50 protein-coding genes, 2 tRNA genes and 3 pseudogenes (2 of these 55 cut by a window edge) are annotated in these 57,671 nt (G+C 39.5%); 12 read left to right on the top strand and 43 right to left on the bottom strand.

Annotated elements, in window-relative coordinates; all coding sequences use genetic code 11:
* On the top strand, positions 1-186 hold the end of the coding sequence (locus FEE42_RS09845) for a GntP family permease (RefSeq protein WP_164028382.1). The gene continues 1,140 nt to the left of window position 1, outside the view; 186 of the gene's 1,326 nt are visible here — the last part of the coding sequence; the start codon falls outside the window, past its left edge; its stop codon occupies positions 184-186.
* A gap of 87 nt (positions 187-273) precedes the next feature.
* On the opposite strand, the gene uvrA is transcribed toward FEE42_RS09845, so the two are convergent.
* Positions 274-3,105, bottom strand: coding sequence for an excinuclease ABC subunit UvrA (uvrA, locus tag FEE42_RS09840; RefSeq protein ID WP_077581615.1), 2,832 nt, complete (start codon positions 3,103-3,105; stop codon positions 274-276).
* A 152-nt stretch (positions 3,106-3,257) separates the two neighbouring features.
* On the opposite strand from uvrA, the gene FEE42_RS09835 reads away from it, so the two are divergent.
* The gene (locus FEE42_RS09835; protein ID WP_135969522.1) at positions 3,258-3,758 is read left to right on the top strand and encodes a single-stranded DNA-binding protein; all 501 of its coding nucleotides are present in this window, start codon (positions 3,258-3,260) and stop codon (positions 3,756-3,758) included.
* Positions 3,759-4,615: 857 nt separating this feature from the next.
* Here the strand turns inward: FEE42_RS09835 and FEE42_RS09830 are convergent.
* The 16 genes and pseudogenes from FEE42_RS09830 to FEE42_RS09755 form a co-directional block, all read right to left on the bottom strand.
* A complete protein-coding gene (locus tag FEE42_RS09830) occupies positions 4,616-5,116 on the bottom strand; it encodes a YbhB/YbcL family Raf kinase inhibitor-like protein (protein ID WP_059368871.1) in 501 nt (166 codons plus the stop codon).
* A 354-nt stretch (positions 5,117-5,470) separates the two neighbouring features.
* The gene (locus tag FEE42_RS09825) at positions 5,471-7,054 is read right to left on the bottom strand and encodes a pilus assembly protein TadG-related protein (protein WP_059368088.1); all 1,584 of its coding nucleotides are present in this window, start codon (positions 7,052-7,054) and stop codon (positions 5,471-5,473) included.
* 15 nt (positions 7,055-7,069) lie between these two features.
* Positions 7,070-7,621 carry a tight adherence pilus pseudopilin TadF gene (gene tadF / locus FEE42_RS09820; RefSeq protein WP_077583138.1) on the bottom strand — a complete coding sequence of 184 codons (552 nt, stop codon included), beginning with the start codon at positions 7,619-7,621 and terminating at the stop codon, positions 7,070-7,072.
* Entirely contained in the window at positions 7,599-8,153 is a 555-nt protein-coding gene (locus FEE42_RS09815) for a TadE/TadG family type IV pilus assembly protein (RefSeq protein ID WP_059368872.1), read from the bottom strand. Before FEE42_RS09815 ends, tadF begins: the two co-directional genes overlap by 23 nt.
* A 20-nt stretch (positions 8,154-8,173) precedes the next feature.
* Positions 8,174-8,935 (bottom strand): tetratricopeptide repeat protein, encoded by a 762-nt coding sequence (locus tag FEE42_RS09810; protein WP_164028380.1) that lies wholly within the window; start codon positions 8,933-8,935, stop codon positions 8,174-8,176.
* Positions 8,925-9,765: pseudogene (locus FEE42_RS09805) on the bottom strand (type II secretion system F family protein). Before FEE42_RS09805 ends, FEE42_RS09810 begins: the two are co-directional and overlap by 11 nt.
* Positions 9,765-10,649: a type II secretion system F family protein gene (locus FEE42_RS09800; protein WP_059368094.1), complete on the bottom strand. Its 885-nt coding sequence runs from the start codon at positions 10,647-10,649 to the stop codon at positions 9,765-9,767. The pseudogene FEE42_RS09805 and the gene FEE42_RS09800 overlap by 1 nt, the downstream one beginning before the upstream one ends.
* The gene (locus FEE42_RS09795; RefSeq protein WP_059368096.1) at positions 10,650-11,930 is read right to left on the bottom strand and encodes a CpaF family protein; all 1,281 of its coding nucleotides are present in this window, start codon (positions 11,928-11,930) and stop codon (positions 10,650-10,652) included.
* 13 nt (positions 11,931-11,943) lie between these two features.
* Positions 11,944-13,068, bottom strand: a complete 1,125-nt coding sequence (locus tag FEE42_RS09790) for a CpaE/TadZ family protein (protein WP_135969553.1) — start codon at positions 13,066-13,068, stop codon at positions 11,944-11,946.
* Between the two features lie 15 nt (positions 13,069-13,083).
* Positions 13,084-13,572, bottom strand: coding sequence for a hypothetical protein (locus tag FEE42_RS09785; RefSeq protein ID WP_059368100.1), 489 nt, complete (start codon positions 13,570-13,572; stop codon positions 13,084-13,086).
* Positions 13,569-14,972, bottom strand: coding sequence for a type II and III secretion system protein family protein (locus tag FEE42_RS09780; RefSeq protein ID WP_135969552.1), 1,404 nt, complete (start codon positions 14,970-14,972; stop codon positions 13,569-13,571). The genes FEE42_RS09785 and FEE42_RS09780 overlap by 4 nt, the downstream gene beginning before the upstream one ends.
* 2 nt (positions 14,973-14,974) lie before the next feature.
* The gene (locus tag FEE42_RS09775) at positions 14,975-15,760 is read right to left on the bottom strand and encodes a flp operon protein C (protein ID WP_077665810.1); all 786 of its coding nucleotides are present in this window, start codon (positions 15,758-15,760) and stop codon (positions 14,975-14,977) included.
* Between the two features lie 77 nt (positions 15,761-15,837).
* A complete protein-coding gene (locus tag FEE42_RS09770) occupies positions 15,838-16,269 on the bottom strand; it encodes an A24 family peptidase (protein ID WP_059368111.1) in 432 nt (143 codons plus the stop codon).
* A gap of 4 nt (positions 16,270-16,273) precedes the next feature.
* Positions 16,274-16,489: a Flp family type IVb pilin gene (locus FEE42_RS09765; RefSeq protein ID WP_059368115.1), complete on the bottom strand. Its 216-nt coding sequence runs from the start codon at positions 16,487-16,489 to the stop codon at positions 16,274-16,276.
* A gap of 87 nt (positions 16,490-16,576) precedes the next feature.
* Positions 16,577-16,807 (bottom strand): Flp family type IVb pilin, encoded by a 231-nt coding sequence (locus tag FEE42_RS09760; protein ID WP_059368117.1) that lies wholly within the window; start codon positions 16,805-16,807, stop codon positions 16,577-16,579.
* Between the two features lie 333 nt (positions 16,808-17,140).
* Positions 17,141-17,317 carry a hypothetical protein gene (locus tag FEE42_RS09755; RefSeq protein WP_164028379.1) on the bottom strand — a complete coding sequence of 59 codons (177 nt, stop codon included), beginning with the start codon at positions 17,315-17,317 and terminating at the stop codon, positions 17,141-17,143.
* 147 nt (positions 17,318-17,464) lie between these two features.
* Between FEE42_RS09755 and FEE42_RS09750 the strand changes: the two genes are divergently transcribed.
* The gene (locus tag FEE42_RS09750; RefSeq protein ID WP_164028377.1) at positions 17,465-18,379 is read left to right on the top strand and encodes a glycosyltransferase family 2 protein; all 915 of its coding nucleotides are present in this window, start codon (positions 17,465-17,467) and stop codon (positions 18,377-18,379) included.
* A 298-nt stretch (positions 18,380-18,677) separates the two neighbouring features.
* Here FEE42_RS09750 and FEE42_RS09745 read toward each other — a convergent pair whose 3' ends face one another.
* The 9 genes and pseudogenes from FEE42_RS09745 to pssA form a co-directional block, all read right to left on the bottom strand.
* Positions 18,678-19,856 (bottom strand): DUF6396 domain-containing protein, encoded by a 1,179-nt coding sequence (locus tag FEE42_RS09745; protein ID WP_164028376.1) that lies wholly within the window; start codon positions 19,854-19,856, stop codon positions 18,678-18,680.
* Positions 19,856-21,928, bottom strand: coding sequence for a phosphatidylserine/phosphatidylglycerophosphate/cardiolipin synthase family protein (locus FEE42_RS09740; protein ID WP_164028374.1), 2,073 nt, complete (start codon positions 21,926-21,928; stop codon positions 19,856-19,858). The genes FEE42_RS09745 and FEE42_RS09740 overlap by 1 nt, the downstream gene beginning before the upstream one ends.
* A 13-nt stretch (positions 21,929-21,941) precedes the next feature.
* Positions 21,942-24,356, bottom strand: a complete 2,415-nt coding sequence (locus FEE42_RS09735; protein WP_164028372.1) for a type VI secretion system Vgr family protein — start codon at positions 24,354-24,356, stop codon at positions 21,942-21,944.
* A gap of 223 nt (positions 24,357-24,579) precedes the next feature.
* A pseudogene (locus FEE42_RS09730) lies at positions 24,580-25,587 on the bottom strand (YeiH family protein).
* Positions 25,588-25,803: 216 nt separating this feature from the next.
* Complete coding sequence (locus FEE42_RS09725) at positions 25,804-26,019, bottom strand: sulfurtransferase TusA family protein (RefSeq protein ID WP_059368128.1); 216 nt, start codon at positions 26,017-26,019, stop codon at positions 25,804-25,806.
* Between the two features lie 3 nt (positions 26,020-26,022).
* Entirely contained in the window at positions 26,023-26,535 is a 513-nt protein-coding gene (locus FEE42_RS09720) for a hemerythrin domain-containing protein (RefSeq protein ID WP_059368130.1), read from the bottom strand.
* 57 nt (positions 26,536-26,592) lie between these two features.
* Positions 26,593-27,756, bottom strand: a complete 1,164-nt coding sequence (gene tgt, locus FEE42_RS09715; RefSeq protein ID WP_059368132.1) for a tRNA guanosine(34) transglycosylase Tgt — start codon at positions 27,754-27,756, stop codon at positions 26,593-26,595.
* A gap of 121 nt (positions 27,757-27,877) precedes the next feature.
* Entirely contained in the window at positions 27,878-28,969 is a 1,092-nt protein-coding gene (gene queA, locus FEE42_RS09710; protein WP_135969547.1) for a tRNA preQ1(34) S-adenosylmethionine ribosyltransferase-isomerase QueA, read from the bottom strand.
* A gap of 91 nt (positions 28,970-29,060) precedes the next feature.
* Entirely contained in the window at positions 29,061-30,428 is a 1,368-nt protein-coding gene (pssA, locus tag FEE42_RS09705) for a CDP-diacylglycerol--serine O-phosphatidyltransferase (RefSeq protein WP_135969546.1), read from the bottom strand.
* 149 nt (positions 30,429-30,577) lie between these two features.
* Between pssA and FEE42_RS09700 the strand changes: the two genes are divergently transcribed.
* Positions 30,578-31,630, top strand: coding sequence for a TrmH family RNA methyltransferase (locus tag FEE42_RS09700; RefSeq protein WP_164028370.1), 1,053 nt, complete (start codon positions 30,578-30,580; stop codon positions 31,628-31,630).
* A 190-nt stretch (positions 31,631-31,820) separates the two neighbouring features.
* On the opposite strand, the pseudogene FEE42_RS12895 reads toward FEE42_RS09700, so the two are convergent.
* Both FEE42_RS12895 and tsaA read right to left on the bottom strand, forming a co-directional pair.
* Positions 31,821-32,237: pseudogene (locus tag FEE42_RS12895) on the bottom strand (IS1595 family transposase); the annotation flags it as partial.
* A 34-nt stretch (positions 32,238-32,271) separates the two neighbouring features.
* Positions 32,272-33,003 (bottom strand): tRNA (N6-threonylcarbamoyladenosine(37)-N6)-methyltransferase TrmO, encoded by a 732-nt coding sequence (gene tsaA / locus FEE42_RS09695; protein WP_059368136.1) that lies wholly within the window; start codon positions 33,001-33,003, stop codon positions 32,272-32,274.
* 61 nt (positions 33,004-33,064) lie between these two features.
* On the opposite strand from tsaA, the gene FEE42_RS09690 reads away from it, so the two are divergent.
* The 3 genes from FEE42_RS09690 to FEE42_RS09680 all read left to right on the top strand — a co-directional run bounded on the left by FEE42_RS09690 (position 33,065) and on the right by FEE42_RS09680 (position 36,063).
* Positions 33,065-33,976, top strand: a complete 912-nt coding sequence (locus FEE42_RS09690) for a 1,4-dihydroxy-2-naphthoate polyprenyltransferase (RefSeq protein WP_059368139.1) — start codon at positions 33,065-33,067, stop codon at positions 33,974-33,976.
* A 47-nt stretch (positions 33,977-34,023) separates the two neighbouring features.
* Positions 34,024-34,524 (top strand): ribonuclease E activity regulator RraA, encoded by a 501-nt coding sequence (gene rraA, locus FEE42_RS09685; protein WP_059368140.1) that lies wholly within the window; start codon positions 34,024-34,026, stop codon positions 34,522-34,524.
* 153 nt (positions 34,525-34,677) lie between these two features.
* On the top strand, positions 34,678-36,063 hold the full coding sequence (locus tag FEE42_RS09680) for a DASS family sodium-coupled anion symporter (protein ID WP_059368143.1): 1,386 nt from the start codon (positions 34,678-34,680) through the stop codon (positions 36,061-36,063).
* Between the two features lie 61 nt (positions 36,064-36,124).
* Here FEE42_RS09680 and FEE42_RS09675 read toward each other — a convergent pair whose 3' ends face one another.
* Together FEE42_RS09675 and FEE42_RS09670 are read right to left on the bottom strand one after the other, a co-directional pair.
* The gene (locus FEE42_RS09675) at positions 36,125-37,975 is read right to left on the bottom strand and encodes an ABC transporter ATP-binding protein (protein ID WP_135969544.1); all 1,851 of its coding nucleotides are present in this window, start codon (positions 37,973-37,975) and stop codon (positions 36,125-36,127) included.
* 77 nt (positions 37,976-38,052) lie between these two features.
* Complete coding sequence (locus FEE42_RS09670) at positions 38,053-38,940, bottom strand: cupin domain-containing protein (protein WP_135969543.1); 888 nt, start codon at positions 38,938-38,940, stop codon at positions 38,053-38,055.
* Between the two features lie 114 nt (positions 38,941-39,054).
* Here FEE42_RS09670 and FEE42_RS09665 point away from each other — a divergent pair, with 114 nt between their 5' ends.
* Positions 39,055-39,399 carry a carboxymuconolactone decarboxylase family protein gene (locus FEE42_RS09665; protein WP_059368148.1) on the top strand — a complete coding sequence of 115 codons (345 nt, stop codon included), beginning with the start codon at positions 39,055-39,057 and terminating at the stop codon, positions 39,397-39,399.
* A gap of 50 nt (positions 39,400-39,449) precedes the next feature.
* Here the strand turns inward: FEE42_RS09665 and FEE42_RS09660 are convergent, their stop codons facing one another.
* Entirely contained in the window at positions 39,450-40,493 is a 1,044-nt protein-coding gene (locus tag FEE42_RS09660; RefSeq protein ID WP_135969542.1) for a glycosyltransferase family 9 protein, read from the bottom strand.
* A gap of 77 nt (positions 40,494-40,570) precedes the next feature.
* On the opposite strand from FEE42_RS09660, the gene FEE42_RS09655 reads away from it, so the two are divergent.
* Both FEE42_RS09655 and FEE42_RS09650 read left to right on the top strand, forming a co-directional pair.
* A complete protein-coding gene (locus tag FEE42_RS09655; protein ID WP_135969541.1) occupies positions 40,571-41,317 on the top strand; it encodes a 3-deoxy-D-manno-octulosonic acid kinase in 747 nt (248 codons plus the stop codon).
* A gap of 2 nt (positions 41,318-41,319) precedes the next feature.
* Complete coding sequence (locus FEE42_RS09650; protein WP_135969540.1) at positions 41,320-41,910, top strand: XTP/dITP diphosphatase; 591 nt, start codon at positions 41,320-41,322, stop codon at positions 41,908-41,910.
* Between the two features lie 85 nt (positions 41,911-41,995).
* On the opposite strand, the gene FEE42_RS09645 is transcribed toward FEE42_RS09650, so the two are convergent.
* The 7 genes from FEE42_RS09645 to mtr all read right to left on the bottom strand — a co-directional run bounded on the left by FEE42_RS09645 (position 41,996) and on the right by mtr (position 48,196).
* Positions 41,996-43,825, bottom strand: coding sequence for a monovalent cation:proton antiporter-2 (CPA2) family protein (locus FEE42_RS09645; RefSeq protein WP_164028368.1), 1,830 nt, complete (start codon positions 43,823-43,825; stop codon positions 41,996-41,998).
* Between the two features lie 459 nt (positions 43,826-44,284).
* Positions 44,285-44,734 (bottom strand): hypothetical protein, encoded by a 450-nt coding sequence (locus FEE42_RS09640; RefSeq protein WP_135969613.1) that lies wholly within the window; start codon positions 44,732-44,734, stop codon positions 44,285-44,287.
* A 54-nt stretch (positions 44,735-44,788) separates the two neighbouring features.
* On the bottom strand, positions 44,789-45,571 hold the full coding sequence (locus tag FEE42_RS09635) for a ParA family protein (RefSeq protein ID WP_164028367.1): 783 nt from the start codon (positions 45,569-45,571) through the stop codon (positions 44,789-44,791).
* A gap of 108 nt (positions 45,572-45,679) precedes the next feature.
* Positions 45,680-45,755, bottom strand: a tRNA-Asn gene (locus FEE42_RS09630).
* Positions 45,756-45,767: 12 nt separating this feature from the next.
* A tRNA-Phe gene (locus FEE42_RS09625) sits at positions 45,768-45,843 on the bottom strand.
* 246 nt (positions 45,844-46,089) lie between these two features.
* Positions 46,090-46,860, bottom strand: coding sequence for a class I SAM-dependent methyltransferase (locus tag FEE42_RS09620; protein WP_164028365.1), 771 nt, complete (start codon positions 46,858-46,860; stop codon positions 46,090-46,092).
* A 79-nt stretch (positions 46,861-46,939) separates the two neighbouring features.
* Positions 46,940-48,196 (bottom strand): tryptophan permease, encoded by a 1,257-nt coding sequence (gene mtr, locus FEE42_RS09615; RefSeq protein WP_135969616.1) that lies wholly within the window; start codon positions 48,194-48,196, stop codon positions 46,940-46,942.
* A gap of 138 nt (positions 48,197-48,334) precedes the next feature.
* Here mtr and FEE42_RS09610 point away from each other — a divergent pair, with 138 nt between their 5' ends.
* Positions 48,335-49,108, top strand: coding sequence for a M48 family metallopeptidase (locus FEE42_RS09610; protein ID WP_164028363.1), 774 nt, complete (start codon positions 48,335-48,337; stop codon positions 49,106-49,108).
* A 130-nt stretch (positions 49,109-49,238) separates the two neighbouring features.
* Here the strand turns inward: FEE42_RS09610 and acrB are convergent, their stop codons facing one another.
* From acrB to priA, 5 genes are all read right to left on the bottom strand, one after another.
* Positions 49,239-52,394 carry a multidrug efflux RND transporter permease subunit AcrB gene (acrB, locus tag FEE42_RS09605; protein WP_164028361.1) on the bottom strand — a complete coding sequence of 1,052 codons (3,156 nt, stop codon included), beginning with the start codon at positions 52,392-52,394 and terminating at the stop codon, positions 49,239-49,241.
* 17 nt (positions 52,395-52,411) lie between these two features.
* Positions 52,412-53,608, bottom strand: a complete 1,197-nt coding sequence (acrA, locus tag FEE42_RS09600) for a multidrug efflux RND transporter periplasmic adaptor subunit AcrA (protein ID WP_164028359.1) — start codon at positions 53,606-53,608, stop codon at positions 52,412-52,414.
* A gap of 37 nt (positions 53,609-53,645) precedes the next feature.
* Positions 53,646-54,209, bottom strand: coding sequence for an efflux transporter AcrAB transcriptional repressor AcrR (acrR, locus tag FEE42_RS09595; RefSeq protein WP_059368189.1), 564 nt, complete (start codon positions 54,207-54,209; stop codon positions 53,646-53,648).
* A gap of 152 nt (positions 54,210-54,361) precedes the next feature.
* Positions 54,362-55,135, bottom strand: coding sequence for a cell division protein FtsN (ftsN, locus tag FEE42_RS09590; RefSeq protein WP_059368191.1), 774 nt, complete (start codon positions 55,133-55,135; stop codon positions 54,362-54,364).
* Between the two features lie 76 nt (positions 55,136-55,211).
* Entirely contained in the window at positions 55,212-57,404 is a 2,193-nt protein-coding gene (priA, locus tag FEE42_RS09585; RefSeq protein ID WP_164028357.1) for a primosomal protein N', read from the bottom strand.
* Positions 57,405-57,508: 104 nt separating this feature from the next.
* Here priA and trmB point away from each other — a divergent pair, with 104 nt between their 5' ends.
* Positions 57,509-57,671: the start of a tRNA (guanosine(46)-N7)-methyltransferase TrmB gene (trmB, locus tag FEE42_RS09580; RefSeq protein ID WP_135969625.1), read on the top strand. It continues 584 nt past the right edge of the window; the window shows 163 of its 747 coding nt (coding positions 1-163); the start codon lies at positions 57,509-57,511; the stop codon falls past the right edge of the window.

The raw sequence follows: 57,671 nt of genomic DNA, 5'->3' as shown, positions 1-57,671 counted from the left end.
ATTGCCTCATTATCTTCCGGCGGTTTGGATACGATGCCCCATAATGGTGCGGTTTTAACATTACTCAGCAATACGGGAATGACGCATAAAGATTCTTATCTTGAGATTGCCGTTACCTCATTTATTATGCCGATTGTAGCCACAATCATTGTCATCTTACTCTTTAGTGTATTTGGCATTTATTAAAAAACGCTTATCTTATTGGGCTGAACCCATTCAGCCTAAAACGTTCTATAAATTGACCGCACTTTATATCAAGTGCGGTCAATTTTTCTAAGGTTTTGCTAAAATCGGTTTCAAGAATCTCGCCGTATGAGAGCCTTCCACTTTTGCCACCTCTTCAGGTGTACCGGTCGCAATGATCTGACCGCCGCCGCTTCCCCCTTCCGGCCCAAGATCCACAATCCAATCGGCGGTTTTGATTACATCTAAATTATGTTCAATCACCACGATAGTATTGCCTTGATCACGTAATCGGTGTAGCACGCTCAATAATTGTTTTATATCTGCAAAATGCAAACCTGTGGTCGGTTCATCCAAAATATAAAGGGTTTTCCCCGTATCCCGTTTGGAAAGCTCAGTAGCCAACTTGACACGCTGTGCTTCCCCGCCGGAAAGTGTCGTAGAGGATTGCCCTAAACGGATGTACGATAAGCCCACATCCATTAACGTTTGCAGTTTACGGGCAATGATTGGAATGGCATCAAAAAACTCGCGCGCCTCTTCTACTGTCATATCCAACACTTGATGAATGGTCTTTCCTTTATAGCGTATTTCTAAAGTTTCACGGTTATAACGTTTCCCCTTACATTGATCACACGGAACATACACATCCGGCAAGAAATGCATTTCCACTTTGATTACGCCATCGCCCTGACAAGCCTCACAACGCCCGCCACGCACGTTAAAACTAAAACGCCCCGGGTTATAACCGCGGGCACGAGCTTCCGGCACGCCAGCAAAAAGTTCTCGAATCGGCGTGAACAAACCGGTATAAGTGGCAGGATTTGAACGTGGCGTACGTCCGATTGGGCTTTGATCAATGTCGATGACTTTATCAAAATGCTCCAACCCTTCGATGGATTTATAAGGGGCATAATCGGTTTTATCCGCACGGTTTAGGGCATTTTGCGCTAATGGGAACAGGGTATCATTAATCAAGGTCGATTTACCTGAACCCGACACCCCGGTAATACAGGTGAATAAGCCCACCGGAATGTCTAAATTGACATTTTTTAGGTTATTTCCCGATGCCCCTTTCAGTTTCAACCATTTTTTCTTATCAAGTGCGGTACGTTTTTTCGGAATTTCAATTTGTTCAACACCCGATAAAAATTTCCCCGTAATCGAGTTCGGGTTTTGCATAATAGCTTGCGCATTGCCTTGTGCGATCACTTGTCCGCCATGCACGCCCGCCCCCGGCCCGATATCAATAATATGATCCGCCGCACGAATGGCGTCTTCGTCATGTTCTACCACAATCACCGTGTTACCAAGATTACGTAAGTGAATCAATGTGTTCAATAAACGTTCATTATCACGCTGATGTAGCCCGATAGAGGGTTCGTCCAACACGTACATCACCCCTACTAAACCCGCACCGATTTGACTGGCAAGACGAATCCTCTGTGCTTCACCGCCTGAAAGGGTTTCGGCAGAACGGGAAAGAGAAAGATAATTTAACCCGACATTGACTAAGAACTGCAAACGCTCACGAATTTCTTTCAGAATTTTTTCGGCAATTTGTGCTTTTTGCCCTGTTAATGAAAGTGCGGTAAAAAACTCTAGCGTTTCACCAATGCTTTTTTCAGAAATCATCGGTAAATTAGTCGGCCCGATATAAACATTACGTGCTTCCGGACGTAAACGTGAACCGCCACAATCGGCACAAGGACGATTGCTGATATTTTTGGCGAGTTCTTCACGCACCGAGATTGACTCCGTTTCTTTATAACGGCGTGCCATATTGTTTAAAATGCCTTCAAAAGGATGTTTACGAATCACCACGTCACCGCGATCATTCATATATTGAAATTCAATCTCTTCCTTGCCGGAACCGTGCATAATGATGTGCTGAATTTTTTTCGGCAAGGTTTCGTAAGGAGCGTCCACATCAAAATCGTAATGTTTTGCAAGCGAGGTAAGCATTTGATGATAATAGAAATTGCGACGATCCCATCCTTTCACCGCTCCGCCTGAAAGCGAAATACTCGGATTTTGCACTACACGCGCTTCATCAAAATATTGCTGAACCCCCAAGCCATCACAAGTCGGGCAGGCACCCGCCGGGTTATTAAAAGAGAACAAACGGGGTTCTAACTCTGGCACGGAATATCCACAATGCGGACAAGCAAAGTTTGCAGAAAAGACCAGTTCCTCCGCCTTAGGGTTATCCATTTCCGCTACAATCGCCGTACCGCCGGAAAGCTCCAATGCCGTCTCAAAAGATTCCGCTAAACGTGTGGCTAAATCCGACCGCACTTTGAAACGATCTACCACAACTTCAATAGTATGTTTTTTCTGTAGTTCAAGTTTTGGCGGATCAGACAGATCACAAATTTCACCATCAATCCGCGCTCGAATATAACCCTGTGCCGCAATATTTTCTAAGATTTTAACGTGCTCCCCTTTCCGATTTTTTACTACGGGTGCGAGCAACATCATTTTAGATTCTTCAGGCAAGCTTAACACTTTATCCACCATTTGACTGATGGTTTGAGCCGTCAGCGGCACATCATGATTCGGACAGCGCGGCTCACCCACTCGGGCAAAAAGGAGGCGTAAATAATCGTAAATTTCCGTAATGGTTCCCACGGTGGAACGAGGGTTATGGGAAGTCGATTTTTGTTCGATAGATATCGCCGGCGACAAACCTTCAATGGAATCTACATCCGGTTTTTCCATCAAAGATAAAAACTGACGGGCATAGGCAGAAAGCGATTCCACATAACGGCGTTGACCTTCCGCATACAGGGTATCAAAGGCTAATGAGGATTTGCCGGAGCCGGAAAGACCGGTGATCACGATAAGTTTATCGCGAGGAATGGTTAAATTAATATTTTTAAGATTGTGGGTTCGCGCACCGCGAATATCAATATTTTCCATAAATAATTCGTTCTGATGATTATTTTTTTCAAAATTGCGAGCATTATCGCATATTTCAACATCTGTGCAAATATCCAGTTAAATTTTATAGATCTTTTCAAAAATTTCAGGCAAAATAACCGCACTTTTTTAATATGAAAAATGAGGATTCTATGGCAGGAGTAAATAAAGTTATTATTGTGGGGCATTTGGGCAATGATCCCGAAATTCGCACAATGCCGAATGGTGATGCCGTTGCCAATATTAGTGTCGCAACCAGCGAAAGTTGGAATGACCGTAACACGGGTGAGCGTCGCGAGATCACAGAATGGCACCGTATCGTGTTCTATCGTCGCCAAGCGGAAATTTGTGGCGAATACTTACGCAAAGGTTCACAAGTTTATGTAGAGGGTCGTTTACGCACCCGCAAATGGCAAGATCAAAATGGTCAGGATCGCTATACAACAGAAATTCAAGGTGATGTGATGCAAATGTTAGGCAGCCGTAACCAAAATGCTGGCGGCTACAGCGCACCGGACATGGGACAAAGCAGCCCACAACCGTCTTATCAAACCAGTTATAATAGTAACAATCAGCCGTCTCGTCCTACACAACAGCAAACATCACAGGCTGAACCGCCAATGGACGGTTTTGATGATGATATTCCATTCTAAATTCTATATACATAAATAGTACAAAAATAAACTTTAAAATACGAAGAGAAGCCTTATAAAACATGGTTTCTCTTTTTTTACATGTTTTAAAATATCTCTATTTATTAGCACTTATAAATTTTTTATAAAATTCAGATAATCGGTATAAATTATAATCAACTCTTTTCAAATGGAGAACACTTTCCTTTACTAAATGAGTAAAGAAAGTGATTTTCCTGATTTTTATTCAACTTTGTAGATTGTCCTGTTCTCCCCGATTATGTCTGCCCGAATCGTATTTTTCATAAACTCTCTAAGAATTGACCGCACTTTTTGAGGTATTCATCTCATCAGACAGGAAAAATTGAGCCTGCTGTTGATGCTCTAAGTTATAGTTTAAACTTAATAAGGGGTAATCACGCAAAGTGTGGCGGTTTATGGTGAGTTTCAGATGATGTTCAAAGTACTAAAACAAGCGAATGGACGAAGGACGGTCGCCGGCCAGATTTACCTTATAGCTGGGGGACTTATAATGGGTACTCACAAAGCCTGCTACAATCCCAATGAAAACTCACCACATCAAAACTGTATCTCTCGCCAGTATCGAGAGTGTAGCGCTAGCCGAATTGAGTTGGTATAAATAATCCTTTATTTAATGTAAAACGTTGTAAGATAAAATATGTTTATTTTACACACAACTAAATAAAATAGTTATAGTGAATCGGAAATACTCCCCGTACATTTGTAATTTAAATCATGAGAGAATCTCTTCTCAGATGTACGTTTTATTTTAAACAAACTTATCGATTAAATTTATAATAAAAAATCCGCACGCTAATATTAATTTTTCACATGCGGATTAAACTAAAATGAGGTTTTTATTCAGAGTCATAAACTCCAACTAAATAGGCTTGGGCAAGAATATGATCTTTCATTGCAAAATGTAGTTCATTAAATCTAAAACCCGGCTTTAAATTAAGTTTTTTATCCAATGCATACACATATAATTCATAACGATGGGGTTTATTTGGCGGAGCCATTCCGCCATATCCGGAGGCCTCTGCAATAGATAGATTATTTAATTTACTTGCCCAACTATTTGCGCCCTGAACAAAATCTTTTGCCGAAATACTTTCGTTTTCCGCAACTGAAGTACGCTCCAGATCAGCAATTAGCCAATGAGTCCACACAAATCCGGCAACTTCGGCGGCATCTTTATCTTCAAAAACAACCGCAAAGGATTTAGTATTTTTCGGTGCATTTTTAATTTCAAAGGGAATTGAGTATGATGGCATACCGTTTACGGTAAATTGCGTTCCCCGTTTACCGTATTTATCGTTGAATTTCCCATTTACAATAGCAGAACTGGTTACTTGCATCACATTTTCTTTTTGCATCATAGCCCGATTTACCGGTTTATCCTTCATCATTGATTGAGCATAACCGTATTGAGGAAATACTGCTAAAGAAAAAATCATCAAGCCGATAAGTTTAATTAGCGTTGTCATAGAATATGACTTTATATTTTTCATACATCTCCTTAAATATCACGAAAAGTTTATCTAATGCCAAAAATTATTGGCATTTATTTAGACGTATAAAAATCGCTATTCTGACATATTTTTAATCAAAAATCAGATCTATTTAAATATAAAAAAATAAATTTATATTGCTATTTTCTTAATACTCAAAAAAGAAAACTCGGTTTACAAAAATTTAATCAAAGGAAGATATTAAAAACTTGGTTTTTTAGATGAAGATCGACCAACCTCTTCTTCTATTCCGATGATTTGCTTAAAGCTCTCAAGTAATTCTTTCTCATTATTAGCTTGATAATAATGTTCACCAACACATTTTTTCCACGCTCTCACTTGATTAGCCGGCGGATTAAATCCGAAAGCAACAAAACCAATACGGGTAGGCTGTTTTCTCTGTGATGGATCTTGTAATGAATCTACTTGGTTACGTATAGCCTCACACATTCCTCCGTCTAATAAGCGAATTAATGTCTGATCGGTAGGACGATTATCCATTCCATCTGATAAAACTAGCATAACTCTCTGAGTGTTTGATCCTAATTTTGACGGTTCTGCGTTGGGGTTTGTATTCTTATCCATCATAATGTTTGCCCCTATAATCATACCAGAACTTGCAGCCGTACCTCCTTTAGGATAGAGCCTTTTTAATATTTCCATAATATTCCTTTTATCTTGACTAAACCAAGCTTGAGTTGTTTGTTTTCCTTCATTCCCACCTAAGCAATATCTTCCATTGTTAAAAGTTAGGCTATAGTTGATTTTTGATCCGTTAAAAGAATATATCTGATCGATCGTTCTTCGTACATCTAAATACCGGTTAAAATCTTTCATATCCCAGTCGTACTCCAAAAGTTGTTTTTTTATTCTAGACTCTAAACGACTATTTCCATAATATGGTAATACACAGCTAGATTCACCTCTTTGTTTAGCTCCTGCAGCGAATGCTGTAAAGCCGATTCGATTAAAAGGACTGACTTTTTCCGGTGCTTTCGGAGGTAGTAAAATATCCTGAATATTTCCGACCACACGTCTTAAAATATTAATTTTGCTCTGAGGATCATTATCTTTCTCCTTTCTACCTTGCGTGTCTTCTCCAACACGATCCAACATAGAGCCGGAAAAATCCAGAACTAACATTAGTTCAACCGGGATTGCTCCTTTTTCTTTAACCGCATAGGTTTTTCCCGAACCAATCTCCGTTCGCCCCACTTTTAATAAACTTTGATCAAGCGCTGATTGTCCCCAAGGTAGCCAAAATTGGCGATCGACACTTCCTTGTACGGAACAGGTAACAAATTCTTTACGAACATAAGGATTTTCTTGCTTCTCTTTTTTCTCACAGGCATAGTCAAAATCCTTTGTGATAATTACCGGTTTTGATTTTACATTTCCCGCTCCCGACTTATCCGAACGTAAATAGTATTCGGCTATACCGTGAACCAATTCCAAATTTCGTTTATGTTGTTGGGCTGCAAATTTCCCACCTTCTCCCGCTTTCGCAATTTCTTCCTTACTTGGATTCTGCCGTTTCACATCAGAATGTGCCTTATTCTCCCTTTCTCCGTTATTTTCGGCCACTAAAACTAATGCGCCCTGATCCGTAGCCTGAGCTAATCTGGCTTTATCCAATAAAATACCGGAACCGTCCACGGCAAAGCTGATAAGAAATAATAATGGAAATGCTAACAATGCGGTCATTACTGCATAGACCCCGCTTTCATCGGAATAAAAACGTTTCAATGCTTGGTAGCAATAAACAATTAAATCTTTTTTTCTCATAAAATTACCTTTAAATTAGCGGGAAACCGAGAATGATGATGAACGAATCATCCCCCATGATTGATTAGCTTTATCTAACAGTAATGCTTTAAAGAAACTGTTTGTTTCGACACAAAGGGTAACTTGATAAAGAGGGATTTTTCTTTCATTATTAATTTCCGAGCGCGGTGATAACTGACTCAGCTCATCAATTTTCCGATAAGGTTTGCATTGGGATGAATTTCGCTTTGAGCTTGAATTACCTTCCTGCCAATGCTCTAACACGATATATAGGTCTTTCTTGCTTTCTTTATCTCCATAAACCAAACGCTTAGCCAATTGTTCAAACTCTTTTAAATCTTGATCATTAATTCGGGCTTCTCTGTCATATAATTGCGTGCGTTCACGCAAAATATTCACTAATGAATAAGAAACATTATCTAATTTTCCCATTGTAGAGCGTATAATCACCAAATCGGCCAAAAAAGCGAAGATAAAAGCCAAAAAAATTAGCATGAATACAAACTCAATACTGACCGAACCTCTATTATTTCGATAAAATTTATTAATTAAATTGCGATCTTTCATATTCCTGTACCACAACAAATTCTCTATTAAGTAGCGATCGAGTCCAAGATTTAGGAAAAAATGGTAACGGAACCAAAAATTCATAATCATAACGTAAAGAATACCGAGCTAACGTTGCATCCATACCATTAGGGGAAATCAATTTTCCATCATTACCGATTTTAGGTTGCCTAAATTTTTCATCTAATAATGCGGAAATACAACTGCGTCCAGTATCACAATCTACATATTTAACACTAATATCAAAATCGTTCTTTTGGAGCTGGGCCAAATATCCAATGGTCGATTCACCTTGTAATTTTCGTTGTTCTTTCAATGCTTTTCTAAATACATCTTCATAGTTTCCCGTACTGTTTAGATTTTCATTTTTTGCGATTCTGACACTTTCCGCAATAGCCAGATCCCAATATGAGGTAACAATAGTTAAACGACAAAATTCCAAAATAAGCACGACCACGAAAAAATACAACGCAACGGTAAAACTAAATTCAACACTAGAAACACCCTTTATATTAGATAAAAATTTTCTCATTATCGGTTTCTATTTCCATATTATTTAGCAACAACTTTAGAAAGGCGCTCCGTTTTCTTTAATGCTTCAATTAAATCATCAGGAGAAGTATTTAGACTCTCTTTAACAATAATGTTTCTGGCATAATCTATATCTCCATTTTTAATTAAGGCAAAAACTAAATTATGTAACAGACGCGGATCTTTAATTCCGTTAAGATATTGAGGCAATAATAAAGAAACCGCATTATGATAATCTCCATTAATAACACTTAACATAGATAAATTATTAATTGCAGTCACATCATCAATAAATAGTTCACGTGCTTTTTGAATATTTGTATGTGCATCCTTTAATCTCCCCAATTGTGCCAAAGCAATTCCTCTTAAATTATAAGCCTCACCATTTCTAGGAGATGTTGATAATATCGAATCAGATGTACTTACCGCATCATTATATTTTTTCAATTGAATAAAATTCTTAACTTGTAAGATTTTCGATTTTTCAGTTAATGAATTATTCATATTGAGCAATGGCTCCAAATAAAGTAAAGAGGACTCACTGTCACCATTTAAATAATAGTTATTTGCTAATTTATAGCGAACCATTGGATCTTCATTATCTTTTAAAACATCACGATAAAGAGAAATTAAAGAACTATAGTTTTTAGTACTTTCATACAAAATTTCTCTGGATTGAATATTTTCAGGTGTTAATTCACCTTTATTTGGCAATAAAACTGAGCAACCTGTTAAGAAAAGGAGCGATACACAAAATAATACATTTTTGAATTTAGAAAACATTTGGAAATACCCTCATTGCACCTGGTGCTAAAATTAAAATGATAATTGGAAACATAATAAAAAGAATTAACGGAACACTCATTTTTGCTGCTAATGTTCCTAATTTTTCTTCTATTGCTAATAATTGCAATTCACGGATATCCGTGGATAATTGGGTTAATTGAGAATAAATCGAAGAACCAAAATTTAAACTCTGCTGTAAGACGGTACAAAACATTCTTATTTCTACCGTAGGTAGAGAAATAGAAAGATCTTGTAATGCTTGTGAAAGCCCTGTAATTTCTGATTTACGAATTATTCTCAACATAAGTTAAATCTGAATTTAACTTTTTAAAATCTGTCGCTACCTGCTTTAATGCTGCATCTATACTGATTCCCGTTTGAACCTGCACAGTAACCAGATCAATAAAGCCTGGCAAATCTGCCATGATTTTTTTAATCTTATTCTTTAAAATAAAGTTAGTTAAAATACTAGGTATGAGAATAATAAAAGAGACAATTAACGCCATACCAAGCGATAGATCCAATGATTTTTTATCTAGATTAAATAAATAATAAATACCTATCCCAAGAAAAATAAAAAGTAACTTAACTTTAATATTTTTATCAATAATCCCTAATGTGTTAAGAATAGGGTTATTGTTAATCAGTAATAATTCAAGTTCAACTTGCTGCTTTGATTTTCCGTTATTAGATTCTTCGGCTCTTTTATTTTTCGGCGTTTCCCCTGCTATAACCCTCTTATTTTTCTCTAATCTATTTTTATGCGACAATGCAAAAATTAAGATAAAAATACTTAACAATATTAAGCAGAAATAAAATAGGAACATTATGTTGCCCTCCTCATTAACCACCAAATAACCATCATCCCTAACAATTCACTACCGAATACATAATATAAAATCCAGCGACCACTAGGGTTATTAATTAAAAAGTCAAAGTTTTCAGGCATAAAAAATTGCATAAAAAGGAAAAAACCGATTGGAAAACATCCGACAATCAGAGCGGAGATTCTTGCTTCCGATGTCATTGCCTTCTTTTTCTTTTCCATCTTCTTGGTATCTACAATTAATCTTCCTAAACGATTTATTACTTCTCGAATTTGTCCGCCTCTTGATAAGTTTGTGCGAATAATAATGATGAAATAATAAAATTCTTTATAAGGATAACGAATATAGCTATCATCAAATACTGCAACCGGATCTTCACCAATCGATAATCTTCTATGGATATTTCTAAATTCATTACCCAACGGACCCGGCAAATCTTTACCACAGCGCTCTAACGCTTGTAAAAGTCCCGCGCCCGCACTGATCGCAGAATTTAAAATTTGAATAACATCAGGAAAGACTTCTGTGAACATTTTCTTATTTCTACGCTGCCCTAAATACCAAACCGAGAAAATAAAGAGAACACTAAAAATCAAACAAAAAATCAATCTATCAATTTTTATATACAATATATTTAAATAGAAAAATGAAATAAATATTAGAAAACTAATAAAAATATTACAGACTAACTTTTGTTTATCTCCGATAGTAAAATAATATAGCCACAAATGTATTTTATTTTTTAGCTCTTCCAATACATTTTTAATACTGTTTTTACTATATTCTTTTTCATTTATTTTTTTACTCGTTGCCGTCCAACTAATCGCGGTATATAAAAGTAATAAAAAACCGAAAGAGAGGATACTGTAATAGAGTAAGTTCATTTAGTTCTCTTCCTCAAAAATACTTTGCAATTGTTCACTTAAATTAAACACTTGAGCATTTTGATAAACAATTGAACGGGTTAATAAACCATGAGAAACAAACTCACCAATAATCTTTCCGTTAGCGTCACGGTATTTACTCGGCTTATAGGAGAAAATATCTTGTAAGATAATCTGACCGTTTTCCATGCCCATTAATTCGGTAATGTTCATAATTTTTCTTGAACCGTCATTCAAACGAGAAGCTTGCACAATAATATTGACAGCAGAAGAAATATTACGGCGAATGGCTTCAAGCGGTAATGAAGCATTAGACATCATAACCATACTTTCCAAACGCGCTAGCGCATCACGCGGGCTATTGGCATGGAGCGTGGACATTGAGCCGTCATGCCCTGTATTCATTGCTTGCAACATTTGGAAGGCCTCCGCCCCACGGCATTCTCCGACGATAATTCTCTCCGGTCTCATCCGCAATGCGTTAATCACCAAATCCTGCATCGTTACTTCACCGGTATGTTCTACACCGGCAAGTCGGGTTTCTAAACGCACAACATGCGGTTGATTTAAACGTAATTCCGCGGTGTCTTCTAACGTGATAACCCTTTCCTGATGAGAAATATAATTGGATAGTGCATTTAATAACGTGGTTTTTCCCGAACCTGTTCCGCCGGAAACAATAATGTTTATTCGAGATCTGGCAGCAATAATAAGAAAATTAGCCATATCAAGCGTCATAGATCCATAATTAACCAACTCTTGTAAGGTTTTTTTCTCTTTACTAAATTTTCGAATAGAGATTGAGGTACCATCCAATGCAATGGGGGGAATAACAACATTTAAACGGCTACCGTCCGGAAGTCGAGAATCAACCAGAGGACTACCGTCATCAATACGGCGCCCAACTCTTGCGACTAAGCGTCTGGCTATATCGGTTAACTGCCCGTTATCAATAAAAACTTTATCCGTTTTTTCTAAAATACCGGAACGTTCAACCCAAATATTATTAGGCCCGTTAACCAAAATATCATTAACGCCGTCATCGTTCATTAAATCGCGTAACGGCCCGTATCCTTCAATTTCATCAGCAATCATTCCCGCAATCATCATAAGGTCAGATGAAGTAATATACATATTATGAGTTGCCGTAACTTGATTAACTATTTGAACAAGTTCATTAATCAATTTATCTCTTTCATGCTGAATCTCATCAATTTTCTCAATATCAAGATTACTTAACACTTCACTTCTGAGAAAACTTTGCTGTTCTTTATTTAACATTCTCTTCCTTTATTTAACGATTAATGAATGATTTGACAAATGAAGAGAAAAAACCGCTTTTTTCTTTTGCTTTATTTCCTGTTCTAGAAACTGAGCCAATAACTTTCATCATTAATGTTTCAATTTCTTTACGGCCTTTTCGTCCTAAATTAACGGATAAAATATTTTTTATACCGATATTTTTCAATACAGGGATAACAGCATCAACTGGCGCGCCCAATAATGTTTCTATATCGGTTTTAACCATTAATTTAGACGTTTCCAATCTGCTGTCGGAAATACAAATAAAGGTTCGAATCGGCTTACCTTGCATATTTCTCATTCTTTCGCATTCTTCCAAAAATTGTTTTGCCACCCGCAAGGAAGCGATACGCCGCTCCACGATTAGTAGAAAATTATTACTATGTTCAAAAAATTTCGGCAGATCGTCTTTATTCACATTGAAAATCGGTTGATCATAAATAATAAAATTGTATTTATCGGTAACAGTCGTCGATAGGTCGGATGGTGCTCCGCTAAAAAGATCAAAATTATGGCTATATTCCACAATATCGCCCTGTAATTTCTTATCAAAAAGCAAATCCAAATCTTGCGATCCGTTTTTTCCTTGGGCTAATAAAACAGGCACTTTTTTATTTAATGCAATTTGATTAGCAATATTCGAACTAATTAATGTAGCCCCAATTCCCCCCTTACAACTTAATACACTAACTTTCACTGTATTTCGTACTGTCGGAATATCCACGCCGACCGCAATATTTTCTACCATTTGGTTAATTTGAGAAGATATGTGGAAATAAAGGATTCCTTTATTTAACAATTGTTGAGAAAGTGAAATAGAATCACTTTTTCCGATAACACAACACCACACACTCTGTGGAATAATGCTATAAATCTTATCGGTAATAATTTTTGCATCATTCTCTTCTTCAAGATCAACAATAACGCCAAAAGTGTCCTCGTTTGAAATAGCAATATTAGAAATATCAAAGAGATTTTTATTAATTATTTCAATATTTTCTAATGCCCTTATTCGTAGCAGTTCCGCAATTCTTGTCGCCATATCCTTATCAGAGGAAATAACCACAATTTTACGCATATTGCCTGTGAGTATTTTTTCATTATCAAGTAACAGCATAATTTAATTTCTCACCTAAAACTTCAACTGAACACGGCTATTACTTTTTACTGCACAATTACCGTCTTTACTTAACATATTATCAATCGTCTTCCCCGGACAATTCGCAGCCTCTACTACAATTTGTTCTACTTCGGCATAAAGCGGATAAAGGGCAACTTTATTTGGATTGGCAATAAGTTGAATACGTTGGGATTCAATCCCTCGATTAAGTAAAACTTTCCGAATTTCGACCGCACTTTGATAAGCCTCTTTATTCGCCCATAATAAGCGAACTTGCTTGCTGCGATCTCTTCCCATACTGCCCAATACCGCTTGTAAAAGATTGCGCTGTGTCGCTTTAGCATAATCGGAAAGTGCATAGCGCTTGATAAGCATCCGATATTGATCCACTTGGTGTGGAATATCCGCATTATTTCTTAGTTCGTTTGCAGTCATTGCTTCGGCAGAAATAGCAGTAATTGAAGCGGATAGCGATAATAAAATCATAAATATTTTTTTCATTGAATAAACCCACCATTTTTCAAGAAGTTAGTTGTTAATGTCCGATGATAAATATTTTTAAACGGGGTTAAATTAAAGAAACGCTCCATCGTGCCGGTTTGCTCAAGTGTCGGATAGACAATTTGATCTTCAGTAACCGGTTTTACGATATTAACCGTTGCAACAACGACCAATTCTCTATTTTCACGTGAAGTTGATGCATTACGAAAGAATGAACCGATAATCGGTAAATCGCCTAACAAAGGCACTTTATTTAAATTTTCGGCATCAAGAGAGTTAATTAAACCGCCGATAATAAAACTTTCTCCGTTAGCAACCTCAAAGACGGATTTGGTTCTGCGCGTATTAAAATAAGGAATGCTACCGATATTTTCATAATTATAGTTACCGGCAAGAGTGCTCACGTTTTGATCTAAAATTAAACGAATCCGATCATTTTTTTGAACCTTCGCCCCGACTGCCAGCTTTACCCCATAATCTTTATAAATAATGGTCGCATTGCCGTCTCTGTCCCGTTGTGCAAACGGAATTTCGCCACCAACCAAAATTTCTGCGGTTTCTCCCGATAACATTGAAATATTCGGCTCAGCTAAAATCTTACCGTTATTACGGTTATCCAATGCACTGATAAAAGCGGACAGCCCATTAGCATTTAATTGCAAAATACCACTTGTTCCGTTAAAACCGCCTCCTTTAGACCAAGATCCGCCTAATAACGAACCTGAACCGGCTAAATGAGACCAATTAATTCCCAATGAATCGGAAAATTTTTTATTAACCTCAACAACAGAAAGCTTAACGTTAATCTGGGTCGTATCATTAACGTTTGAATGATTAATCACGCCGTCATATTGGTATTTATCTAAAAAAGTAATATGTTCATCGCTACCGGAACTACTTCCGCGAAATTTCACTTCCGTCACTTTTTTACTTGCGCCCAGCGCTTCCCCAACAATGCGATTTATTTCATCACTTTCTTCTTGGCTGCTTGCTTTACCTTCAATCACATAAGCCTTACCTACTTTTTTTACTAAAAGTTTGGTATTTGGAAAACGTGCTTTAATTTGTTGGTTCGTATCTTCGATGTTATTAATCAATATATTCACATTTACCGTATCGGAAGTGAGCTTATTTCCTTCAGCATCAAAGGCCGTCACCTCCGCTCTTCCCTCTTCTTTGGCGTAAATAAGAAAACTCGTATCATCGAGAATTTCATAATCCGCCACATTCGGTGAAGAGACAAAAATCGTATCAATTTTTTGATCCGTTTCGATAAACTGGCTTTGACCTTGTTCTAAATTAAACGTTTTGGCTGAAACAATATTAGAAAATAACAATATTGTTCCGCTTAACAGCAAAGTTAGCCCTATATTTTTCACTGGCTTATAGTTAATTAACATTATTATTGACCTCTTAATTTTCGAATAGATATGCCACGATGTTCAGAACTTTTATCCCTTCCTTCTGAGGGTAAAAGAATCAATTTTGATTCTTTATATAATTTATAAAATTTAGCAACCTGTTCCACATTAACTTTTACGCTAATATATCCGAAAGTATTTGTATTACCCGAAGAACTATTCTTTACTTCTTCATCATTAAAGGTTCTTACTTGTAATACTAATACCCTATCTGCAATCTTAGCTAAATCCGAACGTTCTCTTATGCTCCCTCTATCGTCCGAAGAAAAATATTGACTATAAATAGAAACATAATCTCCACCTTTAACCGTATCTAATAAATAGCGTTCACTTTCATTAATATTAATTCGAAAAGCAACTTCCTGCTTCGTATTAATACTGGAAATAAGGAATTTAGAATCAGTAGGTGAGATAATTGTAGAGGAAGAAAGTAATGAGCCACCCTGTAAATTCTCATTAACTAAATACCCCTGTAACGTCGTAGAAGAATCCTTTATTACTTCTTTTAAATCATATTCAGCCATAGGGCTATTTTCAGGAACCGTAATTTCATTGAGAGAATAATCATCAGCCTGTAAAAGCGTTCCTTTTACTACATCACGTTTTAATTCCGCTAATGTAATCAATTTTTCTATCTTATTTTCCTGATTTTCTTCAGTAGAATGACTTTGTGTAGAATTAGTATTTGTTCCTTCGTTTCCTGATGGAATAAACAGAATACCGCCAACACCGACAGCAAGAATAAGGAATGAAATAATAAATAACATTCTATAGTTCATTTTTGTACCTTAAATTTAATTGAAATAAATTCTATTTAATTATATGAAGTATTAACTTTAGTTTTCTAACCGAATAAAATCGAATTAATAAAAAAACCTGTACTAATTGCCACTCCATAAGGCAATCCTTTAGTCTTTATTTCATTTTTAAAAAATAGCCAACCAACGATAATCAACAATAACCCTGAAAAGGTAGTAAAGAAGAGAAAAGACATTATTTGAAAACTTGGTATAGCCAACATTAATACACTAATTAACTTAATATCTCCGGCGCCAATAACTTTTAGTGTAAATAAAATAAAACCGACAGACAGAGAAACCAATGCAGGAAAAATAAAAACAGTATCGTATTTTAAATAAGTAAATATCAAAATAACGGCTAATAATAATGTAACGACTCTATTACTAATAACTCTTACACGAATATCCGTCCATGACAGATTAATTAGTAACAGAATTATGAAAAAATTCAGAAGAAGAATGATACATTCTTTCATAGAATTAGCCTTTACTTAACACCGAATCGGAAACAGACTGAGTTAAAAATCTAAATTTTTCACCTAGTTCAAAAAGAAACCCTTCTTGTCCTAAAATTGCAACGACAAAAACGGCAACAGCGAACCCGACAAGACCATACTCGATTGACGTAATACCTTTTTTATCAAGTTTAAATTCTTTTAGATAAAGAAAGGTTGAAGTAAAAAGTTTATAATTCATATTATTATGACAATATGGAGAGCGGTTAATAGATTTAATAAATAACCGACCTCCATATTTCTCCTTTATTGAATTTTATAAAGGCGATTATTGTTTCTGAATATTAGCGTCTTTAATTGTTGTCGTTAAAGACTCAAATTTAGCTTTTAATTGTTGAATAAAACCATTGTCATTATAGAACACTGCTACGATTAACACGGCTACCGCTACAGCAATTAAACCGTATTCAATTGCTGTTACACCACGTTCATCTTTTCTAAAATTACGGAATGCTTCGGTTACTGAAATATATGCTTTAGTTGTTAATTGACTTAACATTTAAAAATTCTCCTAAAATAAATTTACTAATCTAAACTCTTTTGAAAGAGCCTGTATTTCAGCTTTTACTTTTCATTTCAAAGCTAAAACTTCCTCATTGTAAAAAAAAAAACAAGCCCTTTTGATAAAAAATTAAAATTTTTATCTTAGGTAAAAAACTAGAGTTAAGATATAAAAAATAAAAGACAAGTTACGATGTCAGTTTTTTAAAAAGAAAGTCACTAGAGAGGGGGGAAATGAAGAGATATATCACTCATAAATCGTCAATTTTCAATCGTTATTCATCAGCAAAATAAAAAAGGTTGGCAAGTTGATCTTAGACACTGAAGAACATCAGGAAACAAAACTATTGCATAAATCATTCACCAGCTTATTCATACCGCTTGTACCATTATTGTTATCCGTTAATTTTTTCCGCTCTAATCTATCAAGTTGTGCCGTAAAATCCGTCCAGACTGTTTTATCTCCTATACCATTTGGGGAAATACTTTTAAGGCTCGACGTTCTCATTGCTCGTTTCGCTTTAATACTTTAAAATTTTTGTTCATAAAATATCCTTGTTGTGGGTAAAAATTAAATTTTGAATACCCTCAATCACAACGACAACAAGAAACTCACTTTAAGATTTAGAGAATTAAATATACCGGAACAGCAGAGATGTCAGACAATATACCTATCAGCTTTATTTTGCCTATCTATAACGTAAAGGATTATCTCGCGGAGGCAATTGAAAGTATTTTGAAACAATCGGTTTCAAAAGAAATTATTTTGGTTAATGACGGCTCAACGGATAATAGCTTGGCAATTGCCTTACAGTATGCAAACCAATATTCGTTTATTCAGGTTATTCATAGCCAAAATAAAGGAGTAAGCGCCGCTAGAAATGCCGGTTTACGTTTGGCCAAAGGGGAATATGTTGTTTTCTTAGATCCTGATGATTACTTAGATGATAACGCGGATTTTCAAGCACTATATGAACTCGCTCAAACCTACCAAGTTCCTGTTGTAAAGGGTACTTACCGAAAACGGTTTGATCGCCAATTATTCTTATGCAAATCTATCTTTGAAGAAGTCAGTCCACAAACCGGCTATATTTCCTCATTAATTAACTGTTTTACAACAGCATTACAGGATAACTGGTTTATTCAGATTGCCTGTTTTATGATTCGGCGTACGGTACTCTTGGAAAATCAGATCATCTTCAATACCACATTACCATTCGGCGAAGATACATTATTTAACGTCGATTTATTCTCTTTAGAAGAAAACGTGTTGGAAGTTGGTTCACCTTTAGTTGTTTATCGTAGTCGCCCAAATAGCGCAATGAGTCAGCCCATCACCGAAACAAGGCTGGTTTCACAATATCGATTGATTGAAATACTACAAAGCCGATTAGAGAAAACAACCAACCCGGTACTTAAATCTTGTATCACACAAGTAATAAGCCTGAATTGTCGGCATCTTGCCCAAACCATTGAGCATTACCCAAACTTGAAAAAATATCAGTATTTAATCACAGAAGAAATGAAAGTGTTTATGCAATATACCCGATTAAATTTCTTTTCTAAATAAAACGGTTTTACAAACAAATAAGCCTATGTTGGAGCACATTACATTTAGACCAATTGTAGGTAAAAAGATGGAAAGAGTTGTGGATTCTTTTTAAAATCGGACAAAGCCAAACAGTCAAATTGACCGTTGATTTTGAATTTAATGCAACACAAATTTATATCCATTTTAAAATTCGTACCATGATTCACCACTCCGGAAAATCACAATGAGAAAATCTCATCCGTAAAACACTAAAAACACATTAAAAAACAACCGCACTTTTAAATTGTTCAGCCTAAAAGTGCGGTTAATTTTTCCGTTATTTTTTCGGTTTTTTCGGCAGACCCGTTTCTAAATCTAACCCGTTATCCACTCGAACGCCCGCCTGATTTGCCAGTTTCATCATTAATGCCTCACTTGGTTTTGGCGGAGCTTCCCCCTCATACCAACGCTGAAAGGCAATTTTGCCATCCCATTCCGGCAAAGGGGCAGGGGGTAACGGCACAATATCATCAAGATCAGGGACTTTGGGTTGGAGGTAGTCATAACGTGATAAATATTTTCGAATAATTTCATATCTTCTTGAACGTTCTTTATCAGGAACTACATCAAGAAAATCAAGACTTTCTTTAGCTATATTTTTACTAAATCCCTCTCTAAGCACGACTGCTGAGATTGAATCACCGTTTTTAACGCCTTGATGTGAGACCTTCAACGCCTCATTATATCTTTTATTAAGTTTAAAAAATGCTGCCAAATTTCCTGACGCTTCACCTAACCCTTGCTCCGATGCACACCCCCAGAATTGCTCTACAAGTTTTAAACGATATTTAAAGGCTTCTTGAGTTTCCTCTTTATCTTCTATATTTGCCAACATTTCCGCTATCACATACTGCGCTTCCCGACTGCCTAAATCCGCCGCCTTTCTTAAATAAGCATATTGACCGTCTTTTTCGGTACGTACCCCATAGCCAATATCTAAATAGCCGTACAGATTATAATAGGCGGTAGCGGGCAGTTGTTTTACCAGTTCTTCATTAAGATTATGCACTTCCGTCTGCGGCATATCGCTGCTAATCCGTCCGGTTTGTAATAGATATTGCAATCGTACATTGGCTTTATAATCGCCGTTGGCGGCGGCAATGCGGTAATAACGCGCCAGCCCGTTCCAGACCTCATCACCTTTGTCTCCCTCCCACATATTATGTAGGTCGTGATAAAGAGCATAGTTATATAATTGCTGGGTTTCTTCTGAGAGAGGCGGTCGCGCTTCTTTTTGGCAAGTAAATTCTAAGGCTGCCAGTTGTTCCAATTTTGCCATGTTTGTTTTCCTCTGTTGTTCTTTTTGTTTGGCATAGCAACGCTCCGGACGCGGACCGGAAGGCCCGCCGCCCAGGGTTATCGGTATCGGGTTACATTCCAGATAACGGTACAGGCAAAATAAGCCAACGATTACCGCTATCACCAGTATCAATAAAATTTTTAAACATTTTTTCATTAGTCAGCTCGACTTACTTTAGGATTAGGTCTAAAAAATTGGCGTAGTGGATAAAGAGGCTTTACGTCCCCATTTATTTTTGCCAATCCATTATTTCGTATTAATTTTCCCCATACATCAAATACGTCCTCAGCTACATTATAATTATACATACCCTCCGGATTGGCGGCGGCATTTTGCTTGGTATGTAACCCCCATAACCGTTTACGTAAATCACACGCCACCTCGCCCGCCTCCAAAATAATACCCAATTCCGTATCTTTTTCCATACTGCGCGTATTTAAGTTTGCCGAACTGATAACGGTGAATACGTCATCAATAATGGTGACCTTGGAATGCACATAGACTTCTTGCCACGCATTATCCGCCACAAGAGTACAAATATGCGCTTTAATCCCCGGCGTGTCGTCCAGTTCATAGCCTAGTTTTTGGGTAAATTGGCGATCTTCTTCCGGTTCGGGAATTTCCTCATGTTTTTTCATTTTATCTTCAGCTTCCTGTACCGCTCTTTTGTGCTTTGCAATTTCTTCATCAAGCGCCTTGACCCGCTCGGCGGTCGCTTTATCTAAAGGTGCCGGAATTCCAAGGGTGCCGCGGACATTGCTATTGGATAACGCCAGTTTTGCTCTTTCCGCTTCCAATTCCCCTACTCGCACTTTCTTCGCTACATTCGGCATCACATCCTGTCTGCCTAATAATTTCAACATATTATTGGTGGTAAGAGTCCCGGCACCAATACCGCTATCTGACGAGTTAGTCACGGTAAACCAGTGGATAGGGCCGGTTCTGCCTTTTCTCATGGTTTTCCAGTGCGATAAAAATTCCTCAACCAGTACCGGCCAGCGGAAATATTGGTTTTCCGTGTAAATATAGCTGGTCGTTTGTTGGATATTTTTCAAATACACTTTCATTATATCCTTTACCCGAGGTTGGTCATAAGTGCGAACAATTTGGGCGTATAATTTCATGCCGCCTTCCCCGATAGTCGGGTTGGGTTTAAAACTCGTGCGTTGAATATCCTTTCTGAGCGCCGTTAAATTTTCACTCGAATTATAATAGCCTCTATTATCGAATAATTCGTTGCGATCCCAAGATTGGCAAAAATTATAATTTAAGTCCCACAACACTTGTCCCGTCACAATGCTTGACACATCTTGCAATGGAATATTGACATTTTTCCCTTGATTCGCAGCCTTAAGATCGCCGTAAATATGTGTGCTGTGATCCCAATAGTTATCCAGCATATTGTGCTCCATCACAAACCCCACCGCCTGTTCGGGGCGTTCATAATCGATTAACACCATTTTTTGGTGGTGGGTGGATGAGCCGGCAAGGATTAATTCAGCACGCCAAGGGAGATTTTTATCAGCAAATTTTCCGTTGTTGATATCATTAAACAATGCGACCCGGCGATTTTTATATTGGATCTTTGTCAAACGTGCTTTGTCTTGTGAGATTTGCCATAAATAAGGAAATCTTTCTTTATCTTTTTCTTCCAATTTATCTATAACATTTTGAATTGCCTCATCGGCACTATCTGGAGAATGGCGAAGACTATCAAACCTTAAATGGAATTTTCCCTCTATCGCCTCATACCAATAAGCATCATAATCCATTTGTTCTTGCAAAATTTCTTTGGCGGCTCGACCATAGCCAATAATATGTCTATTACCTAAATTTGCCGCATCTTCTTTAAATATCTGCACATCTCCCCACATACTCCAAACAAGCAGTCTGACTTTCACCCCCTCTAAAGCTTTTTTAACGAGAAGATCGCCAATGCGCAATGATTTGCCATCACGCTTAAAATACATAGAGGGTTGGAAGCCCCAAATAGCAATATCGATAGAATGCTCGGCGTTTTCTATTTTTTCATAGATTGCGCCAAAGGCTTCCTCTCCGTTAATTAATGCCTTGAATGTCGCCGGAACAGGCTGACTATGAGCATCCGACATCGTGGCTTGAAGCTCTTGTTTATCTCTATCCGATAAGAACCAACTTAGCCCTACTTTTGCTCTTGGCATATATTTTGATGCCGGAATTTGAATCGGCTTTTTGATTTCCTCTGTCATTTTCTTACCTTTATTACACTAATTTTCCAATTAATTTTGCATACTCTTTAGCGATTTTAAGTGCTTCTTTTTCCTCTTTCCCTTGATCTAAATAAAATCCGTGATTCATCACTTCATCTTTTTCAGAATCCTCTTCAAATCCTTCAATCATTGGAATTTCATAATGCGCACCGTTAATAAATTTAACCTCATATTTTTCAACCTGTTCCTCATGGGTAATTTCAATTTCACCTTTATCATCGGTAATGCCTTTGCCCACTTCTTTTCCGTCGGCATAGAGCGTATAAGGCATTCCCACTAGTGGTGCGGTTGAATGAGGCGATTGGAAAAACTGAATCTGCATGATAGGGGAATTTGGCGTATGGTGTTCCGTTTCAAAACGAGTGACTTCTTCCGCCTCTCCGCTTTCCTCGATCAACTCCCCCTCAATATACACATTCCCAATCAGCTCAATTCCCTCTCGGTTGATAACTATCGAACCACCCGGGCCGCTGATTTCTACGGTTTCGTAACCCTCTAAATCAAATTGCTCGCAGATTTGCTCAAACAGTTCGCCCGCCTGCCAACTGCCGTGTTGGGCGATGTCGATGTTGAGTTCATTGCCGACGTGGATGATGGTGTCGCCATGCACATTGACATAACGGTTATTATTAATGTTGAGGAGGTCGTCTTGTTCCACTTTGGTGATACGGTTGCGGCCGATAGTTTTGATTTGGTCGCGGTTAATGGTGAGGGCTTCGTCTTGATTGACCGTTTCCGTGCGGTTGTTGCCGATGTGGACGGTTTCATTTCGGTTCACTTGTTCGGTGCGGTTATACCCCACTTGGGTGGTTTCGTCGTGTTTGACAATGTGGTTGAGGTCTTTTTCGGCGTGAAGAAAGACTTCTTCTTGTCCGTTTTCATCTTCAAAACGCAGTTCGTTAAAGCCATTGCCTTTATGGGTTTTGGATTTAATGGTGGTGCGGGTTTTATGTTTGGGGAGAAGATAGGGCGGTTCGGTGGTACTGTGATAGGTTCTGCCGGTGACTATCGGTTGGTCCGGGTCGCCGTTGAGGTATTTAACCAGCACTTCATCGCCGATTCGCGGTATCATCATATTACCGTATTGCGCACCCGCCCAGCCTTGAATCACCCGTATCCAGCAAGAGCTGTGTTCGTCTCCGTTGCTCCGTCTGTCCCACGGGAATTGTAGTTTAACCCGTCCCCATTCGTCACAGTAGATTTCTTCGCCTTCAGGGCCGACCACATGCGCCACTTGGGTGCCACGAATAATCGGGCGGGGTTTTGGCGGGCTGCGCCAAGGTTTGTGATGAGGGATGAGGAATAGGGTGTTTTCGTAATGGTTGCCACTTTTTGAGGGTTCGTCTTCAACCGTTGCCCATTCTATCGCTTCTTCCTCTAACACACCGATTTGGCTTCCCCTATGTTCGACACGTACTACTAACCATTCTTGGTTGAATGCCGCTGAGTGGTGTCCTTCGAGGCGAAAACCATAACCGGGGATGACGCGCATATCATCTCCCGTGGCCTGTGCCGTTTCTGACTGCGCCAGTTCGGCTTCCAGCCGATAACGGCTAAAGGGGTTGCCTTGTTCATCCCGTTTGTATCGGCCGGGGTAATCGTAGTGTTCATAAACACTCGGCGAATTGACCGCACTTTTAGGCGATTGAGGTGAGGAAGAATCCCTTGAGGCAGCAGGTTGGGCGGTATGTTGATGTTCTAGGTTGTAGTTAGGATTTAAGAAGGTGTAATCACGTAAAGTTTGCCGGTTTGTGGTCAGTCTGTGGCGGTATTCAAACTGCCAAAGACTGGCAAAAGGGCGCTCGCCTGCCGGGTTGGCGTTATAGGTCAAGGTGCCTAAAATGGGCGAAGACCGACTTTGATGGGCAAAACATAATTCGTGGCTGTCGGCATCATGTTTGAAATAATAATACCAACCTTCTTCCGCCGCCAAGCGTTCAATAAAGGCGACATCCGTTTCCCGATATTGTACGCAATATTCCCGTTCCCAATCCGACTGTAACGGTTCAACGGTGACTTTTTCCACCCGATTTTTTTGCAACAACGTGCGGATGATTTTTTCGCTGTTTTGATGTTGGAAAATACGGCTGTCCGATTGCAACCCCGCCCGCACTAATGCCGGCTCTACCACCATATTATAATGTGTGCGCACAAAGCCCGTTTTACCCAATCCGAAACCTGTGACAATTCCATTGATATAGCGTACTGCTTTATCCCCCTGCCAGAACGTAAACGTAACCGGTTTATCCATCAGTGCCGAAAAAGGAATATTCGGGTCAAAACTGGATAACCTCATCTCTAAACGAAAGGGCTCGGAAAGCCCTTCGGTTAACTGAAAACTCACTACATCAAAAGGGTGTTTATCGCCGGAATCAAGGGTGTAGCGGTAGTTGGATTGGGTTGCCATAGATGTCCTTTCCTTTTAGTTTGAGAGTTCAAAGTCGGTTGGTATAACTGAATTTGTTATAAGTTACGTATTGAATTACAACGACTCAAAGCACTGAAGTAGATTCTCCCTAAATTTTTCGCCATTTTCAAGTGGTTAGGAAATATCTATTTATAGCACTTTGTTTGCTTAAGTACATCATGAATTTATTACAAATGGTAAATTCCGCAAAAATTTTCCTCGCTTAGCCTAATAAGTGATAAAGCAGTAAGTTAATGCCAAATCCACCAACAACTAACCATATAAAAACAAATAAACCTAATAAAAGTGGTTTTAACCCGGCTTGTTTTATCGTACTCAGATTCGTTGTTAGACCAAGTCCCGCCATGGCAGCCATTAACAAAATCGTATCAATTTGAACTAATAAGGCGACCCATTCGGTAGGTAGTAGGTTAAAAGAATTAAATACGGCAACGAGAATAAATATCAGCGCAAAGTAAGGAATTGAAATTGCGTGATTTTGTTTCTCATCTTTGTGTAAAAAATAAGATAAGACGAGTAAAAAAGGCGCAAGCATCATCACCCGTATCATTTTTGACACCACGGCAATATCGGCAACAACAGGATTAATATTACTTCCTGCCGCATAGACTTGGGCGACCTCGTGCACAGAAGATCCAATATAAATGCCAAACTGATGAGGGTTAATATAGTCAATCAAAATAGGGTAAAGAATAGGATATAAAAACATCGCAATCGTGCCGAAAATAACGATTAAAGCAACGGCAACAGACACTTTATAAGAGGGGGCTCTTACAACCGGTTCGCTCGCAATGATTGCCGCCGCACCACAAATACTGCATCCGGCACCGGTAAGAAAAACGATCTGTTTATCAACTTTTAAGATCTTAATGCCAATCCAACAGGTTATTATAAATGTCAATATCAACATAATGGCATCGGCTACTACGGCATTCACTCCCACTTGCCCGATATCTTGTAATGTAATTCTAAAACCGTACAAAATAATGCCGAGGCGGAGCAATTTTCCTTTAGCAAAGGCCACTCAGAGATGGGTAACATGTTCGACTTTAGGGTAAAACGTATTGCCGCATAGAATACCAATGACAATCGCCAATGTTAATGTGCTGATATTTAATGTCATCATGACTTCACTATGGCCAATTAAAAAAGCGATCGCAGTAATCACTAGTACTAAAAGCAAGCCCCAAATTAAGTTTAAATTTTTCATTACGATTCTCTCGTTAGCTTAAAATCACACTACAATAGCGAATTTAATTTATAAGTAAAACTAATTATAGTTATTTTAGTCGATGGGTGTTACTCAATTAGAGTAATTGAAACAAAATAAAGCACAGAATGAGATGTGTTCATCTTTTGCTTATGCGGTAATCAAAGGTGGCTAAACGTTGTATGAATGTTTTTATAAAATTCTCTATGGATAAGCTTATTTTGAACACTTGCGAAGAATAAAGGAATGATCTCCATTTGGTTGGCAAAAACAATTTAAGGTTTTACACACTAGCTCAATATCCTTAATATCGGTCTCCGTTGAAATGAGCAGCAGTAAGCTGTCATTTTCCGTGAGGGTTGCCAGCGCTTTTTTTATCATCAGCAATGGCAAGGGGCAGCGATAATTTCGCGTATCAAGTTGATAATCCATAAATCAAGGATGACGCCGTTTCGACATAACTTGGCCAATCGCATTTAACTCAGTTTCAGACAAGTATTGTTTACCCAGCTCAAAAAGAGGTTCTTCAATAGCAATATGGTTAGCGTAGCCCGAGATGAATCGTTGAATGAGTGCCGAATCTATTTTATCGGTTTTTTGTGCGATTAATGCTTCTAATTGTTTAGAAAGTTCAAACCAATTTTTATGTAAATCAAGATGTTGGCGTTCCAGCTCCGCTACTTTTGATTTCGTTTCCGGTCGTTTAGCCATTAATGCAGGAAAAAAATCTTTTTCTTCATCATCATGGTGAAGCGGTGCGGCTTGATTAAAATACTGCAAAATAATTTTTATGTCGTTCAGTACTGCTTGATTTATGCCGTTCTTTTCTAAATAGTCGGGTAATAGACTAAGCTGATGACAAAAACGTTTGACCTTACCATGGCAGGCATAAAGCATGTCGATGGGTTCATTCCAAGTGGCGAATTGCTGAGGTTCAAGAATTTGCATAATTTTCCTTCTTTTTGTGTGAAAAGTGCGGTCATTTTTGACCGCACTTTTACTGCCCTATTCGGATTGTGGTGATGGCGTGGTATCAAGTTGCAATGGGGGAATCGGTTTTCCCATTCTGGTATAAAATTCAGTCACAAAATCATCAAAGCGATCCTCTTCGATAGCTTGACGAATTTCCGCCATTAAACGCTGATAATAACGTAGATTGTGGATCGTATTTAAGCGTGCGCCTAAAATCTCACCACATTTATCTAAATGATATAAATAGGCTTTCGTGTAATTTTTACAGGTGTAGCAATCACAATGAGGATCAAGCGGAGTGGTGTCATCACGATATTTGGCATTGCGGATTTTTACAATACCATCCGTGACAAACAAATGGCCGTTACGGGCATTACGGGTCGGCATGACGCAATCAAACATATCAATGCCGCGGCGAACGCCTTCTACTAAATCCTCCGGTTTTCCTACGCCCATTAAATAGCGCGGTTTGTCGGCAGGAATTTGCGGGCAAATGTATTCCAAAATACGGTGCATATCTTCTTTTGGTTCACCCACGGCTAACCCTCCCACAGCATAACCGTCAAAGCCAATATTGACTAAGCCTTCCAACGAAATTTTACGCAATTCTTCAAATACGCCCCCTTGAATGATACCGAAAAGTGCATTTTTATTGCCAAGTTCATCAAAGCGATCACGACTGCGTTTTGCCCAGCGAAGAGACATTTCCATAGATTTTTTGGCATAGTCAAAGGTTGCCGGATAAGGGGTACATTCATCGAAAATCATCACAATATCCGAACCGAGATCGTATTGAATTTCCATAGATTTTTCCGGTGAAAGGAAGATTCGTTCACCATTAATCGGGTTTTGGAATTTTACGCCTTCCTCTGTGATTTTGCGTAATTTACCAAGGCTAAATACTTGGAAACCGCCACTATCCGTCAAAATAGGACGATGCCACTGCATAAAATCGTGTAAATCACCGTGTTTACGCATCACTTCCGGTCCGGGGCGTAGCCATAAATGGAAGGTATTGCCAAGTAAAATTTCAGCCCCCGTTGCCCGAACTTCCTCAGGGGTCATGCCTTTCACCGTGCCATAGGTACCCACCGGCATAAATGCGGGGGTTTCCACTTTAAACGTACCCTGTGGGCGTTCAAATACTAATCGACCTCGGCGTGCGTTACCGCTTGTTTTATCTAATTCATATTTCATTTTATTTCCTCAACGAATAAACAGTTCGAAGATATCAGTAAAAAAGCCTGTTTGAGCAAACAGGCTTCATTCTAGGGGTGGTCAGGTATTGTAGGTGTTGCTTTTATTTAAGTCAAACGGCTTATTCCAATCCCTTCACTCGGGCATTTTTCGTAATAAACATGGCATCACCGTAACTGAAAAAACGGTAGCAATTTTCGACCGCACTTTTGTAGGCGTTCATTGTGTGGGTAAAACCGGCAAAGGCGGAAACCAGCATAATTAATGTACTTTCCGGTAAATGGAAATTAGTGATTAACACATCCACCACACGGAATTTTTTACCGGGATAAATGAAAATTGAGGTATCGGAAAAATAAGGCTCGATTAAATCCGGATTGCCGTTTTCCTCTGCGGATAAAGCGGCGGTTTCAATGGAACGAACGGAGGTTGTTCCTACCGCAATAACACGTTTTCCGGCTTTTTTGGTTTCAATAATCGCATTGCACACTTCCTGCGAAAGCTCTACATATTCCGCATGCATAATGTGATCTTCAATATTTTCCACCCGTACGGGTTGAAATGTGCCTGCCCCCACATGGAGCGTCACAAATTCAAAATTGACACCTTTGGCTTGAAGCTTTGCCAATAGTTCATCATCAAAATGCAAACCGGCTGTCGGTGCCGCCACCGCACCGGGAACTTTGTTATAAACCGTTTGATAGCATTCTTGATCCTCCTCCTCATCGGGGCGATCAATATAAGGCGGTAATGGCATATGGCCTATTTGTTGCAACACCGTTAAAAGTGCGGTGGATTTATCGGTTAATTCGACTTCAAAAAGTGTATCGTGACGTGCAGTCATCACCGCTTGAATACCTTTATTTTCGCCCAGTTTATCTTCCCCTAAAAATAATTCGGTGCCTTCCTTAGGCGATTTTGAGGAGCGAATGTGAGCGAGAAAGCGGTGTTCATCCAACATACGTTCAACCAGCACTTCAATTTTTCCGCCACTGGCTTTGCGTCCAAACATTCGCGCAGGAATAACACGGGTATTATTAAAAATTAACAAATCGCCGGCATCAATAAGATCAAATACATCGGTGAAAGTGCGGTGAGAAATTTCACCGTTTTCGCCATTTAACGTCAATAAGCGACAAGAAGAGCGATCTTTTTTGGGATAACGGGCGATAAGTTCATCGGGTAAATCAAAGTGGAAATCTGAAACACGCATAATCATATTGGGTTGATAAAAAGATGGGGTAGTCTAGTTGGAATGATTGGTAAGCTCAAGGGGAAATATTCACTATTTCCCCTCTATCATATTAAAGAATCATTTTTACTAATTTATCCGCTTTAACTCGGGCAAACTTTTTCAGTAATTTTTGAACCGGCTCAGGGTACTGAGACAGTTCTTCCAATTCGGCATAATGGCTTAATACGGTGGTATGCTGACGAATATGATTTAATTCTTTCTCAACTTGATCACGTAATTCTTGTTTCGGATCGTGAATCAACAAACCATTTTCCGCATCTAAACGCCAAGCGCGCGGATTTAAGTTATTACCGGTCAGTAAAATGTAGCGATTATCCACCCACACCCCTTTTAAGTGGTATGTGTTATCGCCGTCTTTCCATAAACGGATTGTTAATCGACCCTGTTCAATGTCTTGCTGGAATTTTTCACAAAAATGACGGAGATTACTTTCATATAAATAAGGTAAGGCGCCCGCCATTTTGAAAGGTTGTTCCGGTGGAATATAAAAATCGTTTGCTACTTTGTCACCTACGATAATTTCGATTTTCTTCCCTTCTTCCAGTAAACGGGCAATTTTAACTTGCAGGGGACGGGGAAAATTAAAATAAGGTGTACAAACCACCAAATTTTCTTGAACTTGTAAAAATAAATCTTCAATGATTTGGTTTAATTCATTGCCTGACGCACCTAAACCAAATAATGGCGAAACACTTAAAATATCGGAAAAACCGACCGCACTTTCCAAACTATATTCCGCATGACTGGCTAAATTTTTACGATAAGCGCGAATAGCCGAGCGAATTTCTTTGGTACGGGGACGATTTGCCACATCAAGCGGATGAACGGCATTCAGGTCTAATAAATGCTCATTAATAAAATTTACCATTGAATCGGCTAATTCTGCATTCGTGATTTTTTGATAGCGATCGTAGCGGTATTTACCGTCTTGTTGTAAGTACACGTTGTTGATACTCGCGCCACTATAAAGCACCGTATCATCAAAAATAAATCCCTTGATATGTAAAACGCCGAACACTTCACGGGTATTAATCGGCACGCCGAAAAATATATTCGGATCCTCTGAAAGTTGATAGGTTTGACGCTGTTCCACATACCAATCGGCATTGGTCGCCGATTTTTCCGCGCCCAATAAATTGCGCTGACCACGATGCCAATCCACAAGGATTTTAATGTCTAAATCAGGCTGTTCTTGTTTTATACGATAAATTTCATCAAGAATTTCTTGCCCCGCTTCATCTTTTTGCCAGTAAAGTGCGGTTACATAAATACGTTTTTGGGCATTTCTAATTAATTCAATAATCTGAGTTTTAAATTCAGTCGGACTAAACAAAAATTCCACTTGCGTTTTTTCTAAAGGCAAAAAAGGCAGATTTGTGAGATTTTGTTCTGCTCGTTTTAATTTATTGATTAACATAATTTGTCTCTGTATTCTCTAGGAATGGGCTAGTTTACAATATTTCTCCGATGGATTGATAGAAAAAAGGTTTTTTTTCGTTATAATGCTCACAAAATTTGACATTTTTTGGCGAATTATTATCCAATTTTTTTCTTGAGTATCCTTTTATGAACAATTCCCGCAAGCCGACTTTTCAAACCAATCCCCGTAAATCTTTCCAAGAACAACGTTCTGAACGCGATGTTTCTCCACGTTTTAATGAGCAAAAACATCGTGAAAATCGACCGCACTTTGATAAAAAACATAGTGAGGGAAAAAAACAACCTCGTTTTCAACAAGAAGTCCGTGAGCCACGTGTTGCTGAGCTTTCTTTAAATAAAAGTGGCAGAGCACAAGGTAATGTCAAAGTTTTGGTGAAAAGCACGGGGACAGCATACAAACCAAAAGAAAAGAAAACCGGCGCACTTTCCCCCCGCGCACCGGAAAAAATTAAGAAAAATCGGGCGGAAGAAATGAAAGTCTATGGTGAAAATGCCTGTTTAGCGTTATTTAATAATCGTCCGGAAAGTATTGTTCGTGTTTGGGCAACGGTGCAGATGTCGCATAAAATCGGTGAAATGTTCAGTTATTTAGCGGCAAACAAAAAAGTGTACCACGTGGTAGATAATGACGAATTATCCCTTGTGAGCGGTACGCCGCATCACGGCGGTATTTGTATGTTAGTGAAAAAACAACGCCCGTTCATGTTGCAAGGCTATTTGGATATTCCGCACGAGGAAGATTGTTTAGTGCTGTTAGACAATGTAGATAATGCTCAAAATATTGGCGGAGTACTGCGTACCTGTGCATTTTATGGGGTGAAGAATGTCGTAACCAATAATTCCGATAATCTATATTCTGCGGCGGCTATGCGTGTTGCGGAAGGTGGCGCGGAATATATCCGTTTATTAGAATGTTTAGATATTGAATCCGCATTACAACAACTTCGCCAAAGCGGGTACCAAGTGATACATGTTGCCCAAGACAAAGAGGGGACGCCTCTTGATTCGGTTCAATTTAATAAAAAAGTCGCATTTTTATTCAGTGAAAGCGGCACGTTAGATTTATCCGAAAGACCGGATGTAAATGTTCGTTTATCTTTAAGTAGCCCATTAAAAAATGGCTTAAATATTGCGGTAAACAGTGGCATTCTGTTGTCGAAATGGTATTTTTCAAAGTAAAAACAGCCTAAAGTGCGGTCGTTTTTTTCATTGTTTAAAGGCTGAATTATCAGCCTTTTATTTTGAAAAAGACACTAAGTTATTATATTAGGTTGGTGGCTAGAACTTATGTGTTTCATATAGAAGATGGAGCAAAATTAATATCCATGCATTTGATACTTCAAAAGAAGAATACCAAAGAACATATAAGAGTATGCTTAATTAAGTGACTAAATTCACTTACATCATAACTACGATAAGTATCAGTGTAAACAATACTGTAAGTATTAATCTTTTCTCGAATAATCGGTAATAAGCCCGATTGTGTATTTAGTACGACAATGTCATTGTGCTTGAGAAACCCGAATACTACGACTTTGCCTACAGCCCCACGCCCACATTTACCATTGCCCGTACCACCAATAACCTTTCATCGGCTTCAATTTTCCCCTCAAATATTTCAATATGTGAGCTACTTTGATAGATAAGTAATTATAAAAGATGAAAATAGCATGCTGTGGTAGTTTTATTTATATTCACAAGCTAAAACTACACGAGTAGTTACACCAACTACGAAAAGCTCGATGAGTTTCTGTGATTCATGCTGACTTAGAAGAGTTTTTCTCATTAGAATATTTTATCTTAAGTGAGGAATTTGTCAGTTATCTATGACTGCCCCATGTTTTTTCAATATCCAATATTTCGACAACATCCACTGTCCCCGCTTTAATCTTCCACTTTACATTAAATTCATAAAGGCTAATACCATAAATACGCTCACTCGGTTTACCTTGTTGATAAGCCGGTCGTGGATCCTGTTCGATAACTTCACGAATAAAACGCATTAAGTGCGGTCGTTTTTGTTCGAGTTTTTTGACCGCACTTTGTGCTTGTTCCGAAAATTCTACCTGAAGTTTTTGCGCAGGCTTTTCTTGTGCAAAGCCTGATTGAGCATCAGGTTCGCTATCAGCGTAGGCAATGTAAGGTTTAATATCGAAAATCGGCGTGCCATCTACCAAATCCACCGAACCTAAATGTAAAAAGACTTTACCGTGAATACATTCTACTTTTCGCAATACCACTTTTGACAAGCCCAATGGATTTGGACGATGGGTCGCTCGCGAAGCAAACACGCCGACCCGTTGATTTCCGCCTAAACGTGGCGGCCGTACGGTAGGTTGCCATTTACCTTGAGGAATTTGATCAAACTGAAAAATCAACCAAAGATGGCTAAATTTTTCCAAACCGCGCACTGCTTCCGGTGAATTATAAGGTGGGAGCAATTCCACAATTCCAACGCCATCCTGCACTAAGTCAGGTTGGCGCGGGACAGAAAATTTCTCTTTATAAGGCGAGTGAATAATCGCAATGGGCGATAAGGTTAAATCATTCATAAATACTTGAGATTAAGGTAGAATACGTCACTCATTGTAATCAAAAGTGCGGTCAAAAAAAATGACAAATGAAAAATTGAAAATGTGGTGGGAAACAGCCCGCCCGAAAACCTTACCCTTAGCATTAGCCTCAATCTTCACCGGTTCGGCTTTAGGCTACTGGGCAAATCCGGAAAAATTTAATAACTTGGTGATGGCACTTTGTTTACTCACCACGATTTTATTACAGGTTCTCTCAAATTTCGCCAATGATTACGGAGATCATCAAAAAGGAGCGGACACCAAAGAACGTATCGGGCCATTGCGCGGTATTCAAAAAGGGGAAATTTCAGCCAGTGAATTGAAATGGGGGTTAATTTCAATGGTAGTGGCAAGCTTTATTTCCGGCAGTTTGTTGATCGGTATCGCTTACGAAAATCTCTCCGATTTACTCACCTTTGCAGGACTAGGCATTTTAGCCATTATTGCCGCCATTACCTATACAGTGGGAACCAAACCCTATGGTTATATGGGATTGGGCGATATTTCCGTTTTACTGTTTTTTGGTTTACTTGGTGTAGGCGGAACCTATTATTTGCAAACACATAGTATTGACAGCAAAATTCTCCTACCGGCTATCGGTTCAGGTTTATTAGCCAGTGCCGTATTAAACATAAACAACTTACGTGATATAGAGCAAGATGCCAAAGCCGGTAAAAATACTTTAGCGGTACGTTTAGGAGCATATAAAGGGCGTGTTTATCACTGTGTTTTATTAGGTATTGCCGCATTATGTTACTTGATTTTCACGATTGCGACCGCCACTTCTTGGGTGAATTATTTATTCTTATTGGCCTTTCCGGTTCTTACAAAACACGCCATTTTTGTCTATCATAGCCAAGAGCCGAGTGCTTTACGTCCAATGCTTGCCCAGATGTCAATGATTTCATTATTCATCAACTTGCTTTTTAGTTTGGGCTTGCTTATCGGCTAAATCAGCATATACTAAGCACGATCTCAGGATTTTAATAGGGGAAATTTATGTTTATTGATACTTCAGAACTTTGCGATCTTTATGCAGATCAAGTGGATGTAGTAGAACCGATTTTTTCAAGTTTTGGCGGCGTAAATCATTTTTATGGTAAAGTCACAACAGTGAAATGCTTTGAAAATAATGGACTCATCGCTGAAGTATTGGAAGAAAACGGCGAAGGGCGTGTATTGGTTGTGGACGGCGGCGGTGCTGTGCGTCGAGGCTTAGTGGATGCCGAACTGGCCCAACTAGCCGCCGATAACGGCTGGGAAGGCATTATTGTTTATGGTGCGATTCGCCAAATTCAGCAGCTTGAAAATATTGATATCGGTATTCATGCCCTTGCACCGATTCCGGTCGGAGCCGATCAAAATAATATTGGTGAAACCGATATTCCCGTAAATTTTGGCGGCGTAACTTTTTTCCCTGAAGATTATATTTACGCCGATCTTACCGGTGTTATTCTTTCCCAAGAACCTCTTGATCTAAAAGATTTCGAGGAAGAGTAAATAAAATTTTTCAAGTGCGGTCAAAATAACCGCACTTTTTTTGTTTAAATTTTTTGCACTTGATCACACTTTTGAATTTTGCTCGTTGCAAGTTGATGACATTCCTTTAACATTATTTCGTTCATTTGGTTTACAAAAATGTAGGGGAATTTTATGAGCACAACATCTTCACTTAAACTACATAAAAACGGCATTATATTCGTTGCAGATATTGTGCTATTTTTTGTTCTATTAAAATTTTTACCCTTTTCGCCTAAAGAAAATGCAGGGCTTGCATTATTAGGGTTCATTGCAGTACTTTGGTTGAGTGAAGCGTTGCATGTAACCATTACCGCATTACTTGTTCCCTTATTGGGAATCGCATTAGATCTGGTTACCACAAAACAGGCTCTTGCTACTTTTTCCGATCCCACTATTTTCCTATTCTTTGGCGGGTTTGCATTAGCTACGGCGTTGCATATGCAAAAACTGGATAAAATGATTGCCAATAAAATTATGGCGCTTGCTAAAGGTAATCTTTTTGTTGCGGTAATTTACCTCTTTTTGATCACTGCTTTCCTTTCAATGTGGATGAGTAATACCGCCACCGCAGCCATGATGTTACCGCTTGCAATGGGTATTTTAAGCAATATGGATAATGAAAAAGAACATAATACTTATGTGTTCGTCTTATTAGGGATCGCTTATAGTGCAAGTATTGGTGGCATGGGAACCTTGGTCGGTAGTCCGCCGAATGCGATTGTTGCAAGTAACTTACATCTCACTTTCTCAGATTGGCTCTGGTACGGCTTGCCGATTATGTTAATCTTATTGCCTTTAATGATTGGTACCCTTTTCATTGTATTCAGACCTAAACTTAGTCACCGTTTTGAACAATCTTTTGAAAAAATTGAGATGAATCCACAACGGATTTTAACGCTGAGTATCTTCGTGTTTATCGCACTATGTTGGGTGTTTAGCAGCAAGATCAATCCGTTTATTTCAGGCTTGTTGGGTTTAACAAAAAACATTGCGAGCTTTGACAGTGTTGTCGCCTTGCTTGCGGCGATTATTATCTGTGCAACAGGTGTGGCAAGTTGGAAACAAATCCAAGAAAATACCGATTGGGGCGTATTAATGCTCTTTGGCGGTGGTTTAACATTAAGTGCGGTTTTGAAAGATTCCGGCGCAAGTAAAATTCTCGCCGATGGTATTGTCTTCTTAGTGCAAGGGCAACATTATTATTTAATTGGTTTATTAGTCGCAACCTTTATCATTTTCTTAACGGAATTTACATCTAATACTGCCAGTGCCGCATTGCTCGTGCCTATCTTTATTTCTATAGCTCAATCCTTGGGCGTTCCAGAAATTGGTCTTGCATTAATTATCGGATTAGGCGCATCCTGTGCATTTATGCTGCCGGTGGCAACCCCACCAAATGCTATTGTGTTTGGTAGCGGTCAAGTCAAACAAAGCGAAATGGTGCGTGCCGGTGTAGTATTAAACATTGTATGCGTTTTTGTCATCGCAACATTTGCTTATATCTTCTGGCTTAACTAATACAAAAATACTATAAAAAAACGACCGCCCTTTATCAAAGAGCGGTCGTTTTTTTTCTGTTTTAATCTAAATGTTCATGACTACTTAAAAAGCCACCACTTTGGTGTTTCCAAAGTTTTGCATACAATCCGTTTTGTTCAAGCAATTCGCTGTGTGTCCCTTGCTCCACAATTTGACCTTTATCCAACACGATTAAACGATCCATTGCCGCAATCGTCGATAAACGATGGGCAATCGCAATAACCGTTTTATTTTCCATCATCTTATCAAGGCTTTCTTGAATCGCCACTTCGACTTCGGAATCCAATGCACTGGTTGCTTCATCAAGTAACAGAATCGGCGCATCTTTCAACATTACACGGGCAATCGCAATACGCTGACGCTGACCACCGGAAAGTTTAACTCCGCGCTCGCCCACATGCGCATCATAGCCTTTTCTTCCTTGTGCATCTGTCAAGAATGGAATGAAATCCGCCGCTTCAGCCCGCTCTGCCGCCCACTTCATTTCGTCATCCGTTGCAGTTGGGCGACCATAAATAATATTATCACGTACGGAACGATGTAATAGCGAGGTATCTTGTGTCACCAAACCAATTTGACTACGCAAACTTTCTTGTTGTACATCCAAGACATTTTGTCCGTCAATGGTAATCGTACCATGCTGTGCCTCATAAAAACGCAGTAAGAGATTAACAATAGTCGATTTACCTGCGCCAGAACGCCCGATTAACCCGACTTTTTCGCCCTGTTTGATGGTGAGATTAAAATGCGTTAATAGCGGTTTTGTCGGATCATACGCAAAGGTAATATCATTAAATTTAATTTCCCCTTGTTTCACCTGTAACGGCGGACAATTCGGCTTATCCACAATCGTGTGTGGCTTGGTCAGTGTCGCCATACCATCATTTACGGTACCAATATTCTCAAATAAACGTGCCGATTCCCACATAATCCAACGGGACAATCCATTCACCCGCAATGCCATTGCAGTCGCTGTCGCAATTGCGCCTACGCCGACTTGCCCCTGTTGCCATAAAATGACACCTAACACCGCGGTGGTTAAGGTTAAGAAAATATTGCTTGCATAAGTTAAGGTATCAAGGGAACTGGCTAAACGCATTTGTGCGTGTACCGTCACCATAAATTCTTCCATTGATCGCTTTGCATATGACGCTTCACGTGAACCGTGAGAGAATAATTTTACTGTCGCAATGTTGGAATAAGCATCGGTTACCCTTCCGGTCATCAGGGAACGAGCATCCGCTTGACGTTCAGCCGTTTTCGCCAAACGGGGAATGAGCAACTTCAAGATCGCAACAAAGAGGAAAATCCAAACCACAAAAGGCAACAAGAACCAAATATCTAACGCAGCTAATACCAAACCTGAGGTGATAAAATACACGGCGACATAAACCAGCATATCCGCGATAGTCATTACCGTATCACGCACCGCAAGGGCGGTTTGCATCACTTTTGCGGAAACTCGACCGGCAAATTCATCTTGGTAGAAACTCAAACTTTGTCCCAACATTAAACGATGGAAATTCCAACGTAGCCGCATCGGGAATACCCCTTGCAAGGTTTGTAGTCGAACATTTACGCCAATAAAAGACCAGACAATACTTAACAAAAGCAGCGCCGCCATGCCAATCAGCAAATGCCCTTTTTCTTGCCACAAGGTCTCCGGTGTGTAAGCGCCAAGCCAATCCACGAGCAAGCCCATAAATTGGAATAGTAATGCTTCCATTATGCCAGTACCAACGGTTAAAATCGCCAGCAAGAAAATCCAGCCTTTCATCCCGTCAATACTTGACCAAATAAAACGGAACAGCCCTTTCTCCGGTGTTGTCGGATTGCTTTCCGGATAAGGATTCAAACGGTTTTCAAACCATGAAAAAATTTTATCGAACATAAGATTTCCTTAAAAAAACAAAAGGCAACATAGGTTGCCTTCAAAACCTAAGCATTATAGCGTAAAAATTCCTCAATTTATAGCTTACGATATTGGCTCGGCGAAAGCGTATACGCCAACTTAAATGCTTTGCTAAAATGCGCTTCCGATTGATATCCCACATCTAGGGCTATCGACAAAATAGATTGTTGGGTTTGTTTTAATAAAAACGCCGCCAAATCTAACCGCACTTTAGTGAGGAATCTCCCCGGTGACATACCGACTTGTTGCTGAAATACGCGAATAAAATTCGACCGCGACATCGAGGCAAGTTCAGCAAGCCGTTCAACATGCCAATCTTGTTCGGGCGATTGCAAAAGTTTCATCAATACAGCATTGAGCCGCTTATCCTGCAACGCAAATAAAATACCTTGCCCAATCAATCCAACACTCAAGGCGTGGCGCAAAATATAAATGAACAATACATTTGCCAAAGCATCAATCACGGATTGATTACCGCTTTCCTGTTGTGCAGCTTCCTGTAAGAAAAGCCGTATCAGCGGATGAATCGGCGTGTCATTCAAATTCAAATGTAAATAAGGGGGCAGTGATGCTGTCAATAGTGCATTTTTTTGATAATAAAACGTGCCGCAAAACATTTTCAGATTTGGCGTGCCTTGCCCGATTTGATGGAGTTCAAATGTGCCTTGCTGCACTTTATTTAACGCCGACAAGTCCATTTTTTCTGTCAAATGTTGCATCAAGTGCGGTCGATTTTGTGGCAGAAAAAAGATATCGCCCTGTTTCAAATGAAATCGTATTTCGCCCAATGTCAGCCAACATTCGCCTTCTTCAATTAAATGAAAAATGCCTTTGCTATCCGCCCGTTCGTCATGCGAAACCAGCCAATTGCCCTGAAATTGACAGCGAATATTGATCTCGCCACGAACTTGTGCCAAGCGAATAAGTTTATCTAAATAATCCATATTGAGATTTTAACCATAGAAATTGAGCTAATTTGACAAGTTTACCTATGTCATTTGTTTATAATTTTCGCCATCAATTCATTGAGACATCAATTTATTTTAGGAGAAAATACAATGTTTACAGATTGGAAAGAACACACGTCACACGTAAAAAAATCATTTGGCGAACTTGGCAAAAAACATCCGAAAATGTTACAAGCCTATCAAGCATTAGGTGCAGCAGCGGCTGAAGGTAATGTACTTGATGCCAAAACCCGTGAATTAATTGCCCTTGCTGTAGCGGTCACTACACGTTGTGAAAGCTGCATTAGCGTTCATGCGGAAGAAGCGGTAAAAGCCGGTGCGACCGAAGCCGAAGTTTCTGCCGCATTGGCAATGTCTATCGCACTCAATGCCGGTGCGGCTTATACCTATTCCTTGCGTGCATTAGAAGCGTTTAATGTACAAAAAGGAGAATAATTTTTCTAAAATTATTCATACTATATCGGCGTTCAATGAACGCCTTTTTATTACCACAAATTCAATTTTTCCATCTGGGCAATCACCTCTTTCACTTGAATTTCCGCCATCAAATTTTTCCCTTTTAACTTTGTCGCCCAAGGTAATTCGGAAGAAGGTTTGCCAAATTCTTTTTGCACATTCTCTTCATACACAGACACCACATTTTCCAGATTATAATAAGGGGCGGTACGCAATGGATTATGATAGGCATACAATCCAATGACCGGCGTTCCCTGTGTTGTGGCAATATGAGCCGGGCCGGAATCCGGTGAAAGCACAAGATCAACATTGGCAATCAATGCTGTAAGTTGTTTTAAGCTCGTTTTTCCTGCCGCATTAGTCGGCGTAAAATCACAAAGTGCGGTTATTTTTTCCACCATTTCCACCTCTCGTTTTGCCGGTGAACTACAAAAAATCACGTTCACATTATGTTGGTGCGCTCTATTTGCCACCTCTGCATAACGCTCCACCAGCCAATCTTTTTCCGCTTTACTGGAACAAGGGGAAATTACTAAATTTTTGCGGGTTGGATCAATAAATTGCATGGCAACTTGCTGATCTTGTGCTGAAACGGGCAAATGCCAAACGGGTTTCCCTTGCGGTACGCCAATATATTCGGCAAATGCCATAAAACCGTCTAATACATGAGGCGATATCAGATCGTTCACACGGCGATTAACAAAAAGCCATTGTCCCTCACGCGAACGCTTTTGACCAAAACCGATTTTATATTTTGCCCTAATGCCTAAAGAAAGGATGGACGCTCGAAATGCCGTTTGCATATTCAAGAGCGCATCAAAACGCTCATTGTTAAGCAATCTCCATAAGGAAAAAATACCCTTCCAACCGTTTTTCTTATCATAAGGAATGAGCGTAACATTCGGAATCCCTTCTAACAAAGCCGCTTCTGTTTTTCCTACAATCCAAGTTATTTTTGTCTGAGGATAATACGCCTGAATATGTTGCACTACGGCAAGGGCATGACACACATCCCCCACCGCTGACAGGCGAAGAATACAAATTGATGTTGGAGCTTCGGTAAAAAGCGTCATAGGCATTCCTTTCTCATTTAAATTAGCGATATTTTAAAGTAGAATGAGGACATTTTCTATCATTCACCCCAATCAAAATGCTTGAGTTCCAACAAGATAACCAATTTTTCATCTTCAATTTTGACCGCACTTTCACACATCAACAGGATTTTTTCACCCCTCAATTTTGGCAAACACAAAACCGTATTTTAGGCTCGGCAAAAGGGCGGGGAACCACTTATTTTTTGGCAACCCAAGATTGGTTTGGCGTAAATTGCGCACTTCGCCATTATTACCGAGGCGGCTTATGGGGGAACTTCAACAAAGATCGCTATCATTTTTCAAGCCTGGTTAAAACGCGCAGTTTCGCAGAATTTTATTTACTGCAACACTTGTATGATGCCAGTTTGCCCGTTCCAAAACCTATTGGCGCACGGGTAAAAAAAGGTCAGTTTGGTCTTTGTTATCAGGCGGATATTCTCACAGAAAAAATCGAAAATGCACAGGATTTAACCGCACTTTTACAAACCCAAAAACTAACAGATGAGGTTTGGCAACAAATCGGCGGGCTAATTCGTCAATTACACGATTTGCAAATTTGCCATACGGATCTCAATGCTCACAATATTCTTGTTCAACAGACCGAATTGGAACAAAAATGTTGGCTACTTGATTTTGATAAGTGCGGTGAAAAATCAGGGAGTTTTTGGAAAACGGAAAACCTAACCCGCTTGCACCGCTCTTTTACAAAAGAAACCGAAAGAATGAAAATCCAATTTACGGAACAAAACTGGGCGGAATTAATGTCCGGCTATCATCAAAATTTCAACAAAAAGGATAAATAACCATGCAAAAAATTGTACTGGCTACCGGTAACCAAGGCAAAGTAAGAGAAATGGCTGATGTGTTGGCAGCACTTGGCTTTGAAGTGATCGCTCAAACGGATTTAGGCATTGAAAGCCCCGAAGAAACGGGCTTGACCTTTGTGGAAAATGCGTTATTGAAAGCCCGTTATGCCGCAGAAAAATCAGGTTTACCAGCAATTGCGGACGATTCGGGATTAGTCGTTAATGCGCTTAACGGCGCACCGGGTTTATATTCCGCCCGTTATGCCGGCGAAGAAGGGAATGATGCGAAAAATCGCCAAAAATTGTTGGCAGAACTTGCCAATGTTTCGAAAGAAAAACGCCAAGCAAAATTTGTAAGCTGTATTGTATTATTACAACACCCGGCGGATCCGTCGCCCATTATTGCAGAAGGGGAATGCCATGGTGTCATTGGTTTTGAGGAAAAAGGAGAAAATGGGTTTGGTTACGACAGCTTATTTTTCAGCCCTGAACAAGGCTGCACTTTTGCAGAACTTGAAACAGCCGAAAAGAAAAAAATCTCCCACCGCGCACGTGCATTGCAAGAATTAAAAGCAAAACTGAGTGCATAACATCACAAAATAAGAAAAGAAATGACCGCACTTTTAAGCGCCAAAGTGCGGTCATTTTTGTCAATATTTTTATCTTCTACGTTTGTTACATAATACTGTTTTCTTCTTGTTCTTTTTCTTTCGCTCTTAGCAAGATTTCTTGAATATCTGCCGCCATTTTTTGGTCGCATTCCCTCGCAATATCTTGTAATATCGGGCTTTTAAAGAATTCTGATTTTAGCTCATAAACTTGAGACATTAATTTCACTTCATGACGATCAGCATGGAAATAATATTCCGCAATTTCTTTTGCCACTTCAGGTTCCATACCTAACCCTTCTAATGCGGTACGTCCGGTACGCACTGCAGAATCGAATGTTTCACGTATAACGTCATTTGCCCCGGAATTATATAAATCAAATGTATGAAAACGGTCATAAGAACGAGCAATAATTTTAATATTCGGGTTCACTTCACGGGCAAAGTGCACTATATCGGAGGCTTGTGCTTTATTATCAATTGCCACAACAAGCATTTCTGCCTGTTCCAATCCTGCCGCAATTAAAAACTCACGGCGGGAAGCGTCGCCAAAATAAGATTTAATGCCATATTCATTAAAACCTTTAATCATCGTTGGATTAAGATCTACCACTGTTGTGGCATAACCACTTAAACGGAGCAAGTCATTTACGATTTGTCCAAAACGTCCCATACCGATAATAAGTATCGGATGCTGTTCATCAATTTCATCAGGTTCAATTTCTTCTGCAATTTCTTTCGATCCATATTTTTCATAAAGCACAAGAATGAGCGGTGTCATCACCATAGAAAGCACAACAATTGCCGTCATATTGGCATTTACCGTTTCATCAATCACTCCTTTTGACAGGGCTGCCGCAAAAAGCACAAAAGCAAATTCCCCACCTTGTGCCATTAAGAGCGCTCGTTCTAATGCTGTTTTATGAGTACTTTTAGCAACACGTGCTACAACATAAATACAGACACCTTTGGTGAGCATTAATACAATTACGCCTAAAAGGATTAATTGCCAGTTTTCTGCAACGACTTTTAAATCTAACGCCATTCCCACGCCAAGGAAGAAAAGCCCCAGCAATAAACCACGGAAAGGCTCAATATCCGCCTCCAATTGATGGCGGAAGGCAGATTCGGAAAGCATTACACCTGCTACAAAAGCGCCCATTGCCATAGATAAGCCGGCTTCTTCCATTAATAATGCGGCCCCCAATACCACAAAAAGTGCAGCAGCAGTCATGACTTCACGGGCTTTAGCATTCGCCAAAATACGGAAAACCGGATTTAAAATGAAACGGCCAATAAACACTAATACCGCTAAGGCGAGCATAGCAATGCCCGCAGATTGCCACCAGGGCATGGAAGCTTCAGTTTTTTCAAAAGGAGAGAGGGAAGCGACAATAGCAAGTAATGGGACAATCAGAAGATCTTCAAATAATAAAATTGAGACGATTTTTTGACCGCGTTTTGTAGAAAGTTCTTTGCGTTCACCTAATACTTGCATCACAATTGCGGTGGATGTCAATACAAAACCTGCGGAAGAGACAAACGCCACTTCCCAAGATACACCAAATTGCGCTCCCACGATCGTCATTAAAATAGCAGAAATGATCACTTGCATACTGCCTAGTCCAAAAATTTGACGACGTAATCCCCAAAGGTGTGAAGGCTTCATTTCAAGTCCAATCACAAATAAGAACATCACGACACCAAATTCAGCCAGATGAATAATTGCGTGAGGATCACCAATCACCTGTAAACCATAGGGGCCAATAGCCAATCCGGCAGCGAGATACCCCAACACCGATCCCAATCCTATGCGTTTAAATAATGGCACCGCTACCACTGCGGCACCCAGCAATGCCACCACTCGAATTAAATCACCTGAACTTTCCGCTGCCATAGTCACTCCTAAAAAAAATTAAACAAGTAAAAAACAGGGGCATTTTACTTGCTTTCAGTTAAGATTTGTAGGAATAAACCGAGTATTTTTTAAATAACCAATAGCATTGGTGAACATTCATTATGTGATTTTTTACAAGAAAAGTTTCGTGCTGTAAAAAATCCTTGTTCGTAATGAAACGTAACAAGGATTCCTGTTTTGCTATTTATGTGTCTAACGTAATTTATTGGGAACTTGAGGTGCCGGTAAACGTTTTAATACGCTACCATCAAGATTAATATCGCTAAAACAAGAGGGAACAACCGCTTTTTATTGTCAAGCCTTTCTATGTCTAGGTTCTTGAGTTTATAAAATACCGCTTAGGGAGTAAACGAGAGAGTTAACACTCAAAAATTCTATAATTTGCCTTTGCTTTGGCGGAAATAGCAACAAAGATAGCGGTAGGATATCGCTATTTTCTTATGTTCTAATCTCTTTTAACTTCCATTTAATCTTCGGATTTTGACTACTCCCTGCAATAGAATCCTTTTCGATAATCCCCTGACTATGTAATCGTCTTAATGCATGAGAAAATGCGATAACAATTGACTGGAAATCCGATTTATCAGGCGTATAACCTTCCAATTCAAAAGCCTTGATCATAATCTCGTTTGTTGATAACCACTGATTTGGAAAACGCTTAAAAACTTTAGCAATAAATTCATTAGGGCGATAAGTGTAAGATTTAGATTTCTCACCACGCTGTTTTGTTGCTAATGAAAATGGCTCACTGTTTAATGCTATCAAGGCTTGCTGTAACGTAGCAATATGCTGTTTGGCCACCTCAATACATTTTTCGAAATAGGTAACGTCTTGTGTTAATTTAGCAATTTTCTGCTGAATAGCACTCATATCACTTGCTTTGACCATAAATAAAAAATCCTTGTGGTTAGTAAAACTCACAAGGATTGTAGTAAACTTTAGTTAAGCGGTCTTTGTGCAACTGCTACATAATACCGCTTTACTGTGCCGATAAACCGGTAGAGAATAGGTTGCCGCTTCTTGATAGGCAACTTTATCCGGAATATGGAAATCTAAGAGTGTTTTATCTTTGCCGAGGTTTTGTGCAAATAATTGATAGAGATGCTCAAGCACAAATTTGACATCGTTTGTGTGATCAACACAATTCGGTACGGCTTTCATCGGCGGAAGTTGAAAGCCAAAAGCTTCAAAGGATTTAAGCTCTTGATACATTCCAATCGTACCGCGAATAAATTCTTTTGCAGACAAAGTATGAGGTAGAATAGGGCAGAATAAAAGATCTGCTGCAAGTACCGACATATCGACGGTAATATCGCACGTCCCGCGGGTATCGACGATAATCACATCATAACCTTGGAGCTTTTTTAGTAAAAAACTAAACCGAATCGACCCGTCCGGTGCATTGCGGAGAATTTGGCTGACAATATTTGTCGGATCATTTGATTGGATTAAATCTAAATTAGGTAGGGTAGTTTTCGATATGATATGAGCCGGCTCAATATCTTGGTAAGTCAAAAACTCGTGAATACCGCCGGGTGCTGTGTATTCCAAAGCGAAATAAGCGCTTAATGTGGGTTGGGTATCGGTATCAATTAGAAGGGTTTTCAAGCCGTGATCAGCACAAAACGCACCGATATTTGCTGCATTGGTACTTTTCGCAGACCCACTCTTTGTTGAAGCAATGGTAATAATGAATAGTTTTTGAGATGCAGTTTGATTTTTCATTTTGATACTCTCTTAACAAATATAAGTTAATTAAGTATCGGCTAGGGGACTAAATGGGGTTTTATATAGATCTTTAATAAACAGATTATGAATTCAATCTTGTAAGATTGGCTCCTCCTGCTGGACTTGAACCAGCGACATATGGATTAACAGTCCACCGTTCTACCGACTGAACTAAGGAGGAGTAGATTTTAAATGGTGCCTCGAGGCGGAATCGAACCACCGACACGGGGATTTTCAATCCCCTGCTCTACCGACTGAGCTATCGAGGCGTTATCACTATCGGCTAGTGCCTGACAACGGAGCGTATTAAACTATTTTTTCGCTTGTCGGTCAATAACTAAATTTAAAAAAAATGAAAAAACAGGTGTGTTTGAATGGTTAATAATCAAAATGTTTATAAAAACAACGGATTTTATAAAACACATTTAAAAACAACCGCACTTTCCATAAAAACAACCTTCCAAAATACAGCCGATACTATATATTAACTGACAGGCTGGTTTTTACACAACATATTACTCCCCACTCGCTATTAATTTTGCCTTAACAAATAACAAGACCGGGCGGTGTTGCAAATCTTTAAATTCTGCATACCATTGAGGTTGTTCGGCAAGCATAGGTTCTGCCATTTGTTCAATTTGAAAACCAGCCGAAATTAAATGATTGATAATCGTAGCCATCGTACGATGGTAAGTTTTGAACGGTTGTTTAAACCAATTTCTATCCCGTTCACCTTCATCACGGTAATGATTTAAACGATAGGCAGTTTGTTGTTTATTTTCATCCTTTTCCCAACGCTCTCCAATTTTATGACAGGTAGTTATCGGATGTTCTTGGGAAAAGATAAGCATACCGTTTTTAACCAGTTTCTTCGTAATCGCCGTTAATAATCTCGGAAAATCTTGCACGTAATGAAAGGCAAAAGAACTGGTAATGACATCAAAATTAGCTTCCGGCAAATCACCAAGATTTTCCATTGATAATTGGTGTAACGAAAAATGTCCCTGAAATTGACCGCACTTTTCCAGATTAATTCGGGCTTGTTTCAGCATATTGGCGGATAAATCCATTCCCACTACAACACTTGCCCCCCGTTGTAAATAAAGCTGCAAATGTTCCCCTGTGCCGCAACCCAGATCCAGTAATTTTTTCCCTTGTAGCTCCGGTAAGAGGGAAAGCATTGTCGGTTTTTCTACGATTTCATTTAGGCTAATCGAGTTAGCTCGAAGTTTTTGATAAAGTTCAAAGAAGTTTTCTCTATCATAAACGCTGATTTTATCGCTCATTCCTATTCCTATCGAGATTCATTCTGTGCTAAAAAATCAAAAGGGCGTATGCTATACACCCTTTATTTCCATAATTAACTTATCCGTTAAAACTTGCAAACCACCCTAAATTTGCACCGACTTGCGCTACAATATTCAGCGCACCAAATAGGATAATGAAACCAATCATTAGGTTGCCGCCATAGACTTTATAGGTGGTATTCGGGAATTTTTTACGGCTGGCTTTCGCAAGCAATGCCGGCACAATAGCAGCCCAAATTGTTGCAGCCAAGCCGGCATATCCAATGGCAATCACAAAACCGTAAGGGAACTGAAGGCTTAATAATAACGGAGGCAAGAAAGTAACTAAAGTCGTTTTTGTTCTGCCCATTACACTATCGTCAAATTTGCATAAATCCGCAATATAGTCAAACAAACCTAAGGTTACCCCCAAGAAAGAGCTGGCAATCGCCATATAAGCAAAGAAATTCAAAATAACCGCAATATAATCCGTTTCAATATATTTGTGCAGCGCCTCAAGTAGTGCTGAAACATCCCCGCCTTTTTCAATTACCGGCGCAAATTCCGCACGTGGTAAATTACCTTGAATCGCAAACTGCCACAAAATATAAATAATCAGAGCCAAACCGGTGCCGATAAAGATCGCTTTCATCACACGATTGCCGTCACGATGATAATATTTCACTAAACTTGGAACATTTCCATGGAAACCAAATGAAACTAAACATACGGGAAGTGCAGTTAATAAATAAGGTAAATATTGTTGTTCACCTTGTGCAAGCGTATTAAATAATACCTCAGCTTTTACAGAGCCTAATAGACCTGCCGTTGAAAGAAAAAAGGCAATCACCATTCCGCCAATTAATACCGTTGTAAAACGATCTACCGCTTTGGTTGAAAGCCATACAAAAGCCGCTAAGACGATGCAAAAAATTAACGATCCGAAAGTACGCCCGATTTCAACCGCACTTTCGGAGGAACTTAACAGCTGATTTAATAAATTTTGCGTAATGCCGCCACCTGAGGTGATGTAAGCATAAGTTAAAATATAAAGTACAAATGCGACGGATACACCGTTAATTACATTCCAACCATTACCAAGTAAATCTTTTACGATGGTGTCGAAACTTGAACCGGTGGGATAATGCAAGTTGGCTTCTAAAATCATTAAACCGGATGTCATCATACAAAACCATGTATAAACCAGCACAAGAATAGAACCGATAAACCAAACACCAGCTGTTGATGTAGGATTTGCTAGCATACCTGCACCAATTGCAGTACCCGCAATAATCATTGCACCGCCCAATAGCGAAGGGGATTTTTGTTGTTTCATAAGTGATTCTCTAAAGTGAATTTTGCACTATTATAATAGTGCATCATCAAAACTCAATTGTTTTTTATAGACAATTTAAAACTATTTTCCTTATAATCCCATTGTCTCTAACCGCTGTACCCACAATAGGAATCCCAAATGAAAACACACATAAAATCTTTTGTCTTTGCCTCCATGGCTGCTTTTGTATTGAATGCTTGTGCAGATTCAGCTTCTATCAATCAACAAGCGGCATCAAGCTATGCGCAAGAAATGGGCAGAATCCGTACCCAAGGGGCGGTAGATACCACCTCTCAAACGGCAAAGCGTATTCACCGAATTTTCGGTAAAATGGTACCTTACGCCAATAAAGAAAACCAAACCGGTCAGCCCTTTAATTGGCAAATCACCGTCATCAAATCCAAAAAATTAAATGCTTGGGCAATGCCGGGTGGGAAAATGGCGTTTTATACGGGATTAGTAGATACGCTAAAACTGAGTGATGATGAAATTGCGACCGTGATGGGGCATGAAATGGCACATGCGCTAAAAGAACATGGTAAAGCAAAAGCGAATTTTGGGATGGCAACAGGTATTGCCGCACAATTAGGTCATGTTGCGCTTTCTACTGTGGTAGGCTCTGATTTAAGCGGAATCGCGATTAGCTTAACGAAAGATTTTGCATTAGATAAACCTTATTCACGTAGTGCAGAAACCGAAGCCGATGAAGTAGGCTTATTGCTCATGGCAAAATCCGGATTTAATCCACAATCTGCCCCCGGTTTATGGGATAAGATGAAAAAAGCCTCCGGCGGTTCAAAAGGTGCATTAGATGCCTTGGCTTCCACTCACCCGACAGATGAAGATCGCCAAGAAAACTTACGCCGTTTACTCCCAGAGGCAATGAAACTTTATAACGCGTCAAAAAAATAAAAATGCTTGCTACATTGACCGCACTTTCAGGTGCGGTTTTTTATGTGCGGTTTTTTATGTGCTTATGTTAATGAAAAAACAAAACCGCACTTTCGTTTCCAAAAGTGCGGTTGAATTTTAAGGTATTTTATTAATGAGCCGTTTTGCTTTCATTTTCTTCAAATACCGGTAATGGTTTGTGTTCGGTTGCCACATAGCTATACACCACCGGAAGTACAAACAATGTAAAGATTGTCCCGATAGACAAGCCGGCTACGATAACGATACCGATACTAAAGCGTGATACCGCACCGGCGCCTGTTGCATAAAGCAATGGAATCAAACCCGCTACCATTGCGGCAGTTGTCATCAAAATTGGACGCAAACGCACTTTAGCCGCAGCGGTAATCGCATCAATACGGTTTTTACCGTGTAACAGCTGCTCTTCTTTTGCTACTTCACACATCAAAATACCATGTTTCGTAATCAAACCCACTAAGGTAATTAATCCCACTTGTGAGTAAATATTTAAGGTATATCCTGTCATTGTTATACTTTGTCCGAATTGAGCAATTGCGGCAATCCCCGTAATATGCCCAATGAATCCTAGAAATCCTTGCAAAGCGGAAGGTAAATTGAGTACTACTAACGATCCACTCACTGCTAACGGCACCGAAATCATAATCACCAACGGATCACGTATTGATTCAAACTGAATCGCCAATACTAAGAAAATGATCACAACCGCTAACACAAAAGTGAGTGCCAACGCATTCCCTTCTTGGATTAACTGACGGGATTCCGAACGGAAATCGTAAGTATAGCCCTGTGGTAAAGTAGTATCGGCATGTTCTTGTAGCCACGCTACCGCATCCCCTGTTGATGTTCCCGGCATTGGTACGGCTTGAATCGTTGCTGCATTTAACTGACTAAAACGAGGCAATGAGGTAGGCTGTGTTTCAAGTTTCATACTAACCAAGCTGCTCAACGGTACAGCTTCACCATTACTTGCATTTAGGTAGTAATTTTTGAAACTTTCCGGTGACAAGCGATCATCACGTTTTACTTGTGAAATGACTTTATAAGCACGTCCATCAATATCTACACGGGTAATCGTTGCGCCGGAAAGAAAGCTTCCCAGCGTATTACTGATTTGCTGCATGGTGATACCGTAAGTGCCCGCTTTTTCTTTATCAACGGAAATCGTCATTTGGGCGGTATCATATTTTAAATCGAGGTTAGTATAAACAAACTTACCTGATGCCCGCATAGCTTGTAAGAATTTTTCTGCGGTATTCGCCAAGGCGTTATAATCTTGAGCCGTTTTTAACACAATAGAAACCGGCGGCCCTTGTTCCCCTGTATCAATTTCAGGGAAGTTAAATGCAGAAATTGAGACTTCCGGTAATCCTTTTGCTTTGGTATTCAGTTCATTCATAACTTCCGATTGCTTGCGTGAACGCGCTTTCCAATCTTTTAGTGTCACAATATTTAAAGATTGGTTAGAACTCGGTGCGCCCGCAATACTCATACCAAAAGAAACTTCCTCCGTATCCATCACCGTTTTCATATAAGGTTGCATTGCATTTTGAATATAATCCACATTCACATTAGAAGGTGCGGAACCAATCGCAATAAACGCCCCTTTATCTTCATTTGGTGTTAATTCGCTTGAAAGCGAATTAAAGAGGAACGGTAATGTAGAAAAAATCGCCACGGCAAACACCACCATGGATTTACGATTTTGCATCACAATATCCAGCATATAGTTATACACGTTATTCATTCTAGAAAGTGTATGCTCTACTTTACGTTCCATCCATGTCGGTTCTGCATTGGATTTCAATAGTTTGCTGGTCATCATTGGGGAAAGGGTTAATGCCACAATACCGGAAATAAACACCGAACCGGCAAGGGTTAACGCAAACTCTTTGAAAAGTGTTCCCGTAATACCGCCCATAAGAGCCATTGGCGAGTAAACCGCAATTAAAGAAACCGTCATTGAAATAACCGGCAGGGCAATTTCACGGGTACCGATAATCGCGGCACGGAACGGTGTTTCCCCCTCTTTAATATGACGGTCAACGTTTTCCAATACGACAATTGCATCGTCCACCACGAGACCTATCGCAAGAATCAGAGCTAACAAAGTCATCAGGTTAATGGAGAAATCCAAACTTTGTAACATCATTAACACCCCGATCAAAGAAATCGGAATAGTTAATACCGGAATTAAAATCGCACGTAATGAACCGATAAACATCAAAATCACCACGAGTACGATTACCGTTGCTTCAACGATAGTTTTAATCACCTCGTTAATAGAACTATTAATCGCAATGGTGCGGTCATAAAGAATATCCGTTTCCATACTGTCCGGAAGCTGATTTTTAATGCTCTCATAGAGTGGACGGATTTTTTCAGCCACCGTTAATGGGTTAGCCGAAGAGGTTGGATTAATACCTAATACAACAGAATCCGCACCATTCGCTGTTGCCCGTGAATTATCACTTTCTTTATTCAATTCAACGGTTGCAATATCACGCAAACGGACTAAGTCATCCCCATTCGAGGCAACGATTAAATTACCTAATTGTTCAACGGATTTGGTGGTTGTCTCAACCTTATTACGGTAGATCACATAATAACCGTTATCACTCCCTGCGGCAGTTTGAATGTTATTAGCAGAAAGTGCGGACATGACTTGCGAAGCCGAAAGATTTTGTCCCGCCATTTTTTGCGGATCAAGCCAAATGCGCATTGCATATTCCGCCGCACCAAAAATTTGGACTTCCGCCACACCTTCAATCGTAAAGAATTGTGGTTTCACTACGCGGTTGATATAGTCCGTTACTTGGCTGGAATCCAACTTTTTAGAGCGGAAACTAATATACATAATCCCGGAACCACCCGATGAAGACGACACCGTCGGGTCTTCAATCCCGCTTGGTAATTCGGAACGTACCGCATTTACTTTCGCCAATACATCAGCCAACGCACCGGCAGGATCCGTATTCAGCTTCATTTTTACGGTAATAATAGAAGAACTCGGCGCGCTGGATGAAGACATATAGTCAATATTATCCGCTTGAGCAATCGACTCTTCCAACTTGGAGGTAACGAAGGCTTGAATTAAATTCGCGTCAGCCCCCGGATAAGCTGTTGCTACGGTAATCACCGTAGTTGTCATTTTAGGATATTCACGCACCGCTAATTTTGAAATAGCCTGCAAGCCTAAAATAATGATAAGCAGGCTAATCGAAACCGCTAAAACGGGACGACGAATAAATATATCAGTAAATTTCATTCGTATTTCCTAAGTTATTACAGATTGGTCTTCACTGCCGGTTCAATTCCGCCAACGATATCTTTTTTGATCCATTCAACAAGGCTGCCATTGCCGATACCTTGTTGACCACCGGTAATAATTTTGTCACCAACTTTAACTTCATCGCCTTGTAGCTGAGAGTAAATACCTTGGCGATCTTTAGTAAACACCGTGATTTGTTTTGCACGATAAAGGGAGTCTAATTTCGGATTATCGGCAAATTTAGTTCTATCTTCTTCAGACAAGGGTTCTAACAGATAAGAAATTTCACCATACATGTTATAGCTCACCGCTACTTGAGGTACGACAATTTGATTTGTTTCCGTTGGTAACGCAACACGTAAACGAGAGAACATACCTGACAGTAATTTACGTCCGTCTTCAGGATCGAAAGTCGCCTGAATATCCACTAAACCGGTTGATGAATTAATCGCCGGTTCAATTGCGGTAATACGGGCTGAAAAGGTTTCACCTTGACGCGCATCCGTAGTGGCGGTAACTCGTTGACCAATATGTAGTTTGTCTAATTCATTTTGAGAAATCGCAAAATCAATTTTCATTGAACTGGTGTCTTCCACTCGCACAATTTCAGATCCAACATTCACGTATTGACCGACATTCACTTTTACAATACCGGCTTTTCCGTCAAAAGGCGCAACAATCTGACGACGTTCAATCGTTGCTTTTAATGATTCAATATTCGCCACTTGTGCATCATAAGCGGATTTCGCATTATCCACCTCTTGGCGGGAAACCGCGTTGCTTGCTAATAAATTTGCATAGCGTTGATAAGTTTGACGCAATGCCGGAAGCTGTGCTTGGGAGGCTTTCAGGCTTGCACGTTCAACCGAACTATCCAGTTCAACCAAAAGATCGCCTTTTTTGACATTTTGTCCGTTTTGAACAAATACATTAACAACGGTTCCCGCACTCTGTGCGCTTAGCATCGCACCTTGATTTGGCCGTACAAGACCTGTGGTATTGATAACCGGTGTCCATTCACTGGCTTTCACCTCAAGTGCGGTAACCGGACTGGATCTTTCCTGCATATTGGCCAATGCTTTACCAATCATAATGCCACGAAAAACGTTAAAACCGATAACACCGACAAAAATTAAGACAAACACGACAAGAATAATTTTCATATAGAAAATATGCGAGCGTTTTGGCCGACTGCTTTGAGTTTGACTCATTTTATAAAAGCTCCGATAAAAGATAAAAAAATAATGATTACTTCTGAATTGCCCGCCAAGAGCGTTCAACCACAGATTCTAGAATTTCACGGGTGAGTTCTACGCTTAAAAACTTAATATCCGATGCCATTGTCATCGCAGTTTTTAAACTTAATTGAAAAAGAACATCATCCGGTAAATCCGCTAATTCATTTGCAGTCCTTGCTTGAAAACAAAAATGATCCCAACGGCTATTATCAATTTCCCGACAAATTTTAGTAAATTCCGGTAAAGACTGATATTGATTTAAATTGGACAAAATGGTCGGATTATCCTGCAAAAATTGCCACATATTCCACCACATTCGTCTGTATTGTTGAAAAAAGGATTCAGACTCATCAAAATCCTTCTCAAGTGCCGCTATAAACATAGCAAACACGCGTCGAGCAAATTGTATTAGTAATTCATCCTTATTTTTAAAGTAAAGATAAATTGTTCCTGTCGCCACATTGGCTTCCTTTGCCAATTTATGCATCGACAGTTGATTCAAGCCCTCTTTTGCCATCAGGCGATCCGTTGCCATAAAAATTTGCTCAACAAGATTAGTTTTAGCGTGTCGCATAAAATATTAGTTTCGAAAATAATTAAAGAAAAGACATTCAAATCCTATTGAATGAACGAGCGTTCATTCTAGAGATTTTTGATTTTTTGGCAAGCTAAAAAATGAAAAAAGTGCGGTATTTTTTACCGCACTTTTTTCCCTTCAATATGGCATTACATCCCGATAATCACACAACTTGCCACAGATTTTGCTTTATTCAGTTCCTGTGTCGCTGTCTCACGATTTGCAAACGGCCCGACACGAACACGATTCCACTCACCGTGAACCATTACCTGAGCATTCACCCCTGAGATCACTAAACGCCCCTGTAAATTTTCTGCTTGGGCACGATTTTTAAAAGCACCACACTGTAAGCCAAAACGTTTTTCCCCAGCTCCGGCAGTTTCTGACGGCTTTGTTTCTACTTTTTTCGTTGTCTCAACTTTTACCGGTTCGGGCTTTTTCAACGGTTCTGATTTTTTTACATCCGTCTGCTTTTTTGTTTCTTGTTTCGGAATTTCAGCCTTCACCGTCTCTACTGCTTGTTGTGCTTTTTCAGTTTCTTCCGCTTTACGTTTTTCCGCCAGTTTGCGGGCTTCTTCCGCTGCTTTTTGTTCCTTTTCCATTTGAATCAACACTTGACGCTGCTCTTCCGTTAAGCGCATATTTTTTTCCACACTGGCAGGTTTATCATCAATCGGCACGGTACGGGTTTCCAATGCCTTAATATAACTCCACACCTCCTCAGGACGATTGGGTAATACGCTTTTCGGTTGGGGCTTTTCAGGCTGAACCGCGACGGGGGCGGGTGGGGTTTTGCTTTTTAGGAAATAAAGACCAACGCCAAACGCAAGCAATACCGTAAGGGCAATGCCAATCAATATGTTTTTATTTGTTTTCTTTTTCTTATTTGAACCGCGACGGGCGGCAAAATCTCGATGAGCCACAATAAAACCTTAAACTTTAATGATTTCTAAAAATTCTGTAAAACTTGTCAAGTGTACTGAAAAATACCCTGATTTTCTAGCTTAAATCCTGCGGATCAACATCTAAAGTCAACCGTATTTGATTATTTCTTTCTAAATTTGTTTGCTGATAATCATGTAAAACTTTTTGCAACACCATACGGGAGGCGTGTTGCAAAAGCAGCTGCCAACGGAATTGTCCCGATTTTTTACCGAATGGCGCCGGCATAGGGCCTAAAATATGTAATCCTTCGACATTCTGTGAGCGAAAAAAATCCGCAATTTGCATTAAACACTGTTCCGCTTGCTCCGAATAACGCGCCTGAGCTTTAAACAATGCTTGGAAACTAAAAGGCGGTAACCCCATTGAGTGGCGTAAACGCAAGGTTTCTTCGGCAAAAGCCTGATAGCCTTTTGCTAATAACGTTGTCAATAACGGATGATCAGGATAATGGGTTTGCAGTACCACTTCACCTTGTTTTTCCGCACGTCCGGAACGCCCCGCTACTTGTATATAAAGTTGTGCTAATCGTTCCTCCGCTCGAAAATCTAAGGAAAATAATGCACTATCCACATTTACCAGTGCTACCAATGTTACATTCGGAAAATGATGCCCTTTTGCCAACATTTGCGTGCCAACCAAAATTTGGCTTTTTCCCTGTTGAATATCTGCCAAATAGCGTTCCAATTTGCCTTTACGGGCTGTGCTGTCGCGATCAATTCTTGCCACAGAATAATCAGGAAATTGCGCTTTTAACGTTTCCTCTAATTGCTCCGTACCAAGTCCGGTTGTAACAAGATGGGTAGAACCACAATGATCACATTGACGGGGAATGGTCTTTTGCGAGCCGCAATGGTGGCAACGCAAGGCTCGCTGATATTGATGATAGGTATAAGGCTTTTCACAATGCGGACATTGTGCAATCCAACCGCATTCATGGCAGAGTAAAACTGGTGCAAATCCGCGACGATTTAGAAATAACAAGACCTGATTGCCTCTTTCAAGGTGATGTTTCATTCGTTCTAGAAGTGGTTTGGACAAGCCATTTTGGACGCGTTGATTTTTTAAATCGATCACAAACTGGCGAAGTGCGGTCGCATTTCCCGCTCTTTTTGGCAACGTCAAATGTTTATATTTACCATTTTGTACATTATTAATACTTTCTAAACTGGGTGTCGCCGACCCCATCAGTACGGGAATCGCTAATTTTTGTGCCAGCACAATGGCTAAATCACGGGTATGATAACGCCAACCGTCTTGTTGTTTAAAAGAAGCATCATGTTCTTCGTCTAAAATAATCGCTCCCAGATTAGCAAATTGTGTAAATAATGCCGATCTTGTGCCGATTACTACGGCACTTTGCCCCGTTCTCGCACGCGCCCACACATTCAACCGTTGGGTATCGTTCAAATGAGAATGCAAAACATCAATTTCCACATTAAAACGCGCGTTAAAACGCTGCACGGTTTGAGGCGTCAAACCGATTTCCGGTACGAGCACAAGCACTTGTTTACCGGATTTCAATATTTCCTCGATATATTGCAGATAAATTTCCGTCTTACCGGAACCTGTCACTCCCTCCAACAACCAGACGTTAAACTCACGTTGAAACATTAATTGGCTAAAAGCTAAGGCTTGCTGTTTATTTAAAGTAAGACGATTATTAACATTCACTAACGGCTTATCATGCAAAACGGTTTGCCAACTTTTTTGTTCTTGTTGAACAAGGATCGCTTGGACAAAGTTTTTACTTTTTAAGGCTGACCAAACGGTCGGAGTAAAATCATTATTTCCTTTTTCCAAATCATTTTCCAACAAGCATTGCAGAGCTTCAGTCTGCTTTTTGGAACGCTTTAATTCACCGTTCAACAGCGCATTTTTTCCCTCCTCCGTGATACACCAAAAAGTGCGGTCATTTTTCGCCACATTTTCACCGTTGCGTAACTTCACCGGCAAGGCTTGAAATAATACTTCACCCACCGGCACTTGATAGTAATTTGCCGCCCAGTACAGCCAATCCAATGTCACCGAAGAAAATAAAGACTCCCTATCCAAAGGCGCAATGATTTTCTTTAGTTTATCCTCCGCCACATCGGATTCGGTAGGAAACATCACAACTATCGCAACCCGTTTTTGTCTTCCAAAAGGAACCAGCACACGTACCCCCACAACTAATGTTGTGTCGTCCGGTGCAAGATAATCAAATAAACGGGGAAGCGGCACGGCAAGTGCAACTCGAACAATTTTCATAACAACTCTTGGGAAAAAATTTGGCTTATTATACGGGAAAAGCGTTCGATTTCATGTATAATCACCGCCAATTTTTTACCAACTTATTTTTCAATTCAGAAGTAATGACACAGACTTTTGCCGATCAAAAACGTAAAACCGTAGAAACCGCAGAATTTACCGAAGACGGTCGCTACAAACGCAAAGTACGTAGTTTTGTATTACGAACCGGGCGTTTGAGCGACTTTCAAAAATCAATGATGAACGCCCATTGGGGGGAATTAGGAT

This window comes from Rodentibacter caecimuris (assembly GCF_010587025.1).
Classification (GTDB): domain Bacteria; phylum Pseudomonadota; class Gammaproteobacteria; order Enterobacterales; family Pasteurellaceae; genus Rodentibacter; species Rodentibacter caecimuris.
The sequence above is the reverse complement of the archived record's forward strand: the minus strand, read 5'-3'. Positions and strand labels throughout refer to the sequence as shown.

What these genes read in the sequence shown, in the direction of transcription:
- uvrA (WP_077581615.1), bottom strand. Translation starts at nt 3,105, where the DNA reads ATGGAAAATATTGATATTCGCGGTGCGCGAACCCACAATCTTAAAAAT.
- FEE42_RS09835 (WP_135969522.1), top strand. Translation starts at nt 3,258, where the DNA reads ATGGCAGGAGTAAATAAAGTTATTATTGTGGGGCATTTGGGCAATGAT.
- FEE42_RS09830 (WP_059368871.1), bottom strand. Translation starts at nt 5,116, where the DNA reads ATGCAAGTAACCAGTTCTGCTATTGTAAATGGGAAATTCAACGATAAA.
- FEE42_RS09825 (WP_059368088.1), bottom strand. Translation starts at nt 7,054, where the DNA reads ATGAGAAAAAAAGATTTAATTGTTTATTGCTACCAAGCATTGAAACGT.
- tadF (WP_077583138.1), bottom strand. Translation starts at nt 7,621, where the DNA reads ATGAAAGATCGCAATTTAATTAATAAATTTTATCGAAATAATAGAGGT.
- FEE42_RS09815 (WP_059368872.1), bottom strand. Translation starts at nt 8,153, where the DNA reads ATGAGAAAATTTTTATCTAATATAAAGGGTGTTTCTAGTGTTGAATTT.
- FEE42_RS09810 (WP_164028380.1), bottom strand. Translation starts at nt 8,935, where the DNA reads ATGTTTTCTAAATTCAAAAATGTATTATTTTGTGTATCGCTCCTTTTC.
- FEE42_RS09800 (WP_059368094.1), bottom strand. Translation starts at nt 10,649, where the DNA reads ATGAACTTACTCTATTACAGTATCCTCTCTTTCGGTTTTTTATTACTT.
- FEE42_RS09795 (WP_059368096.1), bottom strand. Translation starts at nt 11,930, where the DNA reads ATGTTAAATAAAGAACAGCAAAGTTTTCTCAGAAGTGAAGTGTTAAGT.
- FEE42_RS09790 (WP_135969553.1), bottom strand. Translation starts at nt 13,068, where the DNA reads ATGCTGTTACTTGATAATGAAAAAATACTCACAGGCAATATGCGTAAA.
- FEE42_RS09785 (WP_059368100.1), bottom strand. Translation starts at nt 13,572, where the DNA reads ATGAAAAAAATATTTATGATTTTATTATCGCTATCCGCTTCAATTACT.
- FEE42_RS09780 (WP_135969552.1), bottom strand. Translation starts at nt 14,972, where the DNA reads ATGTTAATTAACTATAAGCCAGTGAAAAATATAGGGCTAACTTTGCTG.
- FEE42_RS09775 (WP_077665810.1), bottom strand. Translation starts at nt 15,760, where the DNA reads ATGTTATTTATTATTTCATTCCTTATTCTTGCTGTCGGTGTTGGCGGT.
- FEE42_RS09770 (WP_059368111.1), bottom strand. Translation starts at nt 16,269, where the DNA reads ATGAAAGAATGTATCATTCTTCTTCTGAATTTTTTCATAATTCTGTTA.
- FEE42_RS09765 (WP_059368115.1), bottom strand. Translation starts at nt 16,489, where the DNA reads ATGAATTATAAACTTTTTACTTCAACCTTTCTTTATCTAAAAGAATTT.
- FEE42_RS09760 (WP_059368117.1), bottom strand. Translation starts at nt 16,807, where the DNA reads ATGTTAAGTCAATTAACAACTAAAGCATATATTTCAGTAACCGAAGCA.
- FEE42_RS09755 (WP_164028379.1), bottom strand. Translation starts at nt 17,317, where the DNA reads ATGAGAACGTCGAGCCTTAAAAGTATTTCCCCAAATGGTATAGGAGAT.
- FEE42_RS09750 (WP_164028377.1), top strand. Translation starts at nt 17,465, where the DNA reads ATGTCAGACAATATACCTATCAGCTTTATTTTGCCTATCTATAACGTA.
- FEE42_RS09745 (WP_164028376.1), bottom strand. Translation starts at nt 19,856, where the DNA reads ATGAAAAAATGTTTAAAAATTTTATTGATACTGGTGATAGCGGTAATC.
- FEE42_RS09740 (WP_164028374.1), bottom strand. Translation starts at nt 21,928, where the DNA reads ATGACAGAGGAAATCAAAAAGCCGATTCAAATTCCGGCATCAAAATAT.
- FEE42_RS09735 (WP_164028372.1), bottom strand. Translation starts at nt 24,356, where the DNA reads ATGGCAACCCAATCCAACTACCGCTACACCCTTGATTCCGGCGATAAA.
- FEE42_RS09725 (WP_059368128.1), bottom strand. Translation starts at nt 26,019, where the DNA reads ATGGATTATCAACTTGATACGCGAAATTATCGCTGCCCCTTGCCATTG.
- FEE42_RS09720 (WP_059368130.1), bottom strand. Translation starts at nt 26,535, where the DNA reads ATGCAAATTCTTGAACCTCAGCAATTCGCCACTTGGAATGAACCCATC.
- tgt (WP_059368132.1), bottom strand. Translation starts at nt 27,756, where the DNA reads ATGAAATATGAATTAGATAAAACAAGCGGTAACGCACGCCGAGGTCGA.
- queA (WP_135969547.1), bottom strand. Translation starts at nt 28,969, where the DNA reads ATGCGTGTTTCAGATTTCCACTTTGATTTACCCGATGAACTTATCGCC.
- pssA (WP_135969546.1), bottom strand. Translation starts at nt 30,428, where the DNA reads ATGTTAATCAATAAATTAAAACGAGCAGAACAAAATCTCACAAATCTG.
- FEE42_RS09700 (WP_164028370.1), top strand. Translation starts at nt 30,578, where the DNA reads ATGAACAATTCCCGCAAGCCGACTTTTCAAACCAATCCCCGTAAATCT.
- tsaA (WP_059368136.1), bottom strand. Translation starts at nt 33,003, where the DNA reads ATGAATGATTTAACCTTATCGCCCATTGCGATTATTCACTCGCCTTAT.
- FEE42_RS09690 (WP_059368139.1), top strand. Translation starts at nt 33,065, where the DNA reads ATGACAAATGAAAAATTGAAAATGTGGTGGGAAACAGCCCGCCCGAAA.
- rraA (WP_059368140.1), top strand. Translation starts at nt 34,024, where the DNA reads ATGTTTATTGATACTTCAGAACTTTGCGATCTTTATGCAGATCAAGTG.
- FEE42_RS09680 (WP_059368143.1), top strand. Translation starts at nt 34,678, where the DNA reads ATGAGCACAACATCTTCACTTAAACTACATAAAAACGGCATTATATTC.
- FEE42_RS09675 (WP_135969544.1), bottom strand. Translation starts at nt 37,975, where the DNA reads ATGTTCGATAAAATTTTTTCATGGTTTGAAAACCGTTTGAATCCTTAT.
- FEE42_RS09670 (WP_135969543.1), bottom strand. Translation starts at nt 38,940, where the DNA reads ATGGATTATTTAGATAAACTTATTCGCTTGGCACAAGTTCGTGGCGAG.
- FEE42_RS09665 (WP_059368148.1), top strand. Translation starts at nt 39,055, where the DNA reads ATGTTTACAGATTGGAAAGAACACACGTCACACGTAAAAAAATCATTT.
- FEE42_RS09660 (WP_135969542.1), bottom strand. Translation starts at nt 40,493, where the DNA reads ATGACGCTTTTTACCGAAGCTCCAACATCAATTTGTATTCTTCGCCTG.
- FEE42_RS09655 (WP_135969541.1), top strand. Translation starts at nt 40,571, where the DNA reads ATGCTTGAGTTCCAACAAGATAACCAATTTTTCATCTTCAATTTTGAC.
- FEE42_RS09650 (WP_135969540.1), top strand. Translation starts at nt 41,320, where the DNA reads ATGCAAAAAATTGTACTGGCTACCGGTAACCAAGGCAAAGTAAGAGAA.
- FEE42_RS09645 (WP_164028368.1), bottom strand. Translation starts at nt 43,825, where the DNA reads ATGGCAGCGGAAAGTTCAGGTGATTTAATTCGAGTGGTGGCATTGCTG.
- FEE42_RS09640 (WP_135969613.1), bottom strand. Translation starts at nt 44,734, where the DNA reads ATGGTCAAAGCAAGTGATATGAGTGCTATTCAGCAGAAAATTGCTAAA.
- FEE42_RS09635 (WP_164028367.1), bottom strand. Translation starts at nt 45,571, where the DNA reads ATGAAAAATCAAACTGCATCTCAAAAACTATTCATTATTACCATTGCT.
- FEE42_RS09620 (WP_164028365.1), bottom strand. Translation starts at nt 46,860, where the DNA reads ATGAGCGATAAAATCAGCGTTTATGATAGAGAAAACTTCTTTGAACTT.
- mtr (WP_135969616.1), bottom strand. Translation starts at nt 48,196, where the DNA reads ATGAAACAACAAAAATCCCCTTCGCTATTGGGCGGTGCAATGATTATT.
- FEE42_RS09610 (WP_164028363.1), top strand. Translation starts at nt 48,335, where the DNA reads ATGAAAACACACATAAAATCTTTTGTCTTTGCCTCCATGGCTGCTTTT.
- acrB (WP_164028361.1), bottom strand. Translation starts at nt 52,394, where the DNA reads ATGAAATTTACTGATATATTTATTCGTCGTCCCGTTTTAGCGGTTTCG.
- acrA (WP_164028359.1), bottom strand. Translation starts at nt 53,608, where the DNA reads ATGAGTCAAACTCAAAGCAGTCGGCCAAAACGCTCGCATATTTTCTAT.
- acrR (WP_059368189.1), bottom strand. Translation starts at nt 54,209, where the DNA reads ATGCGACACGCTAAAACTAATCTTGTTGAGCAAATTTTTATGGCAACG.
- priA (WP_164028357.1), bottom strand. Translation starts at nt 57,404, where the DNA reads ATGAAAATTGTTCGAGTTGCACTTGCCGTGCCGCTTCCCCGTTTATTT.